Source organism: Glutamicibacter sp. X7, from assembly GCF_054889245.1.
The window spans coordinates 2218081-2275751 of record NZ_CM142678.1; the positions used below are offsets into that span (position 1 = coordinate 2218081).

The 57671-nt window shown below is 62.3% G+C and carries 46 protein-coding genes (2 of these 46 only partly in view); 21 read left to right on the plus strand and 25 right to left on the minus strand.

The features are described 5' to 3' along the window. Nucleotides 1–780: the 3' portion of a beta-ketoacyl-[acyl-carrier-protein] synthase family protein gene (locus ACYU0X_RS10670; protein ID WP_461900644.1), read on the plus strand. Its footprint begins 453 nt before the window's first position; 780 of the gene's 1233 nt are visible here — the last part of the coding sequence; its start codon lies beyond the left edge, outside the window; the stop codon is at nt 778–780. A 79-nt stretch (nt 781–859) separates the two neighbouring features. Here ACYU0X_RS10670 and ACYU0X_RS10675 read toward each other — a convergent pair whose 3' ends face one another. From ACYU0X_RS10675 to ACYU0X_RS10690, 4 genes are all read right to left on the minus strand, one after another. Then, nucleotides 860–1711, minus strand: a complete 852-nt coding sequence (locus tag ACYU0X_RS10675; protein WP_309406638.1) for a phosphotransferase — start codon at nt 1709–1711, stop codon at nt 860–862. 358 nt (nt 1712–2069) lie between these two features. After that, nucleotides 2070–4772, minus strand: a complete 2703-nt coding sequence (gene acnA / locus ACYU0X_RS10680) for an aconitate hydratase AcnA (RefSeq protein ID WP_309406636.1) — start codon at nt 4770–4772, stop codon at nt 2070–2072. Nucleotides 4773–4961: 189 nt separating this feature from the next. Continuing rightward, nucleotides 4962–6287: a class I SAM-dependent RNA methyltransferase gene (locus tag ACYU0X_RS10685; RefSeq protein WP_418906909.1), complete on the minus strand. Its 1326-nt coding sequence runs from the start codon at nt 6285–6287 to the stop codon at nt 4962–4964. Between the two features lie 31 nt (nt 6288–6318). Then, nucleotides 6319–8316, minus strand: a complete 1998-nt coding sequence (locus ACYU0X_RS10690; RefSeq protein ID WP_309406632.1) for an APC family permease — start codon at nt 8314–8316, stop codon at nt 6319–6321. 144 nt (nt 8317–8460) lie between these two features. On the opposite strand from ACYU0X_RS10690, the gene ACYU0X_RS10695 reads away from it, so the two are divergent. Continuing rightward, nucleotides 8461–9138, plus strand: coding sequence for a potassium channel family protein (locus ACYU0X_RS10695; protein ID WP_309406630.1), 678 nt, complete (start codon nt 8461–8463; stop codon nt 9136–9138). 10 nt (nt 9139–9148) lie between these two features. Further along, nucleotides 9149–9814, plus strand: coding sequence for a potassium channel family protein (locus ACYU0X_RS10700; protein WP_309406628.1), 666 nt, complete (start codon nt 9149–9151; stop codon nt 9812–9814). 5 nt (nt 9815–9819) lie between these two features. Here the strand turns inward: ACYU0X_RS10700 and ACYU0X_RS10705 are convergent, their stop codons facing one another. Genes ACYU0X_RS10705 through dut form a run of 4 tightly spaced genes read right to left on the minus strand, consistent with a single transcriptional unit; the run spans nt 9820 to nt 12137 of the window. Further along, on the minus strand, nt 9820–10530 hold the full coding sequence (locus ACYU0X_RS10705; protein ID WP_309406626.1) for a DUF3159 domain-containing protein: 711 nt from the start codon (nt 10528–10530) through the stop codon (nt 9820–9822). Between the two features lie 39 nt (nt 10531–10569). After that, nucleotides 10570–10944 (minus strand): hypothetical protein, encoded by a 375-nt coding sequence (locus ACYU0X_RS10710; protein ID WP_309406624.1) that lies wholly within the window; start codon nt 10942–10944, stop codon nt 10570–10572. A 4-nt stretch (nt 10945–10948) separates the two neighbouring features. Further along, a complete protein-coding gene (locus tag ACYU0X_RS10715; protein WP_309406622.1) occupies nt 10949–11638 on the minus strand; it encodes a DUF3710 domain-containing protein in 690 nt (229 codons plus the stop codon). 40 nt (nt 11639–11678) lie between these two features. Further along, nucleotides 11679–12137: a dUTP diphosphatase gene (dut, locus tag ACYU0X_RS10720; RefSeq protein ID WP_309406620.1), complete on the minus strand. Its 459-nt coding sequence runs from the start codon at nt 12135–12137 to the stop codon at nt 11679–11681. A 143-nt stretch (nt 12138–12280) separates the two neighbouring features. On the opposite strand from dut, the gene ACYU0X_RS10725 reads away from it, so the two are divergent. Continuing rightward, nucleotides 12281–12796 carry a DUF3093 domain-containing protein gene (locus ACYU0X_RS10725; protein WP_309406619.1) on the plus strand — a complete coding sequence of 172 codons (516 nt, stop codon included), beginning with the start codon at nt 12281–12283 and terminating at the stop codon, nt 12794–12796. A gap of 36 nt (nt 12797–12832) precedes the next feature. Here ACYU0X_RS10725 and ACYU0X_RS10730 read toward each other — a convergent pair whose 3' ends face one another. Then, a complete protein-coding gene (locus tag ACYU0X_RS10730) occupies nt 12833–13138 on the minus strand; it encodes a DUF4193 family protein (protein ID WP_309406617.1) in 306 nt (101 codons plus the stop codon). 232 nt (nt 13139–13370) lie between these two features. On the opposite strand from ACYU0X_RS10730, the gene sepH reads away from it, so the two are divergent. Continuing rightward, nucleotides 13371–14423, plus strand: a complete 1053-nt coding sequence (gene sepH, locus ACYU0X_RS10735; RefSeq protein WP_309406615.1) for a septation protein SepH — start codon at nt 13371–13373, stop codon at nt 14421–14423. Between the two features lie 102 nt (nt 14424–14525). On the opposite strand, the gene ACYU0X_RS10740 is transcribed toward sepH, so the two are convergent. Genes ACYU0X_RS10740 through ACYU0X_RS10750 form a run of 3 tightly spaced genes read right to left on the minus strand, consistent with a single transcriptional unit; the run spans nt 14526 to nt 19012 of the window. After that, nucleotides 14526–15707 carry an alkaline phosphatase family protein gene (locus ACYU0X_RS10740; RefSeq protein WP_309406614.1) on the minus strand — a complete coding sequence of 394 codons (1182 nt, stop codon included), beginning with the start codon at nt 15705–15707 and terminating at the stop codon, nt 14526–14528. Between the two features lie 3 nt (nt 15708–15710). Continuing rightward, the gene (locus ACYU0X_RS10745) at nt 15711–16298 is read right to left on the minus strand and encodes a DUF5998 family protein (RefSeq protein WP_309406613.1); all 588 of its coding nucleotides are present in this window, start codon (nt 16296–16298) and stop codon (nt 15711–15713) included. A gap of 32 nt (nt 16299–16330) precedes the next feature. Next, a complete protein-coding gene (locus ACYU0X_RS10750) occupies nt 16331–19012 on the minus strand; it encodes a bifunctional acetate--CoA ligase family protein/GNAT family N-acetyltransferase (RefSeq protein WP_461900651.1) in 2682 nt (893 codons plus the stop codon). A 98-nt stretch (nt 19013–19110) separates the two neighbouring features. Between ACYU0X_RS10750 and ACYU0X_RS10755 the strand changes: the two genes are divergently transcribed. Beyond that, entirely contained in the window at nt 19111–21729 is a 2619-nt protein-coding gene (locus ACYU0X_RS10755) for a DNA gyrase/topoisomerase IV subunit A (protein WP_309406610.1), read from the plus strand. On the opposite strand, the gene cydC is transcribed toward ACYU0X_RS10755, so the two are convergent. From cydC to ACYU0X_RS10770, 3 genes are all read right to left on the minus strand, one after another. Next, nucleotides 21682–24984 carry a thiol reductant ABC exporter subunit CydC gene (gene cydC / locus ACYU0X_RS10760; RefSeq protein ID WP_461900654.1) on the minus strand — a complete coding sequence of 1101 codons (3303 nt, stop codon included), beginning with the start codon at nt 24982–24984 and terminating at the stop codon, nt 21682–21684. The genes ACYU0X_RS10755 and cydC overlap by 48 nt on opposite strands. Nucleotides 24985–25055: 71 nt before the next feature. After that, nucleotides 25056–26081, minus strand: a complete 1026-nt coding sequence (cydB, locus tag ACYU0X_RS10765) for a cytochrome d ubiquinol oxidase subunit II (protein ID WP_418906917.1) — start codon at nt 26079–26081, stop codon at nt 25056–25058. 18 nt (nt 26082–26099) lie between these two features. Continuing rightward, complete coding sequence (locus ACYU0X_RS10770; protein ID WP_418906918.1) at nt 26100–27695, minus strand: cytochrome ubiquinol oxidase subunit I; 1596 nt, start codon at nt 27693–27695, stop codon at nt 26100–26102. 273 nt (nt 27696–27968) lie between these two features. On the opposite strand from ACYU0X_RS10770, the gene ACYU0X_RS10775 reads away from it, so the two are divergent. Together ACYU0X_RS10775 and ACYU0X_RS10780 are read left to right on the plus strand one after the other, a co-directional pair. Further along, entirely contained in the window at nt 27969–28340 is a 372-nt protein-coding gene (locus ACYU0X_RS10775; protein ID WP_418906919.1) for a BlaI/MecI/CopY family transcriptional regulator, read from the plus strand. A gap of 25 nt (nt 28341–28365) precedes the next feature. After that, a complete protein-coding gene (locus ACYU0X_RS10780; RefSeq protein WP_418906920.1) occupies nt 28366–29349 on the plus strand; it encodes a M56 family metallopeptidase in 984 nt (327 codons plus the stop codon). A gap of 73 nt (nt 29350–29422) precedes the next feature. On the opposite strand, the gene ACYU0X_RS10785 is transcribed toward ACYU0X_RS10780, so the two are convergent. Continuing rightward, nucleotides 29423–31531: a DNA gyrase/topoisomerase IV subunit B gene (locus tag ACYU0X_RS10785; RefSeq protein ID WP_418906921.1), complete on the minus strand. Its 2109-nt coding sequence runs from the start codon at nt 31529–31531 to the stop codon at nt 29423–29425. A 212-nt stretch (nt 31532–31743) separates the two neighbouring features. On the opposite strand from ACYU0X_RS10785, the gene ACYU0X_RS10790 reads away from it, so the two are divergent. Further along, the gene (locus tag ACYU0X_RS10790; protein WP_309406601.1) at nt 31744–31965 is read left to right on the plus strand and encodes a DUF7455 domain-containing protein; all 222 of its coding nucleotides are present in this window, start codon (nt 31744–31746) and stop codon (nt 31963–31965) included. Nucleotides 31966–32116: 151 nt separating this feature from the next. On the opposite strand, the gene ACYU0X_RS10795 is transcribed toward ACYU0X_RS10790, so the two are convergent. The 4 genes from ACYU0X_RS10795 to ACYU0X_RS10810 form a co-directional block, all read right to left on the minus strand. Then, the gene (locus tag ACYU0X_RS10795; protein WP_418906922.1) at nt 32117–33328 is read right to left on the minus strand and encodes an RNA polymerase sigma factor; all 1212 of its coding nucleotides are present in this window, start codon (nt 33326–33328) and stop codon (nt 32117–32119) included. 263 nt (nt 33329–33591) lie between these two features. Beyond that, a complete protein-coding gene (locus ACYU0X_RS10800; protein ID WP_418906923.1) occupies nt 33592–34698 on the minus strand; it encodes a DUF4192 family protein in 1107 nt (368 codons plus the stop codon). A gap of 62 nt (nt 34699–34760) precedes the next feature. Beyond that, nucleotides 34761–36050, minus strand: a complete 1290-nt coding sequence (locus tag ACYU0X_RS10805; RefSeq protein WP_418906924.1) for an MFS transporter — start codon at nt 36048–36050, stop codon at nt 34761–34763. Continuing rightward, nucleotides 36047–37009, minus strand: coding sequence for a proteasome assembly chaperone family protein (locus ACYU0X_RS10810; RefSeq protein WP_418906925.1), 963 nt, complete (start codon nt 37007–37009; stop codon nt 36047–36049). The genes ACYU0X_RS10805 and ACYU0X_RS10810 overlap by 4 nt, the downstream gene beginning before the upstream one ends. 232 nt (nt 37010–37241) lie before the next feature. On the opposite strand from ACYU0X_RS10810, the gene ACYU0X_RS10815 reads away from it, so the two are divergent. From ACYU0X_RS10815 to ACYU0X_RS10830, 4 genes are all read left to right on the plus strand, one after another. Further along, nucleotides 37242–38753 (plus strand): leucyl aminopeptidase, encoded by a 1512-nt coding sequence (locus ACYU0X_RS10815; RefSeq protein ID WP_418906926.1) that lies wholly within the window; start codon nt 37242–37244, stop codon nt 38751–38753. Between the two features lie 270 nt (nt 38754–39023). Then, nucleotides 39024–40403, plus strand: coding sequence for a dihydrolipoyl dehydrogenase (gene lpdA, locus ACYU0X_RS10820; RefSeq protein ID WP_418906927.1), 1380 nt, complete (start codon nt 39024–39026; stop codon nt 40401–40403). A gap of 169 nt (nt 40404–40572) precedes the next feature. Continuing rightward, nucleotides 40573–42321 carry a 2-oxoglutarate dehydrogenase, E2 component, dihydrolipoamide succinyltransferase gene (sucB, locus tag ACYU0X_RS10825; RefSeq protein WP_418906928.1) on the plus strand — a complete coding sequence of 583 codons (1749 nt, stop codon included), beginning with the start codon at nt 40573–40575 and terminating at the stop codon, nt 42319–42321. Between the two features lie 99 nt (nt 42322–42420). Continuing rightward, nucleotides 42421–42783, plus strand: a complete 363-nt coding sequence (locus tag ACYU0X_RS10830; RefSeq protein ID WP_418906929.1) for a hypothetical protein — start codon at nt 42421–42423, stop codon at nt 42781–42783. Nucleotides 42784–42835: 52 nt separating this feature from the next. Here the strand turns inward: ACYU0X_RS10830 and ACYU0X_RS10835 are convergent, their stop codons facing one another. After that, the gene (locus ACYU0X_RS10835; RefSeq protein ID WP_418906930.1) at nt 42836–44422 is read right to left on the minus strand and encodes a serine/threonine protein kinase; all 1587 of its coding nucleotides are present in this window, start codon (nt 44420–44422) and stop codon (nt 42836–42838) included. A gap of 50 nt (nt 44423–44472) precedes the next feature. Between ACYU0X_RS10835 and lipB the strand changes: the two genes are divergently transcribed. From lipB to ACYU0X_RS10855, 4 genes are all read left to right on the plus strand, one after another. Beyond that, nucleotides 44473–45120, plus strand: coding sequence for a lipoyl(octanoyl) transferase LipB (gene lipB / locus ACYU0X_RS10840; RefSeq protein ID WP_418906931.1), 648 nt, complete (start codon nt 44473–44475; stop codon nt 45118–45120). A gap of 25 nt (nt 45121–45145) precedes the next feature. Then, nucleotides 45146–46147 carry a lipoyl synthase gene (gene lipA / locus ACYU0X_RS10845; RefSeq protein WP_396275207.1) on the plus strand — a complete coding sequence of 334 codons (1002 nt, stop codon included), beginning with the start codon at nt 45146–45148 and terminating at the stop codon, nt 46145–46147. 144 nt (nt 46148–46291) lie between these two features. Beyond that, complete coding sequence (locus ACYU0X_RS10850; protein ID WP_418906932.1) at nt 46292–47041, plus strand: DUF4191 domain-containing protein; 750 nt, start codon at nt 46292–46294, stop codon at nt 47039–47041. A gap of 310 nt (nt 47042–47351) precedes the next feature. After that, complete coding sequence (locus tag ACYU0X_RS10855) at nt 47352–48560, plus strand: RNA-guided endonuclease InsQ/TnpB family protein (RefSeq protein WP_418906933.1); 1209 nt, start codon at nt 47352–47354, stop codon at nt 48558–48560. Nucleotides 48561–48589: 29 nt separating this feature from the next. Here the strand turns inward: ACYU0X_RS10855 and ACYU0X_RS10860 are convergent, their stop codons facing one another. Beyond that, complete coding sequence (locus tag ACYU0X_RS10860) at nt 48590–49027, minus strand: RDD family protein (RefSeq protein ID WP_418906934.1); 438 nt, start codon at nt 49025–49027, stop codon at nt 48590–48592. 223 nt (nt 49028–49250) lie between these two features. Here ACYU0X_RS10860 and glnA (ACYU0X_RS10865) point away from each other — a divergent pair, with 223 nt between their 5' ends. Both glnA (ACYU0X_RS10865) and ACYU0X_RS10870 read left to right on the plus strand, forming a co-directional pair. Further along, on the plus strand, nt 49251–50675 hold the full coding sequence (gene glnA / locus ACYU0X_RS10865; protein ID WP_309406583.1) for a type I glutamate--ammonia ligase: 1425 nt from the start codon (nt 49251–49253) through the stop codon (nt 50673–50675). 207 nt (nt 50676–50882) lie between these two features. After that, the gene (locus tag ACYU0X_RS10870) at nt 50883–51242 is read left to right on the plus strand and encodes a hypothetical protein (protein WP_418906935.1); all 360 of its coding nucleotides are present in this window, start codon (nt 50883–50885) and stop codon (nt 51240–51242) included. 2 nt (nt 51243–51244) lie between these two features. Here ACYU0X_RS10870 and ACYU0X_RS10875 read toward each other — a convergent pair whose 3' ends face one another. Further along, nucleotides 51245–54271, minus strand: a complete 3027-nt coding sequence (locus ACYU0X_RS10875; protein ID WP_461900663.1) for a bifunctional [glutamine synthetase] adenylyltransferase/[glutamine synthetase]-adenylyl-L-tyrosine phosphorylase — start codon at nt 54269–54271, stop codon at nt 51245–51247. Nucleotides 54272–54280: 9 nt separating this feature from the next. Then, nucleotides 54281–55621, minus strand: coding sequence for a type I glutamate--ammonia ligase (glnA, locus tag ACYU0X_RS10880; RefSeq protein ID WP_418909329.1), 1341 nt, complete (start codon nt 55619–55621; stop codon nt 54281–54283). 148 nt (nt 55622–55769) lie between these two features. Between glnA (ACYU0X_RS10880) and panB the strand changes: the two genes are divergently transcribed. Further along, nucleotides 55770–56606, plus strand: a complete 837-nt coding sequence (gene panB / locus ACYU0X_RS10885) for a 3-methyl-2-oxobutanoate hydroxymethyltransferase (protein WP_461900665.1) — start codon at nt 55770–55772, stop codon at nt 56604–56606. 38 nt (nt 56607–56644) lie between these two features. On the opposite strand, the gene ACYU0X_RS10890 is transcribed toward panB, so the two are convergent. After that, on the minus strand, nt 56645–56839 hold the full coding sequence (locus ACYU0X_RS10890) for an SPOR domain-containing protein (protein WP_309406576.1): 195 nt from the start codon (nt 56837–56839) through the stop codon (nt 56645–56647). A 103-nt stretch (nt 56840–56942) separates the two neighbouring features. On the opposite strand from ACYU0X_RS10890, the gene map reads away from it, so the two are divergent. Continuing rightward, on the plus strand, nt 56943–57671 hold the 5' portion of the coding sequence (map, locus tag ACYU0X_RS10895) for a type I methionyl aminopeptidase (RefSeq protein ID WP_461900666.1). The gene runs 150 nt beyond the window's last position; the window shows 729 of its 879 coding nt (coding positions 1–729); its start codon is at nt 56943–56945; its stop codon lies beyond the right edge, outside the window.

Consider the following 57671-nt stretch of genomic DNA (forward strand, 5'->3'; position numbering starts at 1 on the left):
GGGGCCAAGGCCGGAACCTATACCCCGGTCAGCGCGTGTGCTGCCGGTGCAGAAGCACTGGCGACGGCGGCCCGACTGATCGCCACCGGCGAGGCTAATGTGGTGATCGCCGGCGGCGCCGAAGCAGCAATCGCACCATTGACCGTGGCGGCCTTCTCACAGGCCCAGGCACTGGCCAAGCCGGATGAACGACCCGCCGATGAACTATCCCGACCGTTCTCGGCCGACCGCGCCGGATTCGTGCTCGGCGAAGGGGCTGGTGTGGTGATCCTCGAAAGCGCCGAACACGCAGCACGCCGTGGCGCACGGGCGCATGCACGGCTCAGCGGCTGGGCAATCACCTCGGACGCGTATCACATCACCGCCTCGGATCCCAGCGGTGCGGGACAGATCCGTGCCATGCGCCAGGCGATCAAACTCGCGGGGCTGACTCCCTCGGCGGTGGGACACCTCAATGCCCACGCCACGGGAACAACCGTTGGCGACCTGAGTGAGAGCAAGGCGGTCAACGAGGTGTTCGAACACTCCCCTGCCGTCACGGCACCGAAGGGGGCGCTCGGACACTTGGTGGGCGCGGCCGGCGCCGTGGAGGCCATCGTGACCATCATGTCCCTCGAACAGCAGATCATTCCGCCAACACGCAACCTCAGCGAACTGGACGAAGAAATCACGCTCGATGTGGTCCACACGCAGGCACGTGAGACGACCTTCGATCACGCGCTGAGCAACTCCTTTGGGTTCGGTGGCCAGAACGTCTCGTTGCTCTTCTCCAAGGCATAGTAGGCATCCAATGCCCGGACGCTGGTCAACATAGATCGGCCAGCGTCCGGGCTTTGCGCACGTTGAGCATGTTGCTTCGCTAGAGGCCGTGCAGCACTTCGGCCAGCATATGGTGGCCTTGGGTCTCGAACTGCTCATCCCCCATCCGGTAAGCCCACACCGCGGTGCCAATCGCTTCGCGGATCTCGGCCAGCTTCCACCCCGGATACGCCCGAGGATCGGCACCATATCCTTCGCGGTGGGCCTGCGCCAACTCGGGGTGTTCGACCCATTGCTGATGATGTAGCCGCACCAGATCGCTGGATGCCGGGCGGAAATCGAAACGCCCCAGATCAATGGCTCGCAATTGCCCTTCCTGCACGAGCCAATTGCGGGGCTGCCAGTCACCATGAGTGGGCACAAGGGCTATGGGCCGCGGACGGTAACCGTGAAGCCAGGACTCGGCTCTGACTCGAAGCTCGGGATCTATCCGGTGACTTCCGCCCAATAGCTCAATGGTGCTCGCAACAAGGCGTGCTTCGTAGTCGCCGCTGGGTTGCGAGTCTTGCTCATGCAATACGCGCAGAAGTTCTCCGGCCTGCCGATGCACCTCGGGTGAATATTCGGCGGGTGTTCCTTGCGCCAATCGACCGGGCAGGTATTCGAGCACTAAGAGTTTGGCACCAGCGTGTGCATGGAGCATCTTGTTGGTCGCCCTACGGGCATACCAGGCGGTTAGATGCTGTCCGTGTGCACGAATTTCTCGACCAATGTGGTGAGTCGATCCCCGACCGGCCTTGACGATTAAATCCCGTCGGGCGGTGCGCACCCGAAGCACGATGTTCTCGCCTGTCGGCCACGAGAGGTCTTCGAGGATTTCATATTGACCCAGCCATTGCCGCAGTAAGCCTGTCTGCTCGGCGGTTAGGTCGCGTTGTGCGGGCGCGTTCATGACACCAGCCTAGGCCGTACTTATGTCGTCGGTATTCCGCGAAACCGACGCCAGCTAATTCCTATTCTCGGGCGGCGAATGCAGAGCCGGTGAGGACCAGATGCGCCGTATCATCCCCCTGAGGCATCGGCTGGTTCGTCCATGGTGTTTGACTGTCGCCCGCTCGTGCCCGACAACAGTCAGACGACGTCCAGCAGCCATACCGTCGCCGGCCGCCATCCCCGCAGTGCCGAGCAATGCATCCTGAAGCCCTAAATCAGGGGCGTAGGCACTAAGAGTGTTCTGCGCTTAAAGACCCGCGGGGCGGGCAGACCCAGTAGGTCTACCCGCCCCGCGGTGTTCCAGTGATGTCGACTAATTAGTTAGCCGAGATCTGACGCAGCACGTACTGCAGGATGCCGCCGTTACGGTAGTAATCGGCTTCACCTGGCGTATCGATACGCACTACGGCGTCGAATTCGGTCACCTTGCCGTCTTCGGCGGTGGCGGTGACCTTCACGGTCTTCGGGGTCGTGCCGTTGTTCAGCTCGGTCACACCGGAGATCGAGAAGACCTCGGTACCGGTCAGACCCAGCGAATCGGCGGACTCGCCGGCCGGGAACTGCAGCGGCAACACGCCCATACCGATCAGGTTCGAGCGGTGGATGCGCTCGAAGGATTCGGTGATGACGGCCTTGACACCCAACAGTGCGGTGCCCTTTGCAGCCCAGTCACGCGAGGAGCCCGAACCGTATTCCTTACCACCGAGGACGACCAGCGGGGTGCCGGCAGCCTTGTAGTTTTCGGCGGCATCGTAGACGTAGGACTGCGGTGCACCCTCCTGGGTGAAGTCGCGAGTGAAACCACCCTCGACGCCATCCAGCAGCTGGTTCTTGATGCGGATGTTCGCGAAGGTACCGCGGATCATGACCTCGTGGTTACCACGGCGCGAGCCGTAGGAGTTGAAGTCCTTGCGATCCACACCGTTGGCGATCAGGTACTGACCTGCCGGGGTTTCGGACTTGAAGGAACCGGCCGGGGAAATGTGGTCGGTGGTGACCGAGTCGCCCAGCTTCAGCAGCACGCGAGCACCCTCGATGTCGGTGACCGGCTGCGGTTCAGCGGTCATGCCATCGAAGTACGGGGCCTTACGGGCGTAGGTGGAGTTCTCGTCCCAGGCGAAGGTGTCGCCCTCAGGGGTGTCGAGAGCCTTCCAGCGATCGTCGCCCTCGAAGACACCCTCGTAACCCTTGGCGAACATGGCCTCGTCGATGGACGAGTCGATGATCTCCTGGACCTCGGTCGGCGAAGGCCAGATGTCCTTGAGGAAGATCTCGTTGCCGTCGGCGTCGCGGCCGAGCGAGTCAGTCTCGAAGTCGAAGTCCATGGTGCCGGCCAGGGCGTAGGCGATGACCAGTGGCGGGGAGGCCAGGTAGTTCATCTTCACGTCCGGGTTGATGCGGCCTTCGAAGTTACGGTTACCGGAGAGCACGGCGGTTGCGGCCAGGTCGTTGGCCTGGATGGCCTCGGAGATCTCGGTGTCCAACGGGCCGGAGTTACCGATGCAGGTGGCGCAGCCGTAACCGACGACGTAGAAGCCCAGTTCTTCGAGGTACGGCAACAGGCCGGACTTCTCGTAGTACTCGGTGACGACCTTGGAGCCCGGAGCCACGGAGGTCTTGACCCATGGCTTGGACTTCAGGCCCTTCTTGGCGGCATTGCGGGCCAGCACGGCGGCGGCCAGCATCACCGAAGGGTTCGAGGTGTTGGTGCAGGAGGTGATCGAAGCGATCGAGACCAGACCGTTGTCGATGGTGAAGGTCTCATCGCCGCGGGTTACCTCGACGGCCTGCGACGGACGGCCAACGCCCAAGGCGTCGGTGGTGTCGGAGACGTAGTTGTGGATGTCCTTGCGGAACTGCTCCTTGGCGCTGGTGAGCTCGATGCGGTCCTGCGGACGCTTCGGGCCAGCGATGGAAGGCACCACGGTGGACAGGTCCAGCTCGAGGTATTCGCTGAAGCGCAGCTCGCGGCTCGGATCGTGCCACATGCCCTGTTCCTTGGCGTAGGCCTCGACCAGGGCGATGTTCTGCTCGCTGCGGCCGGTCAGGCGCAGGTAGTCCAGGGTGACATCGTCGATCGGGAACATGGCGGCGGTGGAACCGAATTCCGGGGACATGTTACCGATGGTGGCGCGGTTAGCCAGCGGCACTTCGGCGACGCCGTCGCCGTAGAATTCCACGAACTTGCCGACCACACCGTGCTTACGCAGCATTTCGGTGATGGTCAGCACCACGTCGGTGGCGGTCGCGCCGGCCGGGATCGAGCCCGAGAGCTTGAAGCCAACGACGCGTGGGATCAGCATGGAAACCGGCTGGCCGAGCATGGCAGCCTCGGCTTCGATGCCACCGACGCCCCAGCCGAGCACGCCCATGCCGTTGACCATGGTGGTGTGCGAGTCGGTGCCGACGCAGGTGTCCGGGTAGGCACGCAGCACGCCGTCGACCTCGCGGGTCATTACGGTGCGGGCCAGGTACTCGATGTTGACCTGGTGCACGATACCGGTGCCCGGCGGGACGACCTTGAAGTCATCGAATGCGGTCTGGCCCCAGCGCAGGAACTGGTAGCGTTCGCCGTTGCGCTGGTACTCGATTTCCATGTTGCGCTCGATGGCGCCTTCGAAACCGAAGGTGTCGATCTGCACGGAGTGGTCGATGACCATTTCGGCCGGTGCCAGCGGGTTCACCCGCTTCGGGTCGCCGCCGAGCTCCTTGACGGCTTCACGCATGGTGGCCAGGTCAACGACGCAGGGAACGCCGGTGAAGTCCTGCATGATCACACGGGCCGGGGTGAACTGGATCTCGGTGTTAGGCTGCGCCGAGGCGTCCCACTGACCCAATGCGTTGATGTGGTCCTTGGTGATGTTCGCGCCGTCTTCGGTGCGTAGCAGGTTCTCTAGCAGAACCTTGAGGCTGTAGGGAAGGCTGTCCGAGCCTTCGACCGTGTTCAGTCGGTAAATTTCATATTCGGTTCCGTTGACGTCCAATACGCCCTTAGCACCGAAGCTGTCCACATTGCTCATTGGGACTCCTCTCGCCAGACATTCATCTTGATGCACGCTCACACGGAATTCCAGTTAGGAACCCCTAACTGAAATCGTCGTGCTACTACCGCGGCAGAGCTAAAGACAGTGTATCGGCATCGCGCGGCAAATGCGGGCGGAGTAGCAAATTTCCCCCGCTTTTCATGTTTAGCGGGGGAAATTTCTCGATTATTGGCACTGAAAGAGCCCCACGAGTTCCATGTGATGGGTTTGCGGGTACAAATCGTGAACTTCAACGTTCGCTAATTCGTAGCCGCGGGCGCTCAGGCGTGCGGTGTCTCGGGCGAAGGACGCCGGATCGCACGATACGTAGCAAAGCCTGCGGGCGCCGCTGGCCGCCAGCTCGGCCGCGACCTTCTTATCCACCCCGGCACGTGGTGGATCAAGCACCACCCCATCGAGCTCACGCTCTTCGACCACCTGGTGCAACACGCGTTCAACCCGACCGCGAATCACCTGCGCCTGCGGGAAGTGACGCAAGTTCTTCTTCGCGTCCGCGTGGGTTCCCGGAGCGCCCTCCACACTATAGAGCGCACCGCTAGGCCCCACTGCCGCGGCGAGGTGCGCAGAGAACAACCCGGCACCTGCATAGAGATCGGCCACCGCCTGCCCGGGTTGCGGGTCCAGCAGTTCAAGCACGCGTTCGCTAAGGACCGTCGCCGCGGCGCGGTGCACCTGCCAAAAGCCCTCACCGGTGATCCGGTATTCCTGCCCCAGCACCTCTTCGGTCAGCCAGCTGCGGCCTTGAAGCACGCTCAGGCTACCGCGCCCGTCGGCGGCCGCCCCGCGCTGTTGGGTCAGTGCCGCAACGTTCAGCTCCGCTGGCAGTTGCCGGGCCACGGCCTTCGCGGCACCGGGCTGCTCCTCAATAAGCAGCACCAGCACGCTACGGTCATCGAGACTGGACACCGCAACCTCGACCCGGCTGATCCCCGGATACTTCACTGCATAGATTCCACTGGCTTCAATGGCCGGGTGCGCAAGCGGCATACGGGTAATGGCGGTCAACGAATTGCTCCGGTAAGCACTCATGGCCAAGGCGCCCGAAGCGTCCACAGCGTAGGACATGCGGGTCCGCCAGCCCAGCCCGCTGACATCGCCGGGGGCCGGTTGGGCGGCAACTAGATGTTCCAGACGCACCGGGTCGATCTGACCCAGGCGAGTGAGCTGTTCAACCGCCACACGCGCCTTGAGCTGACGCTGAAAGTCCAGCGCGATATGCCCGAATTCGGCACCGCCCACGGGCTGCTCGCTCAGCAGGGCATCGGCCGGCGCCCAAAAGTGCGGTTGACGCTCGGCGCTGGGCTCCAGCACTTCGGCGACATCGGCTCGCCAGAATTTGGCCTGCTCGCCGGCATCGGTCAGCCGTGCGCGCACCAGCTCTCCGGGGATTCCGTGCCGCACGAACACCACCCGGCCCTCGTGGCGGGCGACGGTGTGCCCGCCGTGGGCGATCGGTCCTAGGCGCAGCTCAACCAGCTCGGTGGTGCTCATGGTGATATGGGTCCTTCTTAAACTTCGTGGGCTAACGGCGGTGGGCAGAGGATTCTTCGGTGGGCGCCCCGAAGTGGGCATCGGCGGAACTCAGTAGCCGCCATGGCACCGAGGCGATGAGCACACCGGGCTCGTAGTGCAGGCGGTTTTTCACGCGCATCGCCGTCTGGTTGTGCACCAGTTGTTCCCACCAATGCCCCACGACGTACTCGGGGATGTAGACCACGATGAGATCACGCGGCGATTCACGTTTGATCGACCGAATATGCTCGATCAGCGGGCCAGCGATGTCGCGGTACGGTGAGGCCAGTGCGGTGATAGGCACCGGCAGACGTAGCCGTTCCCACTCCGCCAAGGTGCGTTCGGTCTTCTCCTGCTCGACGTCCACGATGATCGCCTCCAGCTTGGAGGGGCGGGAGGCGCGCGCGAAGGCCAGCGCCCGCAGCACGGGTTTGCGCACGGTGGAGACCAGCACCAGCGCATGCACGCGGGCCGGCAACGCAGAGGCGGACTCGTCGTCGCTCACCGCCAGTTCCCGGTCCACCAGCTGATAGTGCCGGTGCAGCGAATCCATCACGAGCATCAGCACCAGAATGCCCAGCACCGCCAGCCAGGCTCCATGGACCAGTCGTGTGGCTAGGACGATGACCAGCACCAGTGCGGACAGGCCCAGGCCGAGCAGCGTCAGCAGGCGTTTGCGCAGCAGCGAGCGGCGCAGCTTGCGGTCGGTGACGCTCACCAACACACGCGACCAGTGCTTGAGCATGCCCATCTGGCTCAGGCTGAAGGAAACGAACACGCCCACCACGTAGAGCTGCACCAAAATGGTCACATCGGCTTGGAAGAGCACGACCAACGCCAGGGCGGCCACACCCAGTGACAGGATGCCGTTGGAGAATCCCAGACGGTCGCCGCGTGTGCGCAACTGCCGTGGCAGGAAGCCGTCGGTGGCCAGGTGGCTGGCAAGGTTCGGGAAAGAATTGAAGGCGTGATTACCCGCCATCAGCAACACGCCGATGGTCAGCGCCGAGACAATGGCGGTAGCGATGAACACATTGCCAAAGACCGCTTCGGCCAGCTGACCGAGCACCGGCAGCTGCACATAGTCTTCGGGTATCGGTCCCCCATCGCGAAGTAGGGAACGCTGCGGATCGGCCACGACCTTCACCCCGGTGGCCTTGGCCAGCATCAGGGTACCGATGGTCAGTACGCCGGAGAGTGCCCCGAGAATCACCAAGATCCGCCCGGCGTTTTTCGCCTTGGGTTTCGACAGGTAGTGCACGTTGGAGATCGGCACCTCAATACCGGTCAACGCCGCCGAACCGGTCGAGAAGGCACGCAGAATGAGCAGTGCCCCGACGATTCCGTGCAATCCGGTGGAGAGTCCCGCCTCGGGCACGATGGTCAGTTCCGCGCTGGGTGCGTGCCCGAGCGTGTTGGTCAGCGCCTTGACCACACCCACCGCAATCATCACGAGGATGCCGGTCACGAACAGGTACACCGGGATGGCCAGCGACCAGCGGCCCTGACCACGACCGCGCAGGTTGCCGATCATCAACACCAACACGATCAGCGAGGCCACCAGCGTGTGATGCTGCTCCAACACCGGGATAATCGCACCCAGGTAGAGGGCGATGGATGAACTGGAAACCGCCACGGTCAGCACGAAGTCCACCAGCAGCGCGGCCGCAACCGCGGTTCCGGCACGCGGGCCGAGGTTCTTGCGCGCAATCTCGTAGTCGCCGCCCCCGGAAGGGTAGGCTGCCACGGATTGGCGATAGGACAGTACCAGCACCAACAGCACCGCCATCACCGCGAGCCCCACCATCGGTGAGAGTGCGGTTGCCGCCACCCCGGCCATGGCCAGGGTCAACAGAATTTCGTCGGGCGCATAGGCCAACGACGAGAGGGCACTGGAGGAAAAAATTGGCAGCGCGATCTTCGGTGGGAGCGGCTTCTTTTTCAACCGTGCGGTGCTAAAGGGCCGGCCCACGAGGATCCGTTTCAGACCATCAAATAAAGCAGGCACGCCTCAACGTTAGCGCAGGGAGCCAAACACACAGTAGCCACACTCACCCGGCGGGGCCTGCGGGGCGCTATTGTTGCATGCGTGGTCTTTCTCGACTGAGACCACCGGAGTTGTTGATCCGACGGATACCTAGGAGTGCGCGCAATGGCACATTTCGTGATTATGGGGTGCGGACGCGTGGGCGTCGGGCTGGCGCACACCCTGGACAATGCGGGCCATACGGTGGCCATCATCGATCAGAATGAACACGCATTCCGCCGCCTCGGCCCAGACTTTTCCGGCTTCACGGTCACCGGTGTTGGCTTCGACCGCGATACGCTGCTCGAGGCCAAAATTGACGAGGCCTACGCGTTCGCCGCCGTCTCCAGCGGTGATAACTCCAACATTCTGGCCACCCGCGTGGCCCGGGAAACCTATAACGTGCCAAACGTTGTCGCCCGCATCTACGATCCGGGACGTGCGGAAATCTATCAGCGGCTGGGCATCCCCACGGTGGCTGCGGTGCGTTGGAGCACCGATCAGGTACTGCGCCGGATCCTGCCGGATTATTCGATGCGCGGCGACTACCGCGAAGCGTCTGGACGCCTCATGCTCACCGAAGTCGCCCTGCACCGCGACTGGTATGGGCATCAGGTCCGTGATCTGGAAGCCGCCGCAGGTGTCCGCGTGGCCTACCTCACCCGATTCGGCGAAGGCATTATTCCCACCGGCAAGACCCTGCTTCAAGGCGGAGACCTCGTGCATGTGATGATGAATCTCCATGCGGCCAAGGACGTCGAAAAGACCCTGGCCAGTGCCCCCGCCCCCACTACCGCCAGCTAAGGATCCCTAGATGAAAGTCATGATCGCCGGAGCCGGATCTGTCGGCTCATCCATCGCCCACGAACTGGTCACCAACGGCCACGAGGTGCTGATGATCGACTGGAAACCGGAAATGGCCCAGCGTGAGGACATCGCCAAGGTGCGCTGGCATATCGGCGACGCCTGTGAACTGACGGTCTTGCAGCGCGCGCAATTGGAAGACTATGACGTGGTTGTCTCGGCCACGGGTGATGACAAGGTCAACCTGGTGGTCTCCCTGCTCGCGAAAAGCGAATTCGGCGTGCGACGCACCGTGGGCCGCGTGAACAACCCGAAAAACGAGTGGATGTTCGATGACGCTTGGGGCGTGGATGTCGCGGTGAGCACCCCGCGCCTGATGACCGCCCTGGTTGAAGAGGCCGTCGAGGTCGGCGACCTGGTGCGCTTGCTGAGCCTGAAAACCGGTGAGGTTCTGATGGTGGAATTCACCGTCCCGCACGACTCGGCACTCATTGGGCGCACCATGGGCCGGGTGCAGTGGCCCGAGGACACCACCGTGGTGGCCATCGTGCGCGATAAGGCGCCATTCCCGCCCAGCGACGATGACGTGATTGAGGGTGGTGATGAAATCTTCTTCATCACCACCCCCACCGCCGAAGAAGAGCTGCGTCGTACGCTCTCCGAGGCCTGCCGCTAGGACCGTTATTTGGCCGGGCCGGCCTCGCCCTGCAAAGGTTGCGGGGCCGGTTTGGAAATCATCCAGCCCAGGTAGAGACCGGCCGCGTAGAGCGGAACCCCCATCAGGGCCCGGCTGATGCCCAGGGCTACCACCTCATCGGCGAAGTACATGGGCAACTGGACGGCCAGACGCAGAATGAACACGCCGGCAAGCACCCAGGTGGCCAGCTGATAGCGGCGCACTCGCGACGGGTCCTCACGCCAGCGAACCCCCTCATTGCGGATGAATCCGAAGAGCACCCCGACCAGCGGCCAACGCACGAAGATCGAGATGAGCAGGGCCACCAGGTAGGCGGCCCCAATGTAGAAACCGGGCACGTAATAGTCCTTGGCTTCCCCCGTGGTACGGGCGGCGAAGGCGCAGATCAAAATGCCCACCATGCCCACGGCGGCTTGCATCACCGTCGACTTGCCCAGCAGGCGCAACACCATGAACACGGCCCCGACCGCGATCGATGCAATCAGCGCCCAGGAAAGTTCACTGCTGAAGGCGAAGACCAGCACGAAGATAAAGCCGGGAAGGATGGCTTCGAGTACTCCGCGAACCCCGCCGATGCTGGCCAGCACGTCGATGGAGCCGTCGGCGCGCTGACTGACCCGCTGTCCGGCATTCTGGCTGAGTTGCTCGGCTAGCGTCGGCTGCCGCTCGGGTTCTTGCTGTTCGTACTCACTCATCGTCTTGATCCATCGGGTCGAAGGTTCACGTTGCGCCGGCTAGCGCACGCGCTGGGGCAAAATCACATAACGCGGGTTGTAGATGGTGGGCACATGCCCCACCGGAGCCACCATGCCCCCGTAAGCGATTTTGACGCCGGGTTTAATCCCCGGCACGGTGCGCTGCCCCATGAAGTTCAGCTTCACATGCCATTGGCTGCCGCGGCGCCCGGGAGCACCACCGAGCCGGTCCACCACCACGGCGGTGAGACTTGGGTGCTCACCGGCCGCAGAGTAGCTCACCGACTGCACGTAGCCGGTATGGGAAATACGGCCCTTGGTCGGTAGGTCGGCCAAGCTGTTGAGCCGGCGATACACCTGAGGCGGCAGTTCCTGTTCTTCGCCTTCGGGCTCGCGAAGAGATTCCGGTGCCATGAGCTCAGCCGATCTGAGTGATCTCCGGGCCACGTTCGGGCGGGTTGATCCCACCCTCGGATGCCTGCTCTGGCTTGCTGGCCGTTGCATTCTTGGGCACCTGCAAAGGCAGTAGCTCTGCTGGAGGCATCGGCTTCTCGCCACGGTTGACGATCACGCTGCGCAGGTATTCGTCGACCTTATTCGACGTCTCCTCGTCCTGCAGGGCGGCGCCCCCGATGGTGGCGCGCAGGCACCAGCGCGGACCGTCGAATCCGACAAAGCGCAGGATTACCCGTCCCTGACGTCCGTCGGGAAGCTGCTGCGGAACTTGGGCGAGCAGTTCGTGGCCGAACTCGCTTTCGCGTTCGTAGATTTCGCCCTTCTGTGCCGAGATTTCCTTGGCGATGTTCGTACGGATGCCCGGCCAGAGTTCCCCGGACTTCGAGGAAGAGAAGGCCATGAGCTGGATTCGCGAGTTGAGCAACTCGAGCGAAATGGCGATCACGCGGTTATTCGACTGTTCGACATCCATTCGAACGCCGAGCCCTTCCACGGGCTTGACCAAAATAGCCCCGAAATCCAGGTAGTCATCGTGTTCGGGCGCGTCGGCGATGTCGAAAGGACCGCTGGTGGTCGGCTCCTGAACGGTTGGCTCCGTGTCAACGACAGGCTGTTCGGCCTGTTCGGCTGATTTCTTGCGCTTGAAAAACATGGTGTCCTTAGAAAAATGTGATCCCTATCAACTAGGGTACTCAGTTGCTCGCAAATCCGCCGGTCGATCCGAATCCGCCGGTGCCGCGCGCCGACTCCTCGAGGGATTGCACCGCAACGAATTCGGCGATCTCGACCTTTTGAATCACCAGCTGGGCAATGCGGTCTCCGCGCGTCACCTCGAAGGGCTTGCTGCTGTCGGTGTTCAGCAGTGTGACCATAATCTCGCCACGGTATCCGGCGTCGACGGTGCCCGGTGCATTGACCACGGTGATCCCGTGCTTTGCCGCCAAACCGCTGCGTGGGTGGACCAAGCCAACATACCCGTGCGGGATCGCCAGGCTAACACCGGTTCCAATGAGGGCCCGCTGGCCGGGCTCCAGTACAACATCCTCGCGGGCATGCAGGTCAGCGCCCGCATCGGAGGGGTGCGCGTAACTCGGTACGGGTAGCTCGGGGTCGAGCATGTGAATGGCGACAGACAGGGTGGATTCGCTCATTGGCGTCTATGTATTCCTCGGTCTCGGGCAGGCGGAGAACCGCCTCTACTGTTCACGGTCCTTCTTTTCCAGCTAACTCTATCGCGGGCCACGGGAACGCCACGGTGCATTCAGCGTCCCGCGCAATGCCTAAACTAGTAGTCATGAGTACTTCCAGCGCGCCCGCAGCCCAGGTTCTATTTCAGGAAAAGTTGTGGCCCTCGGCCGGAACGTGGGTCTGGCCAGTATTGATCGCGGCGACCGCCGGTGTGGCCATCGCCCCGATTTCCGTCCTTGGCGGCGTACTGACCGGTGTGGCCGTGTTGGTCAGCCTAGTCGCGGTGTTCTTGGTGCGTGTTCCGGTCATTGAAGTGACCGAGGAGACCTTGCAGGTCGGTCGAGCCACCATTGAGCGCAAGTTCATTGGGGAGGTCGTCGGTTTTCGCGGTGAAGAGGCCTTCAAGGAACGCGGTCAGCGACTCAATGGCCTCGCATTTATGAACCTGCGCGGCTGGTTGGACGCCGTGGTGCGGATGGAGGTCACCGATCCGCGCGATGAGACCCCCTACTGGATCACCTCGACCCGACGCCCAGAAGAGCTGACCGCTGCGCTCGGTGGTGTGATGGACGAGTACCGTGAGGATCAGCCACCAGCGAGCGACCAGCCCGAGGAAAACTAGCCGCGCAACCGCCGGGCGGTGCGGAACGAAGGCGAGCTAGCCTTCGCATTCGGCGCAGAACTTGTCGGCGCCGTCCTCCCGTACCAGCTGCGAACGGTGGCGCACCATGAAGCATGAGGCGCAGGTAAATTCATCGGCCAGCTGCGCGATGATTTCGACGTTTTCCTCTTCGGCCTGCTTCTCTGCCCCCGGCAGTACATAGCGTTCGGCCAGCTCGGTTTCCGACTCGTCGATGAAGTTCGCGTCCTTGGCGGATTTCGAGCTTTTCAACTGCGCCAAGAGCGCTGCGTGACGCGGGTGAGCTGCCGCGGCGGGAACCGATTGTTCATTGGCCAAGGCCATGTTCCGCTCCTTATCCCGAGGGCTCGCTAGCCCCCGAATGATCGCTGACCGGTAAAAACTCCGGCATAGCAGTATAGCGCGTGAAGCGTGTCCCGCGCGTCCTTGCGGGACCGGCGATCGCCACCGGCAAAACTTCGCGAGGAATCTCGCGCCACACCCTTGCAGGTAGTGGGTTTTAGCCGGTATCAGTGGCAAAGTTTTATCCGAGAAGATATCGGCCTGGAGGGTAGTAATGCGACAGCTCAGACTTGTTGGGATTCATGAAAATGGTTCCAGTCTGCAGGTCAGCAGTGACGACGGCATGAGCTTCGAGTTGCCCGTGGACGACGCACTGCGCAGCGCCATGGCCGAGATTGCCCGTTCGCGTCAACCACGCAAGGACGAGGAACAGTCCGTTCACTCTCCGCGTGAGATTCAGGCGCGCGTGCGCGGCGGTGCCAGTGCCTACGAGCTCTCCCTCGAATGGGATGTGCCACTAGAAACGATCTTGAAGTATGAGGGCCCGGTGCTTGCCGAGCGCGCGCACATCGTTGAGTTGGCCCAACGCGTGGAGGTCTCCGGCCCGCAGACCGATGCGGAGTACCGCGAAGTCTTTGGTGAGGAGCCGGCCGATCTGGGCGCGATGGTCACCCACCGCCTGCATCAGCTGAATATCGACACCGACAGTGCGGTCTGGGACTCCTATCGGGATCCCGAGGGGCACTGGATCGTGTGGCTCAAGTTCCGTTCCCCACTGGACTCGGATAATGTGCAGAAACTTGAACACGCCGGGGACAGCGAAGAGGAAAACACCGCACGCTGGTCCTATAACCCGCAGCGCAAAACCATCAAGAACCTGAACCGCTGGGCACAGACCCTCTCCGAGCAGGTCGCCCCCGAGTACTTCGCCCCGATCGCCGCGGTATCGGCCAGTGACGCTCCGGCCCCGAGCCAGCCCGCCAGCGAACCGACCGATCAGGAACTGCTGGATCTGCTCAATGCTCGCCGGGGGCAGCGCGCCAATGAGGATCCGGAAAACGACGAACGCCTCAATGAACTAATTGAACGCGGAACCGGTGGTTTTGACGACGAAGATGAATCCGAGGATTCCTTGCCGAACCTGCCGCAGGGTTTTTCCCCGCGCACAACCCAGCTCTCGGTGGTGCCAAACCACTCGGCAACCCAAGATTCCACCGGCGCCGGTGAGCAGCCTGCCGAAGAACCCGATGCCGCACCGCGTAAACCGAAGCGCTCTTCGGTGCCCAGCTGGGATGACATCATGTTCGGAAAGCGCAAGAAAGACTAGTTCAGCATCGACGAAGCCGCCGTGCCGTAGTCCCCGGTCAGGGACTTACGGCACGGCGGCTTTGTCTGTTCAATGCCGCGCTCTGGGCCCGGGCGGCGCCGGCTACCGGGTGCGCAGGTTGATCAGTGGGATGAAGCGTTCGGCCGCAGTGAGTGATCCGTGCTGTCCGATCATTTCGAAGGCGCGGGCCGGGACTCGCCGGCCGTCATAGAACGCGATGGCCTCGGCAGCTAGTACCACCAAATCTCCGAGTCGTTCCCGGTGGCTTGTGCTCACCGGACCGTAGAGGCCATGCTCGATGGCTTCCTCGGTGCTCAGCACCCAGGCCTTGCGCCCGTAGGCCTGGGCCCAGGCATTCCGCACGGCCTGGCGGCGCTCGATGCTCGTGTCGGCAGCGAAGCGCAACTGCACCCCGCGAGGCTCACCGCTGGTGAACTCCACCCCATCGATCAGCTCCGGGAAGAGACTGAAATCGATTCGCTGGGATGCCGGCACATCGACCATGCCATGGTCACCGGTGATCAGCACCGTGGTCTGCTCCGGCAGCCGCGCGACCAGCGACTTGATCGCCAAATCGAGGTCTTCAAGGGTTTCGCGCCATGCATCGGAATTCACGCCGTACTTGTGCCCGGCCTTGTCGAGCTCGTTGAAGTAAACGTAGGCCAGAGCGTTGCGGTTGAGCGCAAAGTACTCGGATGCCGCGCGCGCCCGGGCGGCAGGCTGGTTGGCGGCGATGAATTCTGGGCCGCGTAGCGCGGCGCGCGTCAGTGCCGACTGGGCAAAGAGCGGCAGGGAAATGCTGGCGGTGCTGATCCCATGAGCGAGCACGGCTTCAAATACCGTGGGGGCTGGCTGCCAGCGGAGCGGGTCGAGATTGCCGGGCCAGCCACCAAGCTGGTTCACCACGCGGCCACCGTCAGGGTCGATCACATCGTAGCCGAGCATCCCATGTTCCCCGGGGGTCAGCCCGGTGCCCAGGCTGCTGAGCGACGTGGCGGTGGTGGAGGGAAAGCCGGTGCTGAGCTTTTGTGCTGCGTCGAACTGTCCACGCAAAAACGGGGCGTGCGACCGGTTGGCGCGCAGCTGATTCCAGCCCAGACCGTCGATCATGATCACGCAGACCCGGCGAGTGGGCGCGAGGTTCAGCGCATTGGCGAAGCCGGGCACACCGAGGGCGGCAGCGGCCGAAGGCAGGATTTCGCCCAGTGTGCCGGTGCCGTAGGCGGGGGCTTCGGGCAGTGCCACATCGGGCTGCGGCATCGAGCCGTTGATCAGTACACTCACGGCTTAGAAGATCGTGGCCTGGCGCAGGCGCACCGCGAAGCCGCGGGCCTTGTTCACGGCCTGTTGGCCGTCGGCTTGGGCACTGACACGTAGCACCAAGTCTTCGGGCTGGGTGGTGCCGGTAAGCCCGTGGTCGGCATCGCATTGCGGATCCGCGCACCCGGCCGGGGCAAGATCCACCCGGCTGGTGCCGTTCCAAGACAGCCCGAAGGTCAACTCATGTACTTCCTCACCGCGGCGGTAATCCTGTGGCTGGTGGAAGACATAGTTTGTTGCCACCGAGGCGATGCGCTTGAGCGAAATCATTTCGGTGGACACCTGGGCCACCACATCGCGACCGTCGTCATCGAGCTGCTGGTCATCGACGTGCACGATGAACAGCACCTCGTCGCTGAGCACGAGCACCGTAATGTGCCGGTGCACTTCGGTGCGGTCAAAGTGCGTTTCTAGGTGCACGTAGTGGTCAAGCACCGGACGCGTCAGCATGGCCTCGGCCAAGACGTCCTGCACCATTTGCGGATAGAAACCGGCACGGACGAGGTCCTGCTGAAGTTCGGCGCCTGCGGTGGTTGAGTACGTCTCGGAAGTCATAAGTTCAATTCTAGCGATTAGCCTCTTTCTTTTCACTCCCGCAGGTGCTGGCCGCGCATGGCTCGGCGCACGCTGTCGGTGCGCTGGGTGGCGTTGCCCACGTGGATCTCCACACCGAGCACCTGCACCCCCGTCGGTCCGGCCATCACCGGGCTCAGCCGCAAAATGGCCACCTCCGGGTGGTTGTCCTTCAACAGGGCGATCCGTGAGATCAGTTCGCACAGCGCACCGCGATCCACCGCCGGCAACCCTTGGTAGCCACTCAACCGCGCGCTGGTGCGCGGGCGGTCAATGAGCGCCGCAATATCGTGCGTGCTCAATGGCGGCACCGCGTGCGCCCAATCCTCGAGCAGGTTGGTGGCGTCCCCGGCCAGGCCGAAGGACAGTACCGGACCGAGCAGCGGATCCTCGAGGGCCTGCAGCACGCAGGCCTGCCCCGCCGGGGCCATGGACTGCACCTCGAGGGCACCGATGCCCCGGGCGCTCATCTGCGCGGACATATACCCGTAGGTGGCGCGCAGGCTGTCCTCATCGTGCAGGTCCAGCCGCACTCCCCCAAGATCCAGCCGCTGACGCAAATCCGGGTCGTCGGCCTTCAACGCGACCGGCCAACCCAACTGTTCGGCGGCCGCCACGGCTTCGTCGGCGCTGTACACACGCAGGGAAGGGAAAACTTCAATGCCATAGCAGCCAAGCAGGGTGGCGCACTGGGCGAAGTCGAGTTTGGTCAGCCGAGTGCCGTGGACCCGGTGAGCGAGGGAGTCGAGAAACTCGGTCGCCTTGTGCGCATCGATGCCCTCGGGCTGCGTCACCGCCTCGAAGGGCACTTCAAGCCACTGCCGATACCCGTAGGCCTTCCCGAGGGCGCCGACCGCGTCGTGGGCCGAGGTGTACAGCGGGACCGAGTAGCTCACGCCGGCGCGCACCGACTGGCCGAGATAGCCCGGGAATAACCCCAGAACCGGTCGGTCGGCCCCGGCAAACTCGGCTAACAGCTCGGCCATGGCCCGTGGGTCCACGCCCAACTGCGGCAGCAGGGCGACGATCGCCGCATGGTATTGCGCGTCGTCGACGAGTTCTTGCAGTTGGCGGCGCAAAACCGGCAACATGCGTGATTGGCCCAGTTGCGGGTCCGCCGCCGGATCCATGGCGATGGCCTGCGGCTGCAGATTTCGATCGGTGGCCGCCTCGCAAACAATGTCGGCCAATGTCGGCGAGTTCGACAGCACCGCCACGTTGGGGCCGGTCGGGGCCGCAAAGCACGACAGTAAGGTGGCCACATCCATCAGCTCATCGGCCGAACGGACCCTGATGACCCCGGATTGGCGCAACATCGCGTTCAGCGCCGCGGGCGGTGCCTTACTGGTCAGGGCCGCGTGACCCGGTGGTACCCGACGTCCCGAGAGGTCGGATTTTGCGACGATCACTGGCTTGCTGCGGGCCAGGCGCCGGGCAATGCGCGCGAACTTGCGCGGGTTACCGAAGGATTCGAGGTGCATGGCAACGACGCTGGTGCGTGGATCGTCCTCGAAGTACTGCATGGCATCGTTGCCCGACACGTCGGCGCGCAGGCCTGCCGATATTGCGCTGCTCAGCCCGAGGTCGCGGCGTCGCACCTCGGCATGCAGCATCATGCCCACGGCCGCCGACTGGGAGAAGAGCCCCACCACGCCGTCCTCGGGCAAGGCCTGAGCCAATGATGCGTTGAGCTTCACCCCCGGCGCGGTATTGAATAGGCCCAATGAGGCGGGTCCGACCACGCGCATCCCGTTTGCACGGGCCAGCGTCACAAGTTCGCGTTGAGCGGCCAGCCCGGTCTCGTCGTCGTAGCCGGCACTCATCACCAGCAGGCCCTTAATGCCGTTGCTGGCGCCATCGGCCACCACTTGGGCCACGCGGTCGCGCGGGACGCAGATGACCGCGAGATCGATGGGGCCAGGAATCTCGCTGAGTTTGGCGTAGCTGGGTAGCCCGCCAATCTCAAAGGCCTGTTCGTTGACCGCGTACACCGCCCCGGTGAAACCGGACTCCACGATCCGATCGAGAACATCGCGCCCCAGGCTCCCCCAGTTACGGCTGGCCCCAACCACCGCGATGGACCGGGGGGCTAAGAGCCCCGCCACGGACTGCGACTCGGAGCGGTGCTCGCGCGCCTCGGTGACTTCGCGAGAGCGATCAGTCGGGTCGATCGGGAATTCGAGCATCACCACGCCGTCCTCGAAGCGCTTCGCAACCGCGTATCCGGCCTCGGAGAACACCGTGATCATCTTGCGGTTTTCCGGCAGCACCTCCGCGACAAACTTCCCGATACCGTTTTCACGGGCCGCCGCGGCAAGATGTTCGAGCAGAATGGATCCGATGCCGGTGCCCTGGAATTCATCGGCCACGTTGAAGGCCACCTCGGCCTGGCTTGGATCATCAAGCCGGTCATAACGTCCCACGCCAATGATTTTCTCGCCGCGCAAAACCGTGATGGCCACCCGATCCCGGTGGTCGACGTGGGTGAACCGGTCCAGCTCTTTGGCAGTCAATGAGGACTTGTACGTAAAATAGCGCAGGTAGACCGAGGTCTGGGATTGCAGCTTGTGCATGGCCTGGAGTGCTTGCGCGTCGGCCGGGGTAATGGGCCGCAGGTGCGCCGTGGTGCCATCGCGCAACACAACATCGGCCTCCCAATGAGCTGGATATGCCGAGGAAAGTTTACGATCCACCATAGGCTTATGTTAGCCACGCCAGTCGATCCATGCACGGATCGGTTCAGGCGTGGCCCGCAGCAATCAGGCCGCAGCAGATGAAGGGCGCAATCAGAGCAATGGCTCGCAAGAAGACTGAAGAGATTCCCGCAGATTTCGTGGAAAATATCGTCGACATCGACGTGACCAATGAAATGGAGTCTTCGTTCCTGGAGTATGCCTACTCCGTGATTTACTCCCGTGCCCTGCCCGACGCCCGTGACGGGCTGAAGCCGGTGCAGCGACGCATCCTGTTCCAGATGGCGCAAATGGGCTTGCGCCCGGACAAGGGCCACGTGAAGAGTGCCCGCGTGGTGGGCGAGGTGATGGGTAAGCTCCACCCGCACGGTGACGCGGCCATCTACGACGCCATGGTGCGTATGGCCCAGTCTTTCTCCCTGCGCTTGCCGCTGATCGATGGCCACGGCAACTTTGGTTCCTTGGACGATGGTCCGGCCGCGGCCCGTTACACCGAAACCCGATTGGCGGCCTCGGCCGTGGCGATGACTGCGAACCTCGATGAAGACGTGGTGCGCTTCGTACCGAACTACGACAATCAGTTCATGCAGCCCGAAGTGCTACCGGCGGCCTTCCCCAACCTACTGGTCAACGGCACCACTGGTATTGCGGTGGGTATGGCCACGAATATGGCCCCGCACAATCTGCGTGAGGTGATCGCCGCCGCCCGCCACCTTATCGAGAACCCCGAGGCCACCCTGGCCGAGCTGATGAAGTTTGTGCCGGGCCCCGATCTGCCCTCCGGCGGCACCATTGTGGGCCTCGACGGTATCAAGGATGCTTACGCGACCGGGCGCGGTGCCTTCCGCACCCGTGCCACCGTGGCGCTCGAGAAGGTTTCGGCGCGCAAGTCCGCCCTTGTGGTTACCGAGCTTCCCTACGGGGTCGGCCCCGAGAAGGTCATCGAAAAGATCAAGGACGGGGTGACCAACAAGAAGATCACCGGCATCTCGGATGTCGTGGATCTGACCGACCGCAGCCACGGTTTGAAGCTGGTCATTGAGCTGAAGAACGGCTTCAACCCCAATGCCGTGCTTGCCGGGCTGTATAAGTACACCCCGATGGAAGATTCCTTCGGCATCAACAACGTGGCGCTGGTCAACGGTCAGCCGCGCACCCTGGGGTTGCGCGAGCTGCTGCAGGTCTATGTGGATCACCGTCTCGAGGTGGTGCGTCGTCGTACCGAGTACCGTTTGAAGAAGCGCCAGGAACGCCTGCACCTGGTCGAGGGTCTCTTGATCGCAATCGTCGATATCGACGATGTCATTGCGATCATTCGGTCCTCGGAGCAGACCGCTGAGGCGCGCGAACGCCTGATGACCGTCTTCGACCTGTCCGAGGAACAGGCAAGTCACATTCTGGAACTTCGTTTGCGCCAGCTGACGAAGTATTCACGCATCGAACTCGAGGCCGAGGCAGAGCAGCTGCGGGCGGAAATCGCCGAACTGCTCGAGATTTTGGGCTCCGACGCGCGGCTTCGTCAGGTGGTGTCCGACGAGCTCGCCGAAATCTCCGAGACCTTTGGCACTGATCGGCGCACCAAGTTGAGCAAGTCCGCCGATCTGGCCGCGCTCAAGGGCACGGCCATGCCCGAACCGGTCGGCACGGGCAAGAAAGCAACCATGGCCATGGAGGTCGCCGACACTCCGTGCTGGGCCATGCTCTCGGCCACCGGTCAGATCGCTCGCACGCAGGACCGCACGGCCGTTGATTTCTCCGGTCCGCGGTTGAAACATGACATTCTTTCGTCGCAGGTGGCTACCAGTGCCCGCGGCGAAATCGGCGCGTTGACCTCCAAGGGACGCATCCTGAGGGTTTCGCTGATCGATGTGCCCGTGATCGCCGAACATCATGGTTTCCCACCCCTGGCCCAAGGTGTTCCGGTGGCCGAGTTCTTGCGCCTGCCCAAGGATGAAAAGGCCATCGCTCTCGTGCCGCTGAATCGGGTGCTCGCCCTTGGCACCGCTCAGGGCGTGGTCAAACGGGTCAACCCCGAGTACCCGCTGAACCGCGATGAGTTCGAGGCGATTACCCTCAAGGACGGCGATACCGTCCTCGGTGCTGCTCCGGCCGACGATGACGATGAGCTCGTATTCATCTCCCGCGGCGCCCAGCTCCTGCGTTTCGCGGCGTCCGCGGTGCGCCCTCAGGGCCGCACCGGTCGCGGTATGGCCGGTATCAAACTGGCCGAAAACGACACCGCGATCTTCTTTGGTGTGGTGCCGTCCGGTGCACAGGACGCGGTGGTGGCCACGGTCGCGGCCGGTGCCCAGTCGCTGCCGGGCACCTCAGGGCAGTCGGTCAAACTCAGCCACTTTGACGAGTTCCCGGCCAAGGGACGTGCCACCGCCGGTGTGCGGGCGCAGCGTTTCGTCAAGGGTGAAGATCATCTGCAGCTGGGCTTTGCCGGCCTCGGACCGGCACGTGCCTCCTCGCCTGCCGGCGTGGTCCGTGCGCTACCGACCGAGTTTGCCAAGCGTGACGGTTCCGGGGCGCCGCTGGCGCACAGCATCGGCTTGATCGGCGGCAGTCTGGAACAACCCGGAGACAACGGCGCGCCTGCGGCGGCGTCGGCTCAGCCGGCGACCCCCGCCGAGGCTCCGGCCGAGACCCCGTCTCGTCCCACTGTGCAACTAGGCGAGGACACCTTGCCCTTCGACGACGGTGGCGTGCTGCTCTAGCCTAGGAAGCACGATGCGTCCGGGGCAGCTAGCGGCCAAGGACGCATCGTGCGTGATAAGCACGACGGTGCGTCCGGCGAGCGCGGTCCGCAGGCTCTGCATCAGCTCGGCTGATTCATCCGTTCCGAGGTGGGCGGTGGGTTCATCGAGCAGGATCACTTGGCCGCCACCGAGCAGTGCGCGGGCCACCGCCAACTTACAACGTTGACCGCCGGAGAGGTTATGGCCCGAACTGCCGATTCGGGTGTCCAACCCGTGTGGCTGCTCGGCTAACCAGCGCTCGAGTCCGACGGCCCGTAGAGTCTGGCGCAGAGTGTCGTCGCTGGGCAGTTCTCCACGTACCCCCAAGAGCAGGTTGCGGCGCACCGTGGAATCAAACAGGTGTGCCTCCTGGGGACACCAAGCCACCGGCAGCAGGCCCTCCGGCGCAGCCACCGCCCCTCCCTGCGCGTCAAGCAGGGTGAGGGTGCCGTCGCTAGGTTTCAACGCCCCGAGTAACGCGGCCATCAGGGTGGATTTTCCGGCGCCCGACGGTCCGGTGATCGAGGTCCACTGGCCCGGTTCGATACGCGCGTTGAGCCCTTGGACGATTACCCAGTCGGTTTGGTAGCTCAGGTTCAGGTCGGTCAGTTCGTAGCCGTGCACGTCGGGCACCTCGGATTCGCTCGCGAGCTGTGATTGTGGGGCGTTCAACCCTTGTGCGCTCATCCGGTCGGTGGCTGTGCGCAGGGCCGCGAAGTTCTGCACCGCGCTCATGGCCCCACCGGCCGGGTCGGCCAGCGCGAGGGCGAGCAGTACGGCCAAGGCCGTTTGGGCGGCGTCTACCTGGCTGGTGGCGATAACGTGCACGGCCAGCAACGCGCAAGATAGTCCGGCGAGCGCTGGCCCAATCCCCTGCCCCCAGGCTTGGCGGCGTATCCGTGCGGTGTTTTGGCTTTCGGCCTGTGCCAAGTGCCCTAGCTTGTCATCCAAGCGGTTGTAGGCGCGTAGGGCGAACCGGTGCCGTAGCAAGCTCATGGTCTGCTCGCTCACACGTACCCGATGCAAGTTGGCCTCGGCCAGTTGTTTGCCTTCGATGGCTCGTACCCCGAGTGCCAGCGGTCCGCCGAGCACGAGCAGGAGAACCAGTGCCGCCATCCCAAAGCTCGGCTGGATCAGCCATAGCGCAACACAGGCCGCCAGCATGGTCAGCGCGGCGGTAATGGGAGGGAAAATGACCCGGGCGAGCAGATCGCGCAGTTGGTCGACCTCGGCCAGCAGGTAGCGCAACACCTTGTTGCCCCGTCCCATCAGTCCCCAACGTGCCGGATCGCTCACCATGGCGTTCCAGATCTTCTCGCGCAGGGCGGTGGCATATCGCAGCACCGCATCGTGAACCGCGAGTTGTTCGAGGTAACGGAACACTGCCCGGCCGATCCCCAGGGTGCGTACGGCCACAAAGGCAACCGTCAAATGCAGGATGGCCGGCTGGTAGCTGGCCTGCACGATCAGCCACCCGCTGAGCGCAGCCAGCGCGGTGGCACAGAGCAAGGACAGCGCCCCATACCCGATGGCCTTACGGGCCGATGGGAAGGTGCGAAGCAGTTCGCGGCTCGGGCGCCACGTCGGTCGCTTGGATGCTGCGGTGGCCTGAGCCGGCGCCGACATCTCGCTGGCCGTGTGCTGGGGTTCGGTCTCGCTCGCCGCTTCGGGCCGTTGTTGGGACCGGGTGACCGCGGCCTGCGTACCGCCTAGTAACGGATCGTGGCTGGCCAGCAGCACCGCGCAATCCTCGGGCAATTCCTCGAGTAGTTCGCGCACAACCCGGGCATTCTCGCTATCCAGATGCGCGGTCGGCTCATCGGCGAGCAACAGGCGCACGGTGGGATCGCTGTGCACCGTCAAGCATGCGCGGGCGACCTCGAGACGGCGCAACTCCCCTGGTGAGTATCCGGCGATCGGCGTATCGAGCAAGGAAGCCAGTCCCAGCCGCTGGCACATCTCGGCGATCTGCGTTTCACTGGCCTGCGGGGCGTCGAGCGTTAGCTGGTCTCGACCGGTGGGCTCACTGAACTGCGGATGCTGGCTGATCACCGCAAGGTTAGTGCCTAGGGTGATCTGTCCGCTAAGAAGCTGCGGCGCAAAGGCCGCGGGCCCAAGCCGGCTCTCGGCGATGGCCGTGAGCAGGGTTGTTTTCCCGGTACCACTGGGGGTGTCCAACAGCTGGCGCTGCCCGAAGCGAAGCCGTAGCGAATAGTTTCGATACACCGGTTCGTGCCCTGGGTAGCGAAGGGTCAGTGCCTGTACCTGAAGTGCGCTATCGGCCTTCGGCTCCGATTGCTCCTGCACGTCGACTGGCGCCTTCGAGGTGGGGTGGAAATTCTGTAACCGGTCATAGGCGGCTAGTCCTTCATCGGCGGCGTGGTAGGCCGATCCCACTTCGCGTAGCGAGCCAAAGACCTCCGGGGCCAGAATCAAAATGATAAGCCCGGCCGAAAGCTCCATGCCTCCCCCGACTAGGCGCACACCGATGGTGACCGCCAGTACCGCCACCGACAGCGTGGAGATCAGCTCCAGCCAGAAACTCGACATGAACACGGTGCGCAGGTTCGCCATCGTTGCCTGCCGGTACCGGTCAGAGGCTCGGGCCATGGCGTTGCCGTGTTCTCGGGCTCGTCCCAAACCTATGAGCGCCGGTAGCCCCAAGGCCAACTCGTAGAGTTGCTTCGACAGCGCGTCGAGGCTCTGCTGCGAGTCACGGATCGTGTCTTGGGTGTGCAGGCCAATGAGCGCCATGAACAGGGGAACCAGCGGAATGGTCAGCGCTAGAATCAGCGCGCTGAGCCAATCCAAGTACAACGTGTAGGCGCCCAGTAGCACCGGAAGCACGGCCGCCGAAGTGAACGCGGGAATGAACTTGCCGAAGTAGTCGTCGAGCTTGTCGATCCCGTGGCTCGCTAAGGTCGCGGTACCGGGCACCGAGAAGTCATCCTCATCCGCCCCGATCACCGGGCGTTTGGCGGCGGTGCGCAACAACTGGGCTCGTAGCCGTTCCTTGGCACCGCTGCCCAGTCGGCGCGAGGCCAACGACAATCCCCAGGCCGCGATGGCGCGCAGCAGCGCGCCGGCGACGGCGAGATACAGGTAATTACCCGCTGGCTGGCTCTCCCCTGCCAGCCCGGCAAGCCACCGGCCCAATCCGGTAGCCAGAAGGATCAGACCGGCGGCCTTGAGCACACTGAAGGCCGCCAGGGCGGCCAGCTGGCCGCGCGTCATCAGTGCACTGGGGAGAAAGCGCGGTGATCTCATCTGTTGTGCCTTTCGAAATATGGAGTGGGCGCGCTAGCCTAGTCGACTACCGAGAGCACCGCATGGGGCTCGGGGATATGTTCTTCGCGCAAACGCTTGCGGAACACCCAGTAGGTCCACGCTTGGTAGGCCAATACGAGTGGGACACCGAATGCGGCTACCACGCTCATCAGTTGCAGGGTACCGGTCGTGCTTGAAGCGTTGTGCACGGTGAGGTTGAAAGCGGCATCGAGGCTCGAGGGCAAGACCACCGGGTAGGCGGCGGTGAAGATCGCCGCGACCCCGCCGAGCAACATGAGCCCTAGGCCAAGGAAGGCGAGCTTCTCACGGCCGGCCTTGGCGAACAGCCAGGAGCCCAGCAGCGCCGCCACGGCCAGCGCGGTCAGCGCCCATGCCGCCACCGACGAACTACGGCTGACCACGATCAGCACCCAGCCCAGCAACGGCAGAACGGCTGGCAGTACGAGCCGGCTGAACCGTCGGTTGGCTGCGTGACGGATGGGACCATCGGTTTTCAATGCGAGGAAAGCCAAGGCGTGAATCAGGCAGAAGAGCACCACCGCAAGGCCGCCGAGTAGCGCGTACCCGTTGAGCCAGGCGAAGGCCCCGCCGACTCGGTCACCGTTGGCGTCCAGGGGTAAACCGGTGGTGGTCAGCGCCAGCATGGCGCCCACCCCGAAGGCCGCAACCAAGGACCCCAATCCAAGCGCGAGGTCCCAGAGCCGACGAGTCACCAGGGTGGTCGCCTTCCCGCGGTACTCAAAGGCGACGGCGCGGAAGATCAAGGCTAGGAGCACCAGCACCAACGGTATGTAGAGGGCCGAGAAGAGCGAGGCGTACCAGTGTGGGAAGGCGGCGAATGTGGCGCCGCCGGCGGTCAACAGCCAGACCTCGTTTCCGTCCCAGACCGGGCCGATGGTGTTCAGCAGCACGCGCTTACGTTTTTCATCGGTGCGCCCGAGCCCGATCAGCATGCCAACGCCCAGATCGAAGCCTTCAAGGAATAAATATCCGCACCAGAGTACGGCGATCAGAATAAACCACAGCGTGGTAAGCCAGTCCATGAGTCGTTCCTCTGCTTCCTAGTAGGCGAAGGCGAGCACGTCGCCGCCGTCGGATGGATCGTGATCATCATGTGGATGCCGCTTGTCATCCTTGGTGAGCTCGGGCATCGCCGAACCAACCCCGCCACGGATGTATCGGGTCAGCAACACCAGCTCGACCACCAGCAGCACCCCGTACACCAGGGTCAGTGCGATCAGCGAGAAGAGCATCTCGCCGGCGCTCACCGAAGGAGAGACGGCCGCGGCGGTGTACATGAAGACTTGGTCAACACCGCCCATTTGCGGATTCGGGGCCACCACGAAGGGTTGCCGTCCCAGCTCGGTAAAGATCCACCCGAAGGAGTTGGCGCCAAAGGGTGCGGCTATGCCCAGCAGGGCCAGACGGGAGAGCCACTTATTCGCTGGAACGGTCCCCTTGCGGGTCAGCCATAGCGCAACACCGGCGGCCACCGCGGAGAGCCCGCCGAGAGTGATCATCAGCCGGAAGCCCCAGTAGGTCACTTCCATGACCGGCACGTAGTTAATTTCCTGCCCGGCATGCTCACCGTAGCCCGGATCATCCGGGTAGTGCGTGCCGTACTTCTGTTGGTACTCCGGGATCAGGGTGTTCACGCCCTTGACCGGGGTGTCGAAGTCCCCATTGGCCAGGAACGACAGCAGGCCGGGCAGTTCGAAGACGAAGGCGATGTCGTCGCAGCCCGTGGCGCCGCTCTTGGAAATGTCACCGATGGTCAGCACCGAGAAGCCGGTTCCGTCGTGACAGGCCGCCTCGGCTGCGGCCATCTTCATCGGCTGCTGCTCGAACATCAGCTTGGCCTGCTCGTGGCCGGAGAAAGCGACACCGGTGAAAGACACCAGGGCGACAACGGCGCCGACGCGTAGGGAGGTCAGCCAGACCTTGTGGTCCGTTTTGTCGCGGTTCCGCCCCTTGCTCAGGTCTTCGCCGACGATCACCTTGCCATCGGCGCCGACGGTGTCAATGCCATCACGCCGCCGCCGGTAGAGGTGAAACCACGAAATACCCAGCAGGAAGCCGCCGGCCACCGCGAAGGCGCCGAAGATCGTGTGCGGGAAGGTGACCAGCGCCGTATTGTTCGTAAATACGGCCCAAGGGTCGGTCATCACTGCGCGTCCGTTGATGATCTCGGTACCGACCGGATGTTGCATCCATGAGTTAGCGACAAGAATGAAGTAGGCCGAAAGGATGCTGGCCAGTGCCGCTAACCAGATGGTGGCAAGGTGAAGTTTCGCGGGAAGTTTCTTCCAGCCGAAGATCCACAAGCCCAGGAAGGTGGACTCGACAAAGAAGGCTAGTAGCGCTTCCATGGCCAGCGGGGCGCCGAAGACGTCCCCGACGAACCGACTGTATTCGCTCCAGGCCATGCCGAACTGGAATTCCTGGACGATGCCGGTGGCCACGCCCATCACGAAGTTAATGAGGAACAGCTTGCCCCAAAATTTGGTCATGCGCAGCCAGTGCTCATTGCCGGTACGCAACCAGACGGTTTGTAGCACCGCGACGGTCAGCCCGAGGCCAATCGTCAACGGCACCATTAGGAAGTGGTAAACGGTTGTGATGCCAAATTGCCAGCGGGCAATCTCCAAGGGGTCCATTTGTTCCTCACCTTCATGGTGCTCGAACCTGAAGTTTCTACGAGCTGTAGAAATCTGCTCAATACCCACCATACCAATTTCGACAACGTGTAGAAATCCCTTGAGCGATGATTCCCGTTTCAAGTCAGCGTGCGGTACGACACAGGGCCCGACACTTTTACGCCATGTAGAAAAATTCGCTCAGCGGCTATACACTTAAAGCCCCATGCGGGTAACGTGCCGAAACTTCGGCCCATCCCGTGCACGATCGACAACATAGTGAGGTAGGACCTGGTGGCCAGTCTTGGCGATCTGGAACGATCCGTAATGGATCTCCTCTGGGACTCAGCAGAAGCGTTGACCGCGAACGACCTTCGCGACGAGCTGGCGGCTAACGCCGGCGATTCCAAGGAGCTCGCCGTCACCACCGTACTGACGGTGCTGGCGCGCTTGGAGAAAAAGGGACTGGTCGAGCGTGAGCGCTCCACCCGCCCACACCGCTACACGGCGTCATCCTCCCGTGAGGATCACACCGTCGAACTGCTCAACGAAGCCCTGGGCAATGCGCAGGACCGCGAGGCAGTACTTGCACGCTTCATCGGCGGCATTTCCCCCGACGAAGCCGCCGCGCTGCGTGCTATCTTGGATTCACCAAAATCCGCTTAATTTTTCCGTAGAACTCGAGGTATGAGTGCTTCTGACCTCATATTTCCTAGCGGCGTTGGCTGTGGTACTCGCATGGCCGACGCCGTTAGCTTTGGCGCGCGCAAAATGGCCAGCTAGAGCCCCGGTGCAGGCCGTGCTCCTCTGGCAGGCGATCGCACTGGCCGGTGGGCTTTCGATGATCGGCTCCATGCTGGTCTGGGGGCTCTCCCCGCTGGGCGATGACCTGATTACCGCCCTCGGCCGCGGGGTGAAACTCGTACTCGGCGCACCAGATGTGCCTTACCCGGGGATCGTTCACCTCTTTGCCCTGAGCGCCGCGGCCCTCTTCGGGTTTCACCTGGTCCTCACCCTGATCCGCGCCACCTGGCGCATTTCGCGACAACGGGCCAAACACCGCCATTTATTGGGGTTGCTCAGCAACCCCGCCGCTTCCGGCCCCGATACTTTAGTCCTGGACCATGACACGCCGGTAGCCTACTGCGTCCCGGGCCTGAACCGCTCGGTCACCGTCTTATCGCAGGGACTACTCGACCAGCTGACGGCGGATGAACAACGCGCCGTCCTGGCCCATGAGCGCTCCCATCTCGATCAGCGACATGATCTACTGATTCTGGCCTTCACCGCCTGGCATGAAGCTCTCCCGTGGCTTCCGACCTCCAAACTAGCCCTGGACGCCGTGCGCCAACTGGTCGAAATGCTTGCCGATGATCGGGCGCTGACTCAGGTCACCCGGCCAACCCTGCTGCGGGCCATCGTGGCAGCGTCATCCTCGGCCGGAAGCACTCCAGCTAAACAGCAGCCTTCGACCACTGCAGGTGGGCAGTTAGCCAATCCCCTCGAAGGCACGCCGGACGGCGAACTGTCGGCCCGCCGCATCCAGCGTCTACTCACCGCCGAACCACCGCTGAAACGCAGTGCCGAAGCGCTGATCTTTGTTGGCACAGTCTTGTTGTTGGTCTGCCCTACGGTGCTACTAATTGCTCCACGCCTACTGGACCCCAATAGTTAAACGCCCAGGCCGCCGGCGTCGCTCCCCGCAGGGAGGACGTCGGCGGCCTGTCGGTATCTAGGCTACGGGCGTACTAGACGTCGATGCGTTCCAGCTCGACGTTCTCGGCCCCGTCAATAATGAACTTCTTGCGCGGGGCCACATCCGAGCCCATCAGCAGATCGAAGACCTCTTCGGCCGCCTGCGCATGTTCAATGCCTACACGGCGCAACATACGGTGACGTGGGTCCATGGTGGTTTCGGCCAATTGGTCCGCGTCCATTTCGCCCAGACCCTTGTAGCGCTGAATCGGCTCCTTGTACTTTCGCCCCTCGGCTTCCAACTTAGCCAGTAGCCGGTTCATCTCCTGTTCCGAATAGGTGTACACCACCTCATTGGCCTTCGAACCGGGGTTGACGATCTCAATACGATGCAGCGGCGGGACGGCGGCGTACACCCGACCCTCCTCGACCATCGGGCGCATGTAGCGGTAGAACAGAGTGAGCAGCAGGGTGCGAATATGCGCCCCGTCCACGTCGGCATCGGTCATCAAGATGACCTTGCCGTAGCGTGCCTGATTTATGTCGAAGGTGCGTCCCGACCCAGCGCCGATGACCTGAATCATCGAGGCGCACTCGGTGTTCGAGAGCATGTCGGAGATGGAGGCCTTCTGGACGTTGAGGATCTTACCGCGAATCGGCAGCAGGGCCTGGAACTCACTCGAACGCGCCAGCCGGGCGGTACCCAAGGCGCTATCGCCCTCAACGATAAAGAGCTCGGAACGTTCGACCTCTTTGCTACGGCAGTCGAGCAGTTTCGCCGGCATCGACGAGGACTCCAACGCGGTCTTTCGGCGCTGGGTTTCCTTGTGCATGCGAGCCGAAACACGCGTCTTCATCTCGTTGACCACCTTTTCCAGCAAGGTGGTGGCCATGGCCTTGTCATTACGCTTGGTGCTGTTCAACCGCTCGCTCAGGCCCTTATCGAGGACCTTGGAGACGATCTGCTTGACCTGCGGCGTACCAAGTACTTCCTTGGTTTGGCCTTCGAACTGCGGTTCGGCCAGCCGGACGGTGACCACGGCGGTCAGCCCGGCCATTACGTCTTCCTTTTCCAGCTTGTCTTTCGGGCCGTACTTAAGCTTGCGGGCGTTGCCTTCGACGGCTTTACGAATGGTCTTGAGCAGGGATTGCTCGAAACCGGATAGGTGGGTTCCGCCCTTGGGGGTGGCGATGATGTTGACGAAGGTTCGGATGCTCGTGTCGTACCCAATACCCCAACGCATGGCGAGGTCGACCTCGCAGACACGCTGAACATCCTGAATATGGCTACGCCCGTTGTCATCGAAGACCGGAACCTTCTCGTGGAAGGTTCCGCTTCCTTGAATGCGCCAGATATCGGTCACCGCCGAATCGTTGGCTAAGTAGTCGACAAACTCGCTGATACCACCATCGTGGTGGAAGACCTCTTCATGCGGCCCCTGCTCCCCTGGGGTCCCTGCCACGCCTCGCTCGTCGCGCAACACGAGACGCAACCCGGGAACCAAGAATGAGGTCTGCCGCGCGCGGTTTTGCAGGTCTTCGTAGGAGAACTTCGAATCGGGTGTAAAGATGTGGGTGTCGGCCCAGTACCGGATGCGGGTACCGGTGACCCCGCGCTTGGCCTTGCCAATAACTTCGGGGGCAGTGGCCTGCTCGAAGGGGGTGAAGGGTGCGTCAGCCTTCGGTTTCCCCCGGTCGGTGAAGCGGCCCGGCTCGCCGCGCCGGAATTGCATGGAATAGGTCTTGCCGCCACGATCCACTTCAACGTCTAATCGAGCCGAAAGGGCGTTGACCACCGAGGCACCCACGCCGTGCAGACCACCGGATGCGTTATAGGAGCCCCCGCCGAACTTGCCACCGGCATGGAGCTTGGTAAAGACCACTTCCAGGCCGGACAGGCCCGTGCGCGGTTCAATGTCCACCGGGATACCGCGTCCATCATCACGGACCTCGACGGAACCATCGGCGTAGAGCACCACGGTAATGGACTGCCCGAATCCGCCGAGCGCCTCATCGACGGAGTTATCGATGATCTCCCAGAGACAGTGCATGAGGCCACGAGAATCCGTGGAGCCGATGTACATACCCGGGCGCTTGCGTACTGCCTCGAGCCCTTCGAGCACCGATAGGTGTCGGGCACTGTAATTTTCGCCTGCGGCCACGATCGAACTAACTCCTGTACTGCCTAGATGAGATCGAACGAATCTATTCTAATCGTTCACGTGTTCGAACCGTGGAGGCTGCGCCGTCCGCGGCACTGCGCGCTGGTGTTATCCACATTCTCTACGCGGTGAGCGAAAGCAGGGCCAAATCGGCATAAAGTCTCAGCCATTACTGGTTGTATAGATTAACCATCGATTTAGGGAGGTTGGCAATGACTACTCAAACTGTGAGCCGAGAGCTCAATGCCCTTGACCGCTGTGACCGTTGCGGCGCCCAGGCGTACGTCAAGGCCGTGCTGGCCTCCACCGGTGGCGAACTGTTGTTCTGCGCACACCACGCGCGTGCCGTAGAGCCCAAGCTTCGCCCGCTGACCTCGCTCTGGCAGGACGAGTCAGCGCGCTTGTACGAGAAGCCGAAGGTTGACGCCGACTAGTCTCGGCGCGACCTCGCGGCCAACTAAGGGCAGTTCCTATGCGGAACTGCCCTTAGTCTTTAACTACCATTCTGGCGTGCGCGCCATCAAACACCGGTGGGGTGGGAACGACTGCAGTCATTCCCACCCCACCGGTGTTTAATTCTGTTCTTTAGTCGAGGTAATCGCGAAGTACCTGCGATCGCGACGGGTGACGCAGTTTCGACATGGTCTTCGACTCGATCTGGCGAATACGCTCGCGGGTGACCCCGTAAACCTTACCGATTTCGTCTAAAGTCTTCGGCTGGCCATCGGTCAGACCGAAGCGCATTGCCACAACACCCGCCTCACGCTCGGAGAGGGTATCAAGCACCGAGTGCAACTGCTCCTGCAACAGCGTGAAGGACACGGCATCGGCTGGAACAACAGCTTCGGAGTCTTCAATCAGGTCACCGAACTCTGAATCTCCGTCTTCACCCAGCGGAGTATGCAGAGAGATCGGCTCACGACCGTACTTCTGAACTTCGACCACCTTTTCAGGGGTCATGTCCAGTTCCTTGGCCAGCTCCTCCGGGGTTGGTTCACGCCCCAGGTCCTGCAACATCTGGCGCTGCACACGGGCGAGCTTGTTGATGACTTCGACCATGTGCACCGGGATACGGATGGTACGGGCCTGGTCGGCCATTGCACGAGTAATTGCCTGGCGAATCCACCAGGTGGCGTAGGTCGAGAACTTAAAGCCCTTGGTGTAGTCGAACTTCTCCACCGCGCGGATCAGACCCAAGTTGCCTTCCTGGATCAGGTCCAGGAACAGCATGCCACGGCCGGTGTAGCGCTTTGCCAGCGAAACGACCAGTCGAAGGTTCGCTTCCAGCAGGTGGTTCTTGGCGATCTTTCCGTCGTGGATGATCTGTTCGTAATCCCAACGCAGACGCTGCTCCATGGAGCCGTCGTCCTTAGCCAGCTTATCCGCGGCAAACAAGCCAGCTTCAATGCGTAGCGCCAGGTCAACTTCCTGCTCAGCGTTCAGCAGTGCGACCTTACCGATCTGCTTCAGGTAGTCCTTGACCGGGTCCGCGGTTGCACCGGCGACCAGCACCTGCTGCTGCGGCGCGTCATCATCTGCGGTGGACAGCGTGAACCCCTTGGACTCGGGTTCGCTGGCCTCGACGTCCTTGACGGCGGCTTCGTCCGGCTCCACCTCGGTGTCATCGTTGAATTCGCCGGCGTCGGTGGTCTCCCCTTCCGGCTCCACAGACTTAGTCTCGGCCGTCTTGGCCTTGCTCACACGCTTCTTCGCGGCAGGCTTGGTTACCTTCTCCTCGGCCTCCCCCGAAGTCTCGGCGGCTGCTTTACGATTAGCGTTCGTCTCAGAAGATGACACGAAAAACCTTTCTCACGATGCGTTCCGGATGCACCTACCGGCAACACCACTATGACCCTGTCAAGTCCGAGGGCCTTCGCCGAAGCGACTGCCGAGGGGGCACACTGTCTATCCAACGTGCCCACCCCTCGTTTTGTTCCATGCGATGCACTGCACGGGCACAAAACGGATCGAACCTAACCGGGTCTGTTGAACCATTATCCACGAATCGGGTCCGCGGCACCACTTGGCCCCAAGCGTGGCGTTGCGCACCGGCACCGAAGCTAGTCATGTACGGCCCGCCACGCATGTTCCGGGTCGACCGCCCATTGCGGCATGAGCCCGCGTGTGACCATGTCCCGGAGCAACTTAGCCAGTCGGTAATTTGGAGATTCCTCCAGTACGGATTTGAGCAAGGTCATGGCCAAGCTTCCGCGTCCCCGAGCCCATTCAATCCATGCCAATATGCACAACAGGGCGCTATGGTGTTCGCCCTGCGCGACCCCCAACAAGTCTCGGCAGAGATGCCACAGCCGATCCACCCCTTCCCACTGCGGGTAGCGCTCACCCTTGCCCAGTAAATAATCGGCCATATCCGACACTTCCGGGCCCTCGCGTCCGAGCGCTAGTTGCCGGATCAGATTCACCGCCCGGTCGGATCCGACACCAGCCAAGTAGGGCAACACATCTCGTACCAGCCGCGCGCTAAGGCCCCCAAGCAGTCTGGCGCACAACATGTGATCTTGACGCATGAGGGTACTTGCAACCGAAACGGGGTGGCTCAGTACATGGGCCCAAGCGTCAAGGGAATCGAAGATATCCTCGCACTCGGGTGCCGCCGCTAGCGCCCGGATGCTGGCTGCTTGAGGCCAAGGGCTAATCCCACCCCCATCCCACGGGGTGGCTAATGGAGCCGAACCAGCCACCACCAATGCCGCGTTCGTGGCATTGTCCCTGAGGTCACCGAGCGCAAAACTTTCCCTGCCGGACGGGGCCAGATAGTCCCAACCCCACTTCTCACCGATGCACCAGCCACGATGTGTAAACAGTCCGCGCTGCTCGAGGGAGCTGACGGTGTTGCGAAAGAGGCTCGCATAAGGGGCCTCGGTGCTTGCGGCGTCCGGGCCATCGGCGTAAAAAACAATGATGACCGATTCGACGGTGGAGAGTTTCCCGATAAGGTCGCCGACCTGCCCGAGCCAGCGCTCATGATCTGGACTTTCACGCTCGCCGGGCAGATCTACGCGTAGTGTCGCTTCGAGTTTCCGGCCGGTCAGAAGCAGGAATACCGCCGATCGGTGCGGCAGGAAACCCAAGGCGTGAGGGATATAGGCGAGTACGTCATCGCATTCGCTGAGGGACAGGGGCTGGCGTTCTGGAGTTGTTGTCATGCACCCCAGCGTCACCTCGGCATCCGACCGCTAGGGCCTCATGCCGACGAACTGTTGACGACTTAACGCGCGGCCCCTTGGACACGTGCTTCGCGGGCCACCTGTTCGCGGGCCTTACGGCGATTGCGCACCATGAACACCACGCCAATTACCGCAATGACCAGCTGGAGGCTTAACGCCACCCGAAAGGCGTCGAGGTTATACAGCGAGGTGCCGGGAGCATCGTTGAGGTGGAGCCAGTCCATAATCAACCCAATGAGGTAGATGGTAAGGAAGCCTCCGAAGAAGCCACCGGTATTCACCACACCGGTAGCGGTCCCCATCAGGTGCGGCGGGTTAAAGGTGCGGGCAAAGTCGAAGGCGATCACCGAAGCTGGACCACCGGCCGCCACAGCCACCATCAACACGATCAACAACCACAGCGGGGCCTGCCCCGGCCACAGCAGCACCACGGACCAGCTCAAGATCATGAGGAACACGACGGTCAGCGCGAAATTCGAACGACGTTGCGGGTAGCGGGCCGTCAACGCCCCCAGAATCGGGCCGAATACGATCGCCACCACCACGAACACCGACATCACCGACGAAGCCAGCGCATCATCTAGCCCTTGGCCCTCGACGAGGAATGGGTAGCCCCAGCTGAGCATGAACACATTGCACATGAAGGCGGTGGTGAAGTGGGTCCAGAATCCCAGCTTCGTGCCCGGTTGCCGCCAAGCCAGCGCCAGGCCTTGCCAGGCCCGTAAACGCTCGGTCGACCCCTTGTGACCGAAGTCCTGACCATTGCGCACGAAGGCGATAGTGGTCAGGAACGTTGCGAGGGCCAGTCCAGACATGATGGAAAAGGCCGGAGTCCACCCGAGTGCAACCAGTAGCGCGTGAAAAGGGATCAGGCTAACTAGCTGTCCGAGCTGCCCGAAGGTGCCGGTTAACTGCGTGAGCAGCGGAATACGATTACTGGAAAACCACATCGGCAGTAGCCGGAGCACCGACACGAAAACCATCGCGTCGCCGGCGCCGACGAAGATACGGCCGGTCAACCCCAGACCGACGCTTTCGGCGACCGCCAGCATCCCCTGACCTAGGGCCATGATGGCCGCACCACAGGTAATCAGTAGCCGCGGGCCGAAACGGTCAAGGGCAAGACCCACCGGCACCTGTGCCCCGGCATAGACGATCAACTGGACTACCGAGAAGGCGGCCAGCACCTGGGCGCTGGCCGTGAAGCGTTCCGTGGCCTCGATCCCGGCGACTCCGAAACTCGTGCGCTGGGCTACTGCGGATAAATAGGTGAGCACTGCGGCAACGAAAACTACCCACGAACGCGCCGAGTTGAGCTTAATCGTGTTCACGATTCGGGTGATTCCCCTGCCTCACGTTGGTGTGCCGCGTCCAACCACGGGCCGGTGTCCCCAAGCGAGGCCAAGAAGTCCTCGGCACGTGCCCCGAGCTGCTCTGCGTCGGGCAGATCCTGGTCAACGTCCACCAGCAAGGAACGCTGTTCATGCTGGTGCGCATGCGCATCGAACCGCGCCTCGAAGCCATCGACCATTTGCTTGACGTCTTCGCTGCTGGCCAGCTGTTCGGCCAACTGGCCCTCGACCAGACGGGCCGCTTCACGCAATTTTTCGGTGGGCAAGGCCAGCTTCAGGGCCGCGCCCAGGTACTCCAGACCCGCCACGGCAACGGCCGGGTACTCCGATTCGGAGAGGTAGTGCGGGGTATGTAGCGAGTAGCCGACCACGTCCCGCTGCTGATCGTTGAGACGAATCTCGAGCAGCGCGGTAACGCTTGCCGGGGTTTCGGCGGTGGGCGACCAGGTCGAAATGTTCTCGATCAGATCTTGGCGATTGCCATGAGCCGTCACTCCGATGGGCCGGGTATGCGGCACCGGCATCGGTAGCGAAACCGCCGAGGCCGTCAGCGGAACGTTATAGGCATCAACGAAGCGGCATAGTTCACTAACGAACCGCTCCCACCGCAAATCTGGTTCGACGCCGGTGAGGAACCAAAACTTCCGCCCCAGTTCGTCAGTGAGCAAATAGATGTCGATGCCCGGGGCCTGATAGCCGGCAAAGTGGTCGGCCACGAAAGTCACACGCGGGCGTTGGGCGCTGTAGCAAACCAGCTCGTCGGCATCGAAACGCGCGAACAATTCGGCATCTAAAGCGGTTAGCAATCCATTGCTCAACTGCGCGTGCAGATGACCGGCATCCGAGGCGCCCTTGAGCGAAATCAGCATGCCCAGTCCCTGCAGCTCAGGATCGTCGACGCGCTCGCCGACCAGTTCCAGTAGACGCTCCTGCGACATTTGGCTCCTTCCCTCTGCACGGCCTCGAGCCGGGCAAGGTGCCACCGGCTCGAAGGTTCCAAAGAACCATTCTATCCCCGCGGGTACTTTGCTCACTGTGAACTAGGGCACCGTACGCTCCGACCTCGACTACGATCAGTACCGGAGTACGTACCGCCCGCTTGGTCGCATCATCGACCACTTTGGCGGGTGCACGCCCCAACCCTACAAAGGCATAGTAAGGAATGATTTTGTGATCAACTCCAACGATCTGAAGTTGACTGTCATCGGCACGGACATCAGCCGTCAGGGCAGCGACGCCCTCGTGCTGGGCTTGTTCAAGCAGGAGAACGGCGTAGCAATCGCCGCATCTCCGTTCAGCGCCGAAATGACCCGCGCCGTGGAAGCTTCACTGGCTAGCATCAACGCCACCGGCAAGGCCGACGAGTTGCTGCTGCTCCCGCCGGTGGCCGAAACCAAGGCTAAGGTTATGGCATTCACCGGCCTTGGCGTCGCCGATGACGCCTCGTTGGACGACGAACTGCTCCGCCGCGCGGCAGGTTCGGCCGCACGCCAGCTGAGCAATGTGAGCACCGCGGTGTTCAGCCTGCCGGCCGAGACCACCGCTCGCGTGTCCGCCGTGGCCGAGGGTATCGCGCTCGGCGCCTACCGCTACGAGAACTACCGGGTGGCTTCCAAGAGCAGCAAGCCAACCCTGTCCGAAGCACAGATCGCCACCGAACGCTCAGCGGACAAGGACCTCATTGAGGTGCTCAAGCATGCCGCAGCCATCGGCCGCGCCGTGCGCGGTACCCGCGACCTGATCAACGCGCCGGCCAACGAGCTGTACCCGGAATCTTTCGCCTCGGCGGTAAAGGACTACGCCAAGTCCTTGCCCCTGAAGGTCACGGTGTACGACGAGAAGAAGCTGGCCAAGGACGGTTTCGGCGGCCTGCTCGGGGTCGGCGGCGGCTCTAATCGCCCACCGCGCCTGGTCAAGGTCGAATACGCACCGGCCAAGGCGGCCAAGCACCTAGCTTTGGTCGGCAAGGGCATCACCTTTGACACCGGTGGCATCTCCATCAAGCCTGCCTCGGGAATGCACGCCATGAAGTCGGATATGTCCGGCGCCGCGGCGGTCTTCCAGAGCATCTGCGCCGTTGCCGAACTGGGCCTGGACGTCAAGGTCACCGCATGGCTGTGCCTTGCCGAGAATATGCCCGGCGGCAAGGCCACCCGCCCCGGCGATGTCATCAGCATGTACGGCGGCAAGACCGTCGAGGTGCTCAACACCGACGCCGAGGGACGCCTGGTCATGGGCGATGGTTTGGTTGCTGCCAGCGAGGAGCACCCCGATGTGGTCATCGACATCGCCACGCTCACCGGCGCCCAGATGCTCGCCCTTGGTCTTCGGACCGCCGGCGTGATGGGCACCGAGTCCGTGCGCGATGCGCTCATCGAGGCGTCAAACACCGTGGGCGAACTTGCGTGGCCCATGCCAATTCCGGAGCAGCTGCGCCCGAGCCTCGACTCGGAGGTCGCCGATCTGGCCAACATCGGCGAACGCATGGGTGGGATGATGACCGCCGCGGCCTTCCTGCAGGAATTCGTCGGCGAGGTCGACGGCCAGCAGATTCCGTGGGCACATATCGACTTCGCGGGCCCGGCCTTCAACGAAGGTTCAGCATGGGGTTACACCCCGAAGAACGGTACCGGCAGCCAGGTGCGCACCCTTGTGCAGTACGCGGCAACCTTGGCCGGCTAACGCGTTGAGCCGACGCCCCTTGGCGTGAGATCGACCCGGTGTGGGCGGAGCGAAACTCCGTTCCACACCGGGTTTCGTGTTCCACACCGCATTTAGCCGTGAGCTTGCTACCCAAAGATGACTCACGGGCGCCAACGGGGCTAAGGTAAGTTCTGAAACATCACCAGCGGATGAATGCGAAGAGCCTGACAGGGCACTTCGCCATCTGCGACCCGATCCTCTGGCCGGCGAACGCCGACCATACTATAGCTATTACGAGGGAGCGTTCACGTGGCCGAATCGGCAGCAACGCAAGAATTTGATGTCCTCATCCTCGGCGGTGGATCCGCTGGATACTCGGTGGCGCTACGCGCCGTCCAGTTGGGCTTCTCCGTTGGTTTGATCGAACGCGACAAGGTCGGCGGCACCTGCCTGCACACCGGTTGCATTCCCACCAAGGCCTACCTGCACGCCGCTGAGCTGGCAGAAAACGCCCGCGAAGGCGCGAAGTACGGCATTCACACCAGCCTGGAGTCCATTGACTTGGCTGGCGTGCGCAGCTACAAGGACGGCATCGTCGCTGGCAAGCACAAGGGCCTATCCGGCCTGCTAAAGATGAAGAAGATCACCGTCATCAACGGCAACGGCCGCCTGGTTGGCCAGGACACCATTGACGTTGACGGTGTCGCCTACAAGGGCAAGAACATTGTGTTGGCCACCGGCTCCACCTCCAAGACCTTCGGTCTGGAAATCGGTGGCCGCGTGCTGACCAGCACCGAAGCCCTGAACATGGAGACCCTGCCGAAGAGCGCCATCGTGCTCGGTGGCGGCGTCATCGGTGTCGAGTTCGCCTCCGTCTGGAACTCCTTCGGTGTCGATGTCACCATCGTCGAAGGTCTGCCGTCGCTGGTTCCGAACGAGGACCCGGCCATCATCAAGAACCTTGAGCGTGCTTTCAAGAAGCGAGGCATCAAGTTCAACACCGGCGTGTTCTTCGAAAAGGTCGAGCAGGACGCCAACGGCGTCAAGGTTCACCTGGCCGACGGCAAGACCCTCGAGGCCGACGTCGTGCTCGTGGCCGTAGGCCGCGGCCCGGTCACCGAAAACATGGGCTTCGAAGAGCAGGGCATCACCATCGACCGTGGTTTTGTTATCACCAACGAGCGCCTGCACACCGGTGTTGGCAACATCTACGCCGTGGGCGACATCGTTCCCGGCGTGCAGCTGGCACACCGCGGTTACCAGCACGGCATCTTCGTTGCCGAGGAAATCGCTGGCCAGAAGCCGACCATCGTCGAGGACATCAACATCCCGAAGGTCACCTTCTGCGAGCCTGAAATCGCGTCGGTGGGTTACTCCGAGCCAAAGGCTAAGGAGAAGTTCGGTGAGGACCAGATTGAAACCACCGAGTACAACCTGGCCGGCAACGGTAAGTCTTCGATCCTCGGCACCAGCGGTCTGATCAAGATGGTTCGCGTCAAGAACGGCCCGATCGTCGGCGTGCACGGCATCGGCGGCCGCATCGGTGAGCAGATCGGCGAAGCCCAGCTCATCGTGAACTGGGAAGCCTACCCGGAGGACGTGGCTCAGCTTATCCACGCCCACCCGACGCAGAACGAGTCGCTGGGTGAGGCCGCCTTGGCCTTGGCCGGCAAGCCGCTGCACGGCTAGTCACGTGCCATAAGTCACGAAGTAGCGCGTTTTATCCGGCGCGCTACTTCGTGCACTAGGCTCAGAGGCACGCCTCTCAATTTCGGCCGACCGTACCGCCACGTCCACGACGCAGAGCGGGAACAGCCGGTCATCATCAAAGCTTTGAAAACTGAGGAGATACGGGAAGATGTCTGAAACCGTAAACCTGCCCGCACTGGGCGAAAGCGTTACCGAAGGTACGGTAACCCGCTGGCTGAAGCAGGTCGGCGACCGCGTAGAGGTTGACGAACCGTTAGTTGAGGTTTCCACCGATAAGGTCGACACCGAGGTTCCATCGCCGGTTGCCGGCGTCATCGAGGAAATTTTTGTTGGCGAAGACGAGGAAGCCGAAGTTGGCGCCCCGCTCGTTCGCATCGGCGATGGTTCCGGTTCGGATTCGGGCTCGGACGCGCCAGCCGCCGAGGAAGCACCTGCCGCTGAGGAAGCTCCGGCCAAGGCTGAAGAAGCACCAGCCGCTGAGGCACCGGCTGCACCCGCTGCTGGCGGCGAAGCCTCGGGTACCGAAGTCACCCTCCCCGCCCTGGGCGAGTCGGTTACCGAAGGTACCGTCACCCGCTGGCTGAAGGAAGTCGGCGACGAGGTAGCTGTCGACGAGCCGCTGCTTGAGGTTTCCACCGATAAGGTCGACACCGAGGTTCCGTCCCCCGTGGCCGGCACCCTGCTAGAGATTCGCGTTTCCGAGGACGAAACGGCTGAGGTCGGTTCGGTTCTGGCAGTCATCGGTGCCGCTGGTGCCGCTCCGGCTGCCGAGTCCACCCCGGAACCGGCTGCTCCAGCCAAGTCCGAAGCACCGGCAAAGTCTGAAGCTCCGGCCAAGACCGAGGCTCCTGCCGCCGAAGCACCGGCTGCCGATGTCCCGGCAACTCCGGCGCCGGCTCCGGCAGCACCTGCTGCTCCTGCAGCCCCTGCCGCACCGGCCTCCGAGGCGCCTGCTGGCAACGATTCGGGCTACGTCACCCCGCTGGTACGCCGACTGGCTAACCAGCACGGCATCGACATTGCTTCGGTCACCGGCACCGGTGTCGGCGGACGCATCCGCAAGCAGGACGTTTTGGACGCAGTGGCCGCCAAGGAAGCCGCCGCAGCAGCCCCGGCACCGGCCGCACCCGCCGCTCCAGCTGCCAAGGCAGCTCCGGCCGTCGAAGCTTCCTCACTACGTGGCACCACCGTCAAGGCTCCTCGCATCCGCCAGGTCATCGCCCGCCGCATGCGCGAATCGCTGGACACCTCGACTCAGCTGACTCAGGTCCAGGAAGTCGACATGACTCGCGTGGCCAACCTGCGTAAGGCTGCCAAGGCTGGCTTCAAGGCCACCAACGGTGTGAACCTGACCTACCTGCCGTTCATCGCCAAGGCCGTTGCCGAAGCACTGAAGCAGCACCCGTCGCTGAACGCAAACTACGACGAGGACAAGCAGGAGATCACCTACCACAACGCCGAGCACCTGGGCTTCGCGGTAGATTCCGAGAAGGGCCTGCTGGTTCCGGTCGTTTCCAACGCTGGCGACCTGAACCTCGCCGGTCTGGCCAGCAAGATCGCCGATGTCGCCGCCCGTACCCGCGGTAACAAGATCGGTCCGAACGAGCTGTCCGGTGGCACCTTCACCATCACCAACATTGGTTCGGTAGGGGCCCTGTTCGACACCCCGATCATCAACCAGCCTGAGGTTGCCATCCTGGGTACCGGCACCATCGTCAAGCGCCCGGTCGTTATCACCGACGCCGAAGGCAACGACGTCATCGCCATCCGCCAGATGATGTACCTGTCGCTGACCTACGATCACCGCATCGTTGACGGCGCCGACGCCGGTCGCTTCCTGCAGACCGTCAAGGCACGTCTTGAAGGCGGCGCTTTCGAGGGTGATCTCGGCCTGTAAAGGTTGATTTGTCCTGGCGCGGGGCCCGTGATCGAAGCAATTCGATCACGGGCCCCGCGCGTTTCTACAGCACGTCGAACATGACCTAGGATTGAGGGTATGAGCTTCCTCTATTCCCTTTTGGTTTTTCTGCACATTCTTGGCGCCGCGGCCATTTTCGGCGGATGGTTGGCCAACTTCAAGACCCCTACCGTCAACGTATGGCAATGGTACGGTGCGCTGACTCAGCTGATTACCGGTCTGGCCTTGGTGGCACTGACCGAAATGGGTCTCAGCCCCTGGGACGGGGAACTGAACCACTTCAAGATTGGCGTCAAGCTATTGATTGCCATCGCCATCGTCGTCGCGGCCTTCCTGGGTCGTAAAAAGGTGAAGGCAGGCGCCGAAGTTTCGACCGGCATCGCCCACGCCACGGGTGGTTTGGCCCTGATCAACATCGCGATCGCTGTACTCTGGCACTAGTCATTGCGGCACCGCACGCCAAGGGGACCTCGTCACGAGGTCCCCTTTCCGTTTAATTCCCCCGGCTGAGCACATCGCCGATTTTCCACCGCTGGTCTTCCCACTGAATCGTGAGGGTGATCTGCTCCCCGGCCAATCCCTCGACCGTATGCAACACCTGCCCTTCCCGGTCCACATAGCTGTAACTGGGTTGGGCGCTCGTGGCATTGAGCACCGCGCGATTCTGCGGACCTCGGGCAATAAATTCAATGTCACTAAGTTGTGTGCTCAGGCCTTGAATCTTGAAGCCTAAACTCCGTAACTGCTCGACTGTGGCCAGGTCCCGTTCCAACTGCTGTGAACCCTGCGCATAAAGGTCACGCAGTGCGCGCTGATCCAATCCGGCCAAGGCTTGGTCGCGACGGCGCGACAGGTCGATTACCTGCGTCACCAAGCCGTCCACCGCGTTGGCACACTCCGGAATGATTCCGCCGTCACCGACCTGACATCGGCCATCGGGTACGTTTTCGGCAAGTTCGGGCCCCTGAGCATGCACTTCCGTGGGCAGGTAGCGCAGGGCCGTGAAGCTCGTGACGCCGACAGCCACTACCGCGAGCATCACGGCGGCCACCAGCCGCTTCCTGCCCGGAGTCTGTCGAAGCCTCGGGATGCTCCACCCTGACTGGTTCTTGTCATCAGTCCTTGCTGGTCGAGTGCCCGCTCTACCCCTCGGGCGCCGGGCTCGTATCTTGTCCGGTGTGGCACACGGTGGATGAACGGTCTCCATGAACTGCGTGGCTTGGGCGGGTACACAGTTGGTCCAGTCAATGGCTTCGGCTTGTGCGCAGGCGAAAAGCTGCCGGGCGAAATGCTCAGCCGAGGGGCGCTGCTCAGGATCCTCGCTGAGGGCATCGCATAGAAGCTGGTGCACGAGCTCTGGCAGATCGGGAAAAACTGCCGTGATCGGCGCCCTGTGCTCCGGTGCCGCCGGCACCTGACCGGAGAGCAAGTACCAAACGCAGGCAGCGAGCGCATAGACGTCAGCGCTCCCGATCTGCGCACCGGTTGGTTCCTGACCGGTGAGTATCTCGGGCGCTATGAAGCCCGGTGTTCCAGCGCCCGAAGTGCTTCCGAACGTACCACCGAGCTCCTGAAAGTCGATCAGTTTAGGTTTGCCCTTGGCGGTCAACAAGATATTGCCCGGCGATACGTCACCATGGGCATGTCCCTGTGCATGCATTGCCGCCAAGCGCTGAGCGATCGGAGCCAGCGCCGTCACGCATTCTCCGAGGCTCATTGGGGGCCGTTGCGACAGTAGGGCGTGAAGACTGCCGCCCGGACAATACTCCATCAGCACTCCAGCACCAAGTTGGGTGTTCAACAATCCGTAAACTTCAACCGCATACTCGTGTTGCACCTGAACCCCGTCTTGGATCAATGTGCCTACCGCCTCGGACTCAGTGGTGGTCTTGAGCGCAAAATATACTTGGTCTTCGACCCTCCGAAGTAGCCAAACATTTGCGGGTGACTTGGCACTTAAGGGCCCTATTGTGTCGTATCCTTCGGCTTGCGGCCAGGCAAGTCCGTGCTCTAACGTGTCCATTCCACCGGTATAGCGCGATTGCCCGTTGTCCGCCGCGGATATCCACAGCGTTAGCATTTGCGGTCCCAATTGGCCGGGCTCCACCGCTTGGGCGTAGGGTATCGATCATGACGATCGAATTCGAACGAGTCGGTCTGGGCACGACCTACATTCCATATCTGCAAGCATGGGACTACCAAAAGAGTCTGCATGACGAGGTTGCCGCGGATCAGCGTAGCCCCAGGGTACTTTTCCTTGAGCACGAAGCTGTGTACACCGCCGGGCGACGCACCGAACCGGAAGACCTGCCTCAGGACGGTACGCCGGTAGTCGATGTTGACCGTGGCGGCCAGTTGACCTGGCACGGACCCGGCCAGCTCATTGGCTATCCCATCGTAAAACTCAAGCAGATCAATGCCATCCGCCGCTACGTAGAGACCCTCGAAGAGGCGCTGATGAATGTGCTGAAGGACCTGGGAATCGAGACCATTCAAGTCAAGGGGCGCTCGGGAGTCTGGGTGCCAAGCCGCGACGGTGGTGAAGACCGCAAAATTGCCGCCATCGGAATCCGGATCAATCATGGCGTCACCATGCACGGTTTCGCCTTGAACTGTTCAAACTCCCTCGCACCATACGAGCAGATCATTCCGTGCGGCATCAGCGATGCCGGAGTCACCACGATATCGGCAGAGCTCGGCCGTGAAGTTTCGCCGAGCGACGTTGTTGATCGCGTCCAGCAGGAGCTTGAGCACCTCCTGTCACCGCAAGTTGTTTAATCCTGAACCCCAGAAAGATCAGACTATGAGCGTCGAACCAGAAGGTCGCCGGCTACTACGCGTCGAGAAGCGAAACTCCCAGACCCCAGTGGAGCGTAAGCCCGACTGGATCAAAGCCAAGCTGAACATCGGCCCGGAATACGTGGGCCTGAAAAAGCTCGTCCAAACCGAAGGTCTACACACCGTCTGCGAGGAAGCAGGCTGCCCGAACATCTTTGAGTGCTGGGAAGACCGCGAAGCATCCTTCCTCATTGGCGGCTCGGAATGTACCCGCCGCTGTGACTTCTGCCAGATCGACACTGGCAAGCCAGCCGCGCTGGATCGCTCGGAGCCGTTCAAGGTCGCGATGAGCGTGAAAAAGATGGATCTACGCTACGCCACCGTCACCGGTGTAGCCCGCGACGATCTCGAGGACGAAGGCGTCTGGTTGTACGCCGAGACCGTGCGCCGGATCCACCAGTTCAATGAGAATACCGGTGTCGAACTGTTGATCCCCGACTTCTCCGGTAAGCCCGAGCATCTGGACGCGATCTGCGACTCCGCCCCCGAGGTTTACGCACACAACGTCGAAACCGTGCCCCGCATTTTCAAGCGCATTCGTCCAGCGTTCCGTTACGAGCGCTCGATGGATGTCATCACCCACGGCCACAAGCGCGGACTGATCACCAAGTCCAACCTCATTCTCGGCATGGGTGAGACCCGTGAAGAGATCTCCGAGGCGATGCGTGACCTGTACGAAGCGGGTTGCGACCTGTTGACGATCACCCAGTACCTGCGCCCGACCGAACGCCACCTCCCAGTGGATCGTTGGGTGAAGCCCCAGGAGTTCTTGGAGCTCCAGCAGGAAGCCGAAGAGCTGGGCTTCAACGGTGTTATGTCCGGCCCGCTGGTCCGTTCCTCGTATCGCGCCGGCCGCTTGTGGGCCGGAGCCATGCGCAAGAAGGGACGTGAGATCCCGGAAGCCCTGGCTCATATCGAATCCTCGGGTAACACTCGACAGGAAGCTTCCTCGCTGATCGCGCAGTAGGCACCCTTGTAGCACTTGGTTGGTCCCCGGCATTCCCATACAGGGAGCCGGGGACCTACTATGTCTCGGAGCGCCATCCCCGCGGCCGCCTCGATTCGACCGCGCACAGCGGTCAATGCAAATTTCGCGTAGAATGAGATCACTATGGCCAAAAACACCGACGGCGAGGCATCCGCGAAGAAGCGCGGCCTGTTCTCGCGTAAACCAAAAGCAGAGAAAACTACCAAAGAACCCGGTCGATTGAAGCAAATCGGTCAGGTCTTCCAGATGACCCGCCGCTCCGACCCGATGGTCGTATGGTGGATGGTTCTGGCGGCTGTCGCTGTCATTGCCGTGGGTCTGCTGATCGGTCTGTTGATCAATAACTGGATCACGATGCTGATCATCGCGATCCCGGTGGCTCTGCTTGCCGCCATGTTTGTCATGTCGCGTCGCGCCGAAAAGGCCGCCTTCACGCAGCTGGAAGGCCGCCCCGGTGCCGCCGGTGCCGCCATGAGCGTGCTGCGTCGCGGCTGGATTCTGAAGGATGAGCCGATTGCGGCTAACCGCCACCAGGACATCGTATTCCTGGCCATCGGACGACCAGGCGTAGTGCTGGTTACCGAGGGTCCCACGAACCGGGTACGGGATTTGGTCAGCTCCGAACGCAAACGCATTGGCCGTGTGCTCCCGAACGTCCCGATCCACGTGATCAACGCCGGTAGCGCCGAGGGACAGACGAGCCTGGCCAACGTGGGCAAGGAAATGAAGAAGCTTCCAAAGGCCATCACCAAGCTTGAGGTCAGTGCCGTGGACAAGCGATTGACCACGTTGAGCATGAACCGGATGCCGATCCCTAAGGGAGTTGACCCGACGAAGGTCCGTCCGAACCGCCGGGCAATGCGCGGCCGCTAAAGCAGCTAAAACGCAGAGGGTGGGAACCATTTATGGTTCCCACCCTCTGCGTTTTCTGTGCCCGCAACGGGGTTTCGTGCTGTTTGGTGTCACCTCCTAAGCGGGGCCATACGATATCAAAATGAACAGTAGAAACGACTTGAGAGGCAAGACCGTCCTAGACGCTCCCAGCAGCCGCGTCACCGATAGCACCAGGCCGGCAGTTAACCCGCCCTGAGAGCCGCGAACGATCCGCCTAGCCGCTCCAAAGTGTCGGTACCGTTTGCGACCATGAAGACATAGCCTCGGCAACGGTTTAAGGGGGTGGAGGATGCACCGTGCGCATAAGATTGCCCTAGACCCAACCAACGTGCAAGCTACCGGGTTGACGCGTGCGGCAGGGACCGCACGCTTCGCCTACAACTGGGCCCTCGCCCACTGGAATCAGCAGTACGCAGCCCGCTTGGCTGATCCTTCCCTGCCAGCCCCGTCACAGTACGCGTTGCGCCGTGAACTGAACCGGATCAAACGAACCGAGTTCCCATGGATGTTGGAGTCTACGAAATGCGCCCCGCAAGAAGCAATCATCGCTCTTGGCGTGGGGTTCAAAAACTTCTTCGCCGGCCGCGCCAAGCACCCGACCTTCAAGAAGAAAGGCGTGAGCGCTGAGTCGTTCCGTCTTTCCTCTGGACAGTTCCGCATCGAGGGCAAACGTTTGCGCGTACCGAACATCGGGTGGGTTCGGATGCGTGAAGCGGTCCGCTTTGAGAACGCCAAACTCATCTCGGTAACTATCTCGAAACGAGCTGGCCACTGGTACGCCAGTATTAGTTGCGACGTCACTGACCCGCTAGTCCCCACCGTCCCAGTCAGCACGGTTGGTGTTGACCTTGGGGTGCGCGAGTACGTGGTCTCTGACGGTACACGTCATCAGGTGCCCCGTGCGCTGCGCAACGCTCAGCGTTCGCTCAAACGCGCCCAGCAGAGCCTGGCACGTACGGCCAAGGGGTCGAAGAACCGTGCCAAAGCACGTCGAAAGGTGGCCACGATTCACCAAAGGGTCGCCAACGCCCGTCATGACTGGATACATAAGCTCACCACCGGTCTTGCCGATGCACATGACCGGATCGTGATTGAAGATCTCAACGTGAGCGGGATGATGAAGAATCACCGTCTAGCCCTGTCGATCGCGGATGCCTCTTTTGGTGAATTCCGTCGCCAGCTCGACTACAAAACACGTGATCGCAATACAACGCTGATTGTTGCCGATCGCTGGTTCCCGTCCTCGAAAACGTGCAGTGCTTGTGGCGCAAAAACCACGCGCACTATGGCATTGCATGTGAGGGCCTGGGCTTGCGAGGCCTGTGGCGCAACGCATGATCGTGATCTTAACGCGGCGATTAATCTCGCCGTGTATGCCGGGAGTTCCTCGGTGTCAGCCTGTGGAGAGCTCTTCGCCTCTGCCGGCACTGAGTCAGATGGCTTGGTACCGACAAACGGTCTCGATGATGCAGGAACTAGACAGCATCAGGTTACCTAAGACCTGTTTGCATAGGTTCTAGAGAACGGCTATTTGATAACTACAAGAATGCTGTTTCCCGCCCGGTCGTGAAATCCACGTTGGTCGGCGTCGCTAAAAAGTACCGGAATCACCATGCACAATAGGACCGAACGCAACGCACCGCTCCACGGCTTGATGGGCCCACCGTCCATGGATTGCACCTGCATCCCGAACAGCCGGTGACCGATGGAATGACCAAAGAGGCCGACCATAAAGATCTGTAGCCCGCAGAATATCAGCAAGGTGGCTAATGAATCTGATTGGAAGAGCCAGGCGCTTACGGCCATAGCGATCAGCCAATCGATCACCAGCGCGCCGAGCCGACGCCCAAAGCGCGCGACCGACCCCGGTCCCTTGTCTGGGCGGCCCAAGCGTTCGCCGGGCCACTGCTGGGAATTGAGCTGCGGCGGGCCTTCAAGCCACGATCCAAAATCTTTACGTTCCACTCCCCTAGTTTAACGCCCGAGGCTAGGCGGAGGCTTTGCGAGCCCCGAGGCTGCCAAGGCGGCAAGAAATTACGCCGAGCGCGTTTCTGTAACGCATTGGAAACAATAGAGACACCGCTCCGAAACGGAAACTGGGTATTGTTACTTTGTAAGCAGGCGTACCGCGGCACCACCGCGGCTACCGCTTACCGTCACCCACAACTCAACAGGGAGTTCACTCCACATGTTTTCCAGTCCTGAAGAAGCCCTGGCCTACATCGCCAATGAAGACGTCAAGTTCGTGGACATCCGGTTCACCGATCTACCTGGCGTGCAGCAGCACTTCAATGTTCCAGCCAAGTCCGTAGACGCGGACTTCTTCGTCAACGGCCAGCTCTTCGACGGTTCCTCCATCCGTGGCTTCGCCGGAATCTCGGAATCCGATATGCAGCTGATTCCTGATGTCACCACCGGTTTCATCGATCCGTTCCGCATGGAGAAGACCCTTGCGTTCAACTTCTCGATCGTGAACCCACGCACCGGTGAGCCATACCACCGCGATCCGCGTGGTGTGGCCGAGCGCGCCGAGGCCTACCTGGAGTCCACCGGCATCGCCGACACCGCATTCTTCGCCCCCGAGGCAGAGTTCTTCATCTTCGAAGACGTCCGCTACGCATCCACCCCGCAGGGCTCTTTCTACAAGGTCGACTCCGACGAAGCCCCGTGGAACACCGGGCGTAAGGAAGAGGGCGGCAACCAGGGCTACAAGACCCCCTTCAAGGGCGGTTACTTCCCGGTCTCCCCGACCGACAAGCAGGCCGACCTGCGCGATGCGATCTGCATCGAACTGGACAACGTGGGCCTTGAGGTCGAGCGCAGCCACCACGAGGTCGGCGCCGCCGGTCAGGCCGAAATCAACTACAAGTTCAACACCATGGTCCACGCCGCTGACCAGCTGATGCTGTTCAAGTACGTGGTGAAGAACGTTGCCGACGCTTGGGGCAAGTCCGCCACCTTCATGCCGAAGCCGGTCTTCGGTGACAACGGCTCGGGCATGCACGTGCACCAGTCGCTGTGGAACAACGGCGAACCGCTGTTCTACGACGAGAAGGGCTACGCCGGCCTGTCCGACACCGCCCGCTGGTACATTGGTGGTCTGCTCAAGCACGCTTCGGCCGTGCTGGCCTTCACCAACCCGACCGTGAACTCCTACCGTCGTCTGGTCAAGGGCTTCGAGGCACCGGTCAACATGGTGTACTCGCAGGGTAACCGCTCGGCCGGTATCCGTATCCCGATCACCGGTTCGAACCCGAAGGCCAAGCGCATCGAGTTCCGCGCACCGGATGGTTCCTCGAACCCGTACCTGGCCTTCGCTGCACAGCTGATGGCCGGTCTGGACGGCATCAAGAACCGCATCGAGCCGGCTGACCCGATCGACAAGGACCTCTACGAGCTGCCGGCCGAAGAGGCCAAGGACATCCAGCGCGCTCCGGAGAACCTCGAAGAGGCTCTGAAGGCGCTCGAGGAGGACTACGAGTTCCTGCTCGAAGGTGGCGTGTTCACCGAGGACCTGATCCGCACCTGGATCGAGTACAAGCGTGAAAACGAGATCAAGCCACTGAGCCTGCGCCCGAACCCATACGAGTTTGAGCTGTACTACGGCTGCTAATTAGCCCCGTGGGCTAGTCTTCAGCTGGTCAACAGCGTATCCGCCCGGATCGTGTCCTGCACCGCAGGGAACGATCCGGGCGGATTTTTATTTGTGGAGCGAACAACCCTAGGCTAAGCCGTAGCGAGCGAGCATGTTGGTGCGCTCAAGGGTGCGGCCGTTCGCATGGCATCACCCCAGTCGACACACGATGGAAAGGCGGCCTGCATGAATGAACAGCTACCCAGCGGCTGGGTCTCCGTGCGCCGAGCGGACCGCGAGGTGGTGGGTTATCTCGAGGCGCTGCGTGAGGACTACGCGCGGGTACAACCGCGTAATGTGCTCGGGCATGTCGTTGGCGACGCCTGTGACTACCTGGCAGGGGAAGAACGACTCCTCGAACGCGGTCTGTGCGAACTCTCCGAACCATGGAGGCTGACCGACGGCGCCGTTCTGAGCATTCTGGAGGTGTCCCCACACGGTATCGTTCTGACCGATCGGCTCGCCGCCAAGGCGCTGCTGCCCAGTGCCCGCGTGCACGTTACGTGGCCGGATCTCGAGCATCGGCTCCAACCGGCCGAACTGTAGGGTTAGTCGTCGAAACCGTAGAAGAGACGCTCGAAGACCGCACGGGAGTGTCGGGTCACCCGCAGATAGTCCTCCTCTAGTTCGTGCCCGTGGCCCGGCTCGTAGCGGCACCAGCGGCCCACGGCCTCCATATCGCGCGCGGAGCGCGGCAAAACGTCGCTGGTGCGACCGGCGGTGATGATCTCCGCGCTACGCACCCGGGTGGCCAGCGTCCATGCGTCGCTCAGCTCCAGGGCATCCTGATCGGTCAGTAGCTCAAGGTCGGCCAGCGCGGCCAGCGCCTGCAGCGTGGAGGGAGTGCGCAGCTGCGGGTGCTCGCTAGCATGTTGCAGCTGGTAGAGCTGTACGAGCCATTCAACGTCGGAAAGCGAACCTCGTCCTAGCTTCAGATGCCGCGTCGGATCGGCACCACGCGGCAAGCGCTCGGATTCCACGCGGGCCTTGATCTTGCGGATCTCCTTGACTTCGCTCTCGCTGAGCGCCCGCTCATAACGAACCGGTTCGATCAGGTCGATGAAGTCCGCGGCTAGCTCCATGTCACCGGCAAAGGGGCGCGCCCGGAGCAGGGCCTGCCGTTCCCAGGGTTCGACCCACCGGTCGTAGTAGATGGCATAGCTCTCGAGGGATCGCACCAGCGATCCGGTCCGCCCCTCGGGCCGCAAATCGGAGTCGACCTTGAGCTTGACCTCGGCGGGAATGGCGGGCTTGAGCGGACGCGAACACCATGCCAAGAGTTCGGTGCACACGCGCAATGCCTGCTCCTGCGCCTTCTGCGCGTCGGCCCCTGGCAGCGGACGCTGCACCAAGAGGACGTCGGCATCCGACCCGTAGCCGATCTCGCGACCACCCTGACGGCCCATGGCGATCACCGCCACACTGGCATGTTCGCCGTGTTCGCGCTGATCGACGATCATCAGCACCCGCAGGATCCCATCCATCATCGCCGCGTCGATGTCGCTCAGGGCCGCACCGACCTGGCTAACGTCGAGTAATTCGGCGCCGTCGGCCAGTGCGACACGCAGTACCTCGCGGCGGCGGATCAGGCGGATTTGCCGCACCGCGGCCTCGGGTTGCTTGGCGCGCTGAATAATCGCTTCGTTTTGCTGCGTGAGGGCCTGCAGGGTCAGCGGGCGTAGCGCCGCGTCGTTGCCTAACCAGGCCGCCGCGGAAGCCTCGTTGGCCAGCAGATCCGTCAGGAAGCGCGTATTGGACAGCAGGGCGCACAATCGTTCGGCGGCGGTGTTGGTATCGCGCAACATTCCGAGGAACCAGTGGCTCTTGCCCAGGGATTCGCTAATCCGGCGGAACCCGAGCAGCCCGGCATCGGGGTCCACCCCGCGGGCGAACCAATCCAAGAGCACCGGCAGCAGTTGGCGCTGGAGCGAGGAGCGGCGTGAGACTCCCCCAATCAGCGCCTCGATATGACGCATGGCCGCCTTGGGATCCAGGTAGCCTAGGGCACGCAGGCGCGCTTGGGCGGATTCCGGGGTCAGCCTGACATCGTCGGCCGAAAGATTCGAACTGGAAACCAGCAGTGGACGATAGAAAATGGCTTCATGCAGCCGCCGGACCAGGCGTTTAGTGGCGTTCCAGCGTTTGAGGAGTTTCTCCGGGCTGGTGGCGCTCAGGTCCCCGGCAGGACGGATGGCGCGGGCCAGCACCCGCTGGGCCTGTTCGGCGCGGGGCATCAAGTGGGTGCGCCGCAACTGGCTGAGCTGTATACGGTGTTCCAGCAGGCGCAGGAAGCGGTAAGCGTCGGCAAAGTCTTGAGCATCTTGGCGTCCGATGTACCCGATGCGGCTGAGCGCGTCGATCGCCAGCGTTGTGGTCGGCACCTGAATGTCCGCGTCGACCCGGCCGTGCACCAACTGCAGCAGCTGTACGGTGAACTCCACATCGCGCAGCCCGCCGGGGCCGAGCTTGATCTGCCAGTTCACCTCGTCCTTGGGAATGTGGTCGGTGACGCGACGGCGCATTTTCTGCACCGACTCCACGAAGCCTTCGCGTTCCGGGCTGGACCAGACAAAGGGGTTGACCATTCGTTCGTAGGCGGAGCCCAGATCCCGGTCACCGGCGATGGCGCGGGCCTTGAGCAGTGCCTGGAACTCCCAAGACTGCGCCCAACGCTGGTAGTAGGCCTCGTGCGAGGACAGCGTGCGCGAAAGCACCCCGTCCTTGCCTTCGGGCCGCAGGTTCGCATCGACTTCCCACAACATCGGCTCCGGGCCCGGCGCCATGATGGCCTTCGCGGCGTTGGAGCAGATGGCCACGGCGATCTGCGCGGCAGTGTCCTCGTCGATCAACGGCAGGCTGCTGTGCACGTAGATCACGTCGACGTCGGAGATGTAGTTCAGCTCGCGGGCCCCGCATTTGCCCATGCCAATCACCGCCACGTTGACCGCGTCAACATGCTGCGCGGTGAACTGGCCGGCAAGTTCGGCGCGGGCCACCGCCAGCGCGGCGTCCAGCGCGGCCGCGGCGAGGTCGGCCAGCTCGGCAGCCACCTGTGGCAGAGCATCCTGCGGGTCGACACAATTCACGTCGCGATAGGCCAGATCCAAAAGGCCGCGGCGGTAGGCCACGCGCAATGCTTGGCGTGCCTCGGCGCCGGTCAGCCCGGCGATCTGGTGCCCGTGCTCGCTTTCTTGAGCCTGCACGGACTCGAGCAGCCGTTCACGCAGCAGCTCGGCGTCGGTGGCCACGAAATCCGCCGGTGGGGCGATACGCACATCGGCCAAGGCCTCATCACAGCGAATCAGGAACTCGCCAAGCGCCGAGGAGGACCCGAGCAAACGGATCAACGCCAGCCCGGTTTCCGGTTCGGCGAAGATCTCGCGTGCCTGCGGGTGGCGTTCCACCAGACGCAGGGCCAGTAACAACGCCTGGTCTGGATCCGGGGCGTGCGATAGCGCGGTAAGCAGGTTCTGCTGGTCGAGCCCTTCGAGTTCCGGGGAGGCCAGGAACCGTTGGGCGCGTTCGGTGTCGCCGAAGCCGGCGTTGATCAGTGAGCGGACCGGTGACTCTGCCATCGCCGCCGCCTACAGAATTCCCAGATACCGGTTCAGCTCGAAGGGGCTGATTTCCTGACGGTACGCTTCCCATTCGGCGCGCTTGTTGGCGATGAAGGAGTTGTAGACCTGCTCACCGAGGACCTCGGCCATCAGCTCGGATTCTTCCATCGCCTTCAGCGCATCATGCAGCGAACCCGGTAGCGGGTGGTGGCCCGAGGCGCGACGCTCGGCGGTGGACAGGCTCCACACGTCATCCTCGGTCGGATCCTCCAGGTCGTAGCCCTCACGGATACCCTTCAGGCCGGCTCCGAGCAGGCAGGCGTAGGCCAAGTACGGGTTAGCGGCCGAGTCGATACCGCGGTACTCCACGCGAGCGCTTTGCCCCTTGCCGGGCTTGTAAAGCGGCACACGCACCAGGGCCGAGCGGTTGTTGTGCCCCCACGACAGGTGGCTCGGGGCTTCTCCCCCGCCCCACAGGCGCTTGTAGGAGTTCACGAACTGGTTGGTGACCGCGGTCAATTCCGGTGCGTGACGCAAGATGCCGGCGATAAAGGAGCGGGCCACGTCGGAGAGCTGGTATTCGCGTCCGGCCTCGAAGAAGGCGTTCTCGTCGCCCTCGAACAGCGAGAAGTGCGTGTGCATGCCACTGCCCGGGTGCTCGGTAAAGGGCTTGGGCATGAAGGTCGCGTAGATCCCCTTCTGCATCGCCATCTCCTTGATGACGGTACGGAAGGTCATGATGTTGTCCGCGGTTTGCAGGGCGTCCGCATAGCGCAAGTCGATTTCGTTCTGCCCCGGCCCGTTCTCGTGGTGCGAAAACTCCACCGAAATACCCAAGGCTTCGAGGGTGGTTACCGAGGAGCGGCGGAAGTCCTGCCCGACCCCGTCGGGCACATGATCAAAGTAGCCGCCATTATCGATCGGCTGCGGGCGTCCCTGCTTATCGAGATTCGCCGAATGCAGCAGGTAGAACTCGATCTCCGGGTGCGTGTAGCAGGTGAAGCCCATATCGGAGGCCTCATTCAACTGCCGCTTGAGCACATGGCGTGGATCGGCGTTCGAGGGGGTACCCTCCGGGGTAAGGATGTCGCAGAACATGCGGCTGGTCGGCTCGACCTCGCCGCGCCACGGCAGTAGCTGAAAGGTGGAGGGGTCCGGCTGCAGCAACATGTCGGATTCGTAAATGCGCGACAGACCCTCGATGGAGGAACCATCAAAGCCCAGCCCCTCCTCGAAGGCGTCTTCCACTTCCGCCGGGGCCAGAGCCACCGACTTCAGCGAACCGACGACGTCGGTGAACCACAATCGCACAAAGCGCACGTCTCGTTCCTCAATAGTGCGCAACACGAATTCCTGTTGGCGATCCATCATCCACCACCTTCGACTCAAGACTTGTCCAAAGCTCCGCAGCGGCGCGAAGCAGCATGGTTTTAAAGTAAGCCTATACGTTCTGAACGGCATTGGGCCGTAGATGAACCGCGGCACACCGCAAACCCAAGTGCGCTAAGGTTTTCCTATGGCCAAACCATATGTTTCGGAACCACAATCCTCACCGGCAAAGATCCGCATTCACCATCTTCAGCAGGCCAAAGACAGTGGCGCGAAGTTCGCGATGCTCACCGCCTACGACACCATGATGGCTGAAATTTTCGACGGTTGCGGCATCGAATTGTTGCTCGTGGGTGACTCCGCGGCCAACACCGTCATCGGCTACGACTCCACCTTGCCGATCACCCTCGACGAGATGATCGTGTTCACCAAGGCCGTGGCCAACGGTGCCCGTCGGGCCATGGTCGTGACCGATCTGCCCTTCGGTAGTTACGAGCAGTCCCCCGCCCAGGCCGTCGCCTCGGCCACCCGACTGATGAAAGAAGGCGGCGCACAGGCGGTCAAGATGGAAGGCGGCGCCGAATTCGCTGGCCACGTCAAGGCCTTGGTGCAGGCGGGGGTCCCGGTGATCGGCCATATAGGCTTCACCCCGCAGTCCGAACACGCCCTGGGCGGTTACCGGGTGCAGGGGCGCGGCGAACAGTCCGCACAGTTGATCGCCGACGGTCGGGCCCTGCAAGACGCCGGAGCCTTCGCCGTGCTCGCCGAGATGATCCCCAGCCCGGTGGCCGCCGAGCTTGAGGCCGCGTTGCGCGTGCCCACCATCGGCATCGGTGCCGGTAACGAAACCACCGGTCAGGTTCTGGTCTGGCAGGACATGCTCGGCTTGGGTGGGCACCGTACTCCACGCTTCGTGAAGAAGTATGCCGACCTGCGCGGAGTCGTTTCCCAGGCGGTCTCCGAGTACCACCGTGAGGTACTCGAAGGTTCCTTCCCGTCGGCCGACTACGAATTCACCGAATAGACCGGCACTACTAGTTAGTTGGAGGGGACGCGGTCGGCTTAGTCGTCCGCGTCCTCTTCTTCGTCCCACTCCTCGTTGCGCGCACGCACCTTATCCATCGCGCCGCGGGCAGCTTCTTCCGTGGGGTACGGGCCCAGTAGCGCCGACCAATCGGACTGTGGCCCGTGTTCGATGCCTCCGGTCTGCACGTTGTACCAATACTGTCCCTCGTCGGGTAGTGACTTTTCGCTCATGACTCTTCCCTTGTTCGTGACTCGCCTTACGTTTCTCTACGCTATCGCAGGCTAACCCACCGTGGCAGCTAGGACGCGAAAACCCGGTGGCCACATCGTTAGAATGGTTCTCATGGCAGCACACGCACCGATCGGTCACCTAGAACCAGGCACTATATCCCCGCAACGACCCGTTCCAGCTCATATTGAGCGTCCCGAGTACGTCGGCAAGAAGGAACCCGCGAAAAGCACGGCCAGCGACATCAAGTCGCCCGAGGTGATCGAACGGATCCGCGTTGCCTCAAAAATTGCCGCCCAGGCCCTCGCCGAGGTGGGACGAGCCTGCCAGCCGGGAATCACCACGGATGAGTTGGACCGGATTGGGCACGAATTCCTGCTCGACCACAACGCCTACCCCTCGACCTTGGGATATCGCGGCTTCCCGAAGTCGCTCTGCTCATCGCTCAACGAAGTGATCTGCCATGGCATCCCGGATAGCACCGTGCTACGCGACGGGGACATTATCAACATCGACATCACCGCCTACATCGGCGGGGTGCACGGCGATAATAATGCCACCTTCCTGGTTGGTGACGTGGACGAAGAGTCGCGCCTCTTGGTCGAACGCACCGAGATGTCACTCAAGCGTGCCATCAAGGCAGTGATGCCCGGGCGAGAGATCAACGTCATCGGGCGCAGCATCGAGACCTATGCCAAGCGCTTCGGCTACGGTGTGGTGCGTGACTTCACCGGGCACGGAGTCGGCGAGTCGTTCCACTCCGGGCTGATTATCCCGCACTATGACGCCGCACCGGCCCACAACACGTTAATTGAACCGGGGATGGTCTTCACC

Coding starts and splice junctions, on each gene's coding strand:
- ACYU0X_RS10675 (WP_309406638.1), bottom strand. CDS start 1,711: ATGAACGCGCCCGCACAACGCGACCTAACCGCCGAGCAGACAGGCTTA.
- acnA (WP_309406636.1), bottom strand. CDS start 4,772: ATGAGCAATGTGGACAGCTTCGGTGCTAAGGGCGTATTGGACGTCAAC.
- ACYU0X_RS10685 (WP_418906909.1), bottom strand. CDS start 6,287: ATGAGCACCACCGAGCTGGTTGAGCTGCGCCTAGGACCGATCGCCCAC.
- ACYU0X_RS10695 (WP_309406630.1), top strand. CDS start 8,461: ATGGCACATTTCGTGATTATGGGGTGCGGACGCGTGGGCGTCGGGCTG.
- ACYU0X_RS10700 (WP_309406628.1), top strand. CDS start 9,149: ATGAAAGTCATGATCGCCGGAGCCGGATCTGTCGGCTCATCCATCGCC.
- ACYU0X_RS10705 (WP_309406626.1), bottom strand. CDS start 10,530: ATGAGTGAGTACGAACAGCAAGAACCCGAGCGGCAGCCGACGCTAGCC.
- ACYU0X_RS10710 (WP_309406624.1), bottom strand. CDS start 10,944: ATGGCACCGGAATCTCTTCGCGAGCCCGAAGGCGAAGAACAGGAACTG.
- ACYU0X_RS10715 (WP_309406622.1), bottom strand. CDS start 11,638: ATGTTTTTCAAGCGCAAGAAATCAGCCGAACAGGCCGAACAGCCTGTC.
- dut (WP_309406620.1), bottom strand. CDS start 12,137: ATGAGCGAATCCACCCTGTCTGTCGCCATTCACATGCTCGACCCCGAG.
- ACYU0X_RS10725 (WP_309406619.1), top strand. CDS start 12,281: ATGAGTACTTCCAGCGCGCCCGCAGCCCAGGTTCTATTTCAGGAAAAG.
- ACYU0X_RS10730 (WP_309406617.1), bottom strand. CDS start 13,138: ATGGCCTTGGCCAATGAACAATCGGTTCCCGCCGCGGCAGCTCACCCG.
- sepH (WP_309406615.1), top strand. CDS start 13,371: ATGCGACAGCTCAGACTTGTTGGGATTCATGAAAATGGTTCCAGTCTG.
- ACYU0X_RS10745 (WP_309406613.1), bottom strand. CDS start 16,298: ATGACTTCCGAGACGTACTCAACCACCGCAGGCGCCGAACTTCAGCAG.
- ACYU0X_RS10750 (WP_461900651.1), bottom strand. CDS start 19,012: ATGGTGGATCGTAAACTTTCCTCGGCATATCCAGCTCATTGGGAGGCC.
- ACYU0X_RS10755 (WP_309406610.1), top strand. CDS start 19,111: ATGGCTCGCAAGAAGACTGAAGAGATTCCCGCAGATTTCGTGGAAAAT.
- cydC (WP_461900654.1), bottom strand. CDS start 24,984: ATGACGCGCGGCCAGCTGGCCGCCCTGGCGGCCTTCAGTGTGCTCAAG.
- cydB (WP_418906917.1), bottom strand. CDS start 26,081: ATGGACTGGCTTACCACGCTGTGGTTTATTCTGATCGCCGTACTCTGG.
- ACYU0X_RS10770 (WP_418906918.1), bottom strand. CDS start 27,695: ATGGACCCCTTGGAGATTGCCCGCTGGCAATTTGGCATCACAACCGTT.
- ACYU0X_RS10790 (WP_309406601.1), top strand. CDS start 31,744: ATGACTACTCAAACTGTGAGCCGAGAGCTCAATGCCCTTGACCGCTGT.
- ACYU0X_RS10800 (WP_418906923.1), bottom strand. CDS start 34,698: ATGACAACAACTCCAGAACGCCAGCCCCTGTCCCTCAGCGAATGCGAT.
- ACYU0X_RS10810 (WP_418906925.1), bottom strand. CDS start 37,009: ATGTCGCAGGAGCGTCTACTGGAACTGGTCGGCGAGCGCGTCGACGAT.
- sucB (WP_418906928.1), top strand. CDS start 40,573: ATGTCTGAAACCGTAAACCTGCCCGCACTGGGCGAAAGCGTTACCGAA.
- ACYU0X_RS10830 (WP_418906929.1), top strand. CDS start 42,421: ATGAGCTTCCTCTATTCCCTTTTGGTTTTTCTGCACATTCTTGGCGCC.
- ACYU0X_RS10835 (WP_418906930.1), bottom strand. CDS start 44,422: ATGCTAACGCTGTGGATATCCGCGGCGGACAACGGGCAATCGCGCTAT.
- lipB (WP_418906931.1), top strand. CDS start 44,473: ATGACGATCGAATTCGAACGAGTCGGTCTGGGCACGACCTACATTCCA.
- lipA (WP_396275207.1), top strand. CDS start 45,146: ATGAGCGTCGAACCAGAAGGTCGCCGGCTACTACGCGTCGAGAAGCGA.
- ACYU0X_RS10850 (WP_418906932.1), top strand. CDS start 46,292: ATGGCCAAAAACACCGACGGCGAGGCATCCGCGAAGAAGCGCGGCCTG.
- ACYU0X_RS10855 (WP_418906933.1), top strand. CDS start 47,352: ATGCACCGTGCGCATAAGATTGCCCTAGACCCAACCAACGTGCAAGCT.
- glnA (WP_309406583.1), top strand. CDS start 49,251: ATGTTTTCCAGTCCTGAAGAAGCCCTGGCCTACATCGCCAATGAAGAC.
- ACYU0X_RS10870 (WP_418906935.1), top strand. CDS start 50,883: ATGAATGAACAGCTACCCAGCGGCTGGGTCTCCGTGCGCCGAGCGGAC.
- ACYU0X_RS10875 (WP_461900663.1), bottom strand. CDS start 54,271: ATGGCAGAGTCACCGGTCCGCTCACTGATCAACGCCGGCTTCGGCGAC.
- glnA (WP_418909329.1), bottom strand. CDS start 55,621: ATGGATCGCCAACAGGAATTCGTGTTGCGCACTATTGAGGAACGAGAC.
- panB (WP_461900665.1), top strand. CDS start 55,770: ATGGCCAAACCATATGTTTCGGAACCACAATCCTCACCGGCAAAGATC.
- ACYU0X_RS10890 (WP_309406576.1), bottom strand. CDS start 56,839: ATGAGCGAAAAGTCACTACCCGACGAGGGACAGTATTGGTACAACGTG.